Origin of the sequence: Sulfurimonas sediminis, assembly GCF_014905115.1 — a bacterium.
Classification (GTDB): Bacteria; Campylobacterota; Campylobacteria; order Campylobacterales; family Sulfurimonadaceae; genus Sulfurimonas; species Sulfurimonas sediminis.
Map to the genome: position 1 here is coordinate 2,183,036 of NZ_CP041235.1, position 57,671 is coordinate 2,240,706.

Below are 57,671 nucleotides of genomic sequence, written 5' to 3' on the forward strand. Positions count from 1 at the left end.
ATTAAAAGCAATGACTGTTCTAAGTGACAATAAAAATAATTTTGGACCAAGTAATGGAAGTGGTTTTTTAGTAAAATTAAAATATGAAACACCCGAAATTTTTGACAATATAAAGGTCGGCGTAGCTTCCTATACAAACGGAGATGGAGGATTAACAACATGGGATGAAAGAGCTGCACCTGAGTATAATAAAGGTGCTTATGGGATGGTTGTTTCACCTGATGGAAAAGAAAAAACTCTTCTAGGAGAAGCCTATATAAATTATAAAAATTCTTATATAAAACTTAAACTTGGGAGACAACAACTTAAAACGCCATTAACAGTCATCAAAACATCTTTGATGCCAAATTTTTATGAAGCCTATATACTTGAGAGTGAAATCACACAAGGCTTAAAATTTACAGGAGGGCATATCAATAAAATCTCTTTTGGCTCTCGAGCAATGGCTGACTGGGGAGTAATAGGAGAAAAAACTGGCACTGCAGGTGTTGGATTAGGTGGTAGCGGAGTTTTATTTGAACAAGCCGGTGGAGATTTAGAACAAGCAAAATTTTATAACATAGGTACTGCCGCAGGAAAAACTTCCACCAATGGAAGAAGCATAGTTGCTCTAACATATACTGGAATTCACAATTTTCAAGCTAATTTTTGGATCTATCATTCATGGGATATTGCTACAGATTATTATACAGAACTACAATACACGCTTGGAATCAAAAAAGGTATAAAATTAAAATTATCTGCTCAATATTTAGCACAAAAAGATACAGGAACTGCCCTGGCAGGTGCTAGAGATTTTAATTTATACGGATTTAAGGCATTTGTAGGCAACAAAAAAATTGGAATGTATATAGCACTCAATCAATCTGGAAAAAAAGATTCTGATCCAATAAATCAAGAAGGACAATATTTTAATGCTTGGGGAGCAGATCCGGCTTACACTAGTTCAATATTCTCTCGTAATGCATACAGAGAAGATGTTACAGCATATAAGATAGGAGGTCATTATACTATTTTCAAAGGATTAAAAATCATGATGAGTTATGCAAATTATGGACAGTCATTAACATCTGCCGGAAACAGCCCCAGCCCAAGTTTTGTATCACAAAACAATGCCTATGAACTCGACACAGTTTTAGTATATAAACCAAACAGAAAATGGATGTTTAAAGTATTTAATGCAAAAAGATTAAGCGAGTATGATGGTGTAGCATACCCTACGGTGCTTAATAGAGAAATGGATCATTACAGATTTATAACTTCATATATATTCTAAAACTAGATTTAGTCAATCCCTTTCCTTCTTTTTTAAAGAAGGGATATACACGATTGATTCATACTAAGGCACAGAAAATAAAACAACTTTGTTTCTTCCGCTCTCTTTCACTTTATAGAGGGCATTGTCCGCACTTTTATAAATATGTTTCACTTCACCCTTGCGTGCATCAGAGAGATAACATACGCCTATAGATATGGTAAGCACTCCATACTTTTCGTTGTAAAGATGCTCAATTTTCAGGTTTTGCACCTCTTTGCATATATTTTGCAGGTGACTAAAGGCTTCCTCTTTTGTATAGGCACTGCAGACAAAACCAAACTCTTCTCCGCCCAAACGGAAAAAAAACTCATTGGCACGCTGTGTCAGTTCTGTGATTTTTGCAGTAATTTTCTGCAAAGCTTCATCGCCTGCATCATGTCCGTAGTTATCATTGTAGAGTTTAAAATTATCCACATCCATAATCGCAAAACAAAAACTCTCATGGGTTCTTTTTGCTCTGTTTAGCTCCTGGGGAAACACTACATTAAAGTAACGCCTGTTGTAAATACTTGTCAGTGCGTCCTGCATGGACAAATCTTCAAATTTATGCCGAATATTATATATTTCTGTTATATCATTTAATGTCACCATCATGTGCATTTTATTCTCTTCATATATCTTTTTGGCATACACAGAAAAGTAGTACTCTTGTTCCAGGTAACAGATTTTTATGATTGGCTCTTCCTCACTCAGAACCTCTTCTACCCATTGCATTTTTGTACTGTTGATGGTATCGCCATGACATGATGCACAAAAAAAGTCACAAATACATTCATGCTCTCTTTTAAACTCTTCCAAAGAAGCGTACTCTTTGAAAAATTTAAAAAATGCTTCATTGGCCCGGGTAATGCTGTTGCCGGTTGTAATAATGATGATATTGGGACTCTTCTCAAAAAGGGTCTCCAGATAAATCTCTTTTTTGGCATGTTCTTTTTCGAGCAGTTTTGTCTGTTGGCGGACTTTGAGTTCAAGTGTATTGCTTAGCTTTTCATAACTGCTGCTCTTTTTTTGTAAAAACCTGATGAGAAAAAGAAGAACAAATGTAAAAACAGTAAATAAAAAACTTACTGCAAAAAATTTGATCCAGACACTCTGTATCTTCTCTACATAAAAAGAGGCATCCATATCAATGGCAATGTCCTTGTAAACATAGTAAAGCCTTTTTTTTTCGCTCTCAAGCCTGTAAGTAGGTTTTTTTGACAGCTTTGGAGTCACTGTATAGTAAAAATCGTTGTTTTGGTATTGTTTCAAGAGAGTTTGCACAAGCAGTTTGGAATCAACTTTTTTAAAGGTATCACCTTCTTTTACATAAAAAGTTCCAATCTCTGCAGGAAGACTACGGATATTTTCTATCTCTTCATAATGTTCCTGTGCATCTTTGAGTAAATTGTCAGTATAGTTTTTTTGTGCCTCTACAGCTATCATGTAGAGGTATGCTTCTATAAAAACCCATACAAGCAAAATGCTAATCCCAATAATAAAAAATTTATTTTTTGAGTTCTTCATACAAATAGCTTATAGCAAACAAACTGAAAGCTATGTTAATTTGTTACCTTACTTTTCTTCTATACTAATTTGAGAAGCGACAATATACAAAGGCGCATTGTGTACATGTAACATGGTACTCCCACTTCCCAGTGCAAAGCCATACAAATCTTTTTCTTTTATAAGTGTAATTCCAAAGCCCATATCCATAAAAGAGAGTACGCTGTTATCTAAGATTCTTGATGCACTCACTCCTTTAAATGTAATATCAACACTATTGACATCTTCACCTTCATCGTCTAAGACTCCAAGTGTCACAACTGTTGCATCCGGAAGTTGCTGTATTGAACGCAGTTGTTCATGTTTAAAGTGGTTGTACTTTTGCAGTAATTCTTCTATTTCTTTCATTTTTTCCCTTTTATTAAAACGACATCTTAACAATAAAAGACTTTCTCACCGCTTCGTTGGCTGAGTTAGAGTCGCCACATAAGCAACAAAACTCACAAACACTACACATTAGCATGCTATACTTTGAAAACTAAAAAACAGAGGAATAATTTATGAAAACGATGATACTCGGTATCTTTTTACTCTGCAGTGGGCTCCAGGCAATCAGCCTGAATGAGATTATTGATACCGCTTTGGCAAAAAAACCGTCGCTCGAAGCTATTAATGCAAGAATTGAGGCAAACAAATACAATATAGCAGTCTCAAATCAATTTGAAAATCCCCAACTGCTCATAACAAAAAACACACTCAATTCTTCGCAGGCGATGAGTCAGTCTGTAGTGACATTCAAACAAAAAATTCCTTTTTACAATAAACGTGAAACCAACAAAAGAATTGCAGAAGCTGAAGATGCTTTGCTGCAGGAACAATTAAATGCAGCAAAAACAAAACTGGTTGCACAGATAAAAAGTGAAGCCTACACCATTTGGAAACTGGGGGAGTTGTATAAAATTATTGATGAGTATGTCACACTGACACAACAAAACATTGATCTGTATGAATCCTACACAAGTATTGATGCAAACCAGCATATCGGAATAATGAAAGCGGAACTCTCCCTCTCGGATCTGCAAATCCAAAAAAGTGTTTTGCGTGAAAAAATCAATGCCGCCTATGCAAGACTCTCCTATCTGGCCTCATTTAAAGTCCAACATTTGGAGATAACTATACAAATGGGAAAAAAACCAAATTTAGGGCAACTCCAAAAATCTTTGGCAGATAACCCGGATATTAAAATAAAAGACAAAGAGATTCTCAAACAAAATGCAAAATTAAAAATGGCTGATCTCAACAACTATCCGGACATCAATCTCATCGCAGGCTATGCTCTTCGAGAAAATTTTAATAACTATTTTAACTTTGGTTTCGGTTTGAGCCTGCCTATATACGGCACAGAGGATTATAAAGAAGAAGAAGCACGCGCCTTGGTTCTCTCTGTAAGAAGCCAAAAGGCAGATACTCAGATATCTGTCAATGCCGAACTTGAAGCCTATTATGCCCAAATGCTCTCTTCGTATGAAATTTACCATATTATCCAAGATGAGGCCCTTCCCCAGGTTGCTCACATGTTTGAGCTCTCAAGCTCTTCCATCTCCGTTGGGGCTGATTTGTTCAAATATATAGATGTCCTGTTTCAAAAACTTGATTTGGAACAAAAAAGTATCAAAGCGGTCGCAAACTACAACCTGGCACAAGCCAAAATAGCACAACTTAAAGGAGAATTACAGTGAAAAATTTAAAATTACTACTACTTTTGTTACCGTTGATGGTATCGGCAAAAGAAGCATCGGTACAACAGCTTTTTTCAGTTCAGACCGTAAAAGTACAAAAAATAAAAACAAGCCACTCTAAAAAGAACTACGGTTTTGTCAAAGCAAATGAAGCGAGAGTGTATGAAGTGAGTCCCCGTTTTGGAGGATTTGTCGAAAAACTTTATGCCGACAAAATTTACAAATATGTCAAAAAAGGCGAGCCTTTGGCGGTTGTTTACTCTCCTGAGGTATACAAGGCAAAAGAGGACTATGTCAACTCGTACAACTACACAAAAAACAGACCGAACAAAGGCATGCTCAAAAGTGCCAAACTGAAACTTGCCCTACTGGAAGTCGCGCCAAATGAGATTTCTCAAGTTATAAAGATGAGAAAAGTATCACCCAACACAACAATCTATGCACCGCAAAGCGGTTATATCTTTATGAAAAACATTAATGAAGGATCTGCTTTTAATGCAAAAACAAATCTTTTTGAGATAGTCAATCTTGATGATGTCTGGGTAGAGGTAAAGGTCTTTGAAGATGATGTCAAATGGCTCAAACATGCCAATGACTTTCGCGTCAGTTTTAAAACAACCGACAAAACATATGAAACACATACAAAGTTTCTTTATCCGAACCTGAGTCCAAAAGAGGCAACACTGACTATGCGACTCACTTTGGCGAACAAAGACCATAGCCTCTTTCCGGGAATGTATGCGGATGTCATTTCAAAAGACAAAGCAAAAGAGTACCTGACACTGCCCCAAAGTGCGGTTATCTTAAAAAACGGCAAGTATTATGTTTTTGTTGTCGGAGAATTTGAGGGAGAGTATGAACCGATGGAAGTCGATATCAAACCGCTCAATAATGAAACATACATCATAACAAGCGGACTAAATGCAGGTGATGAAGTTGTCAACAATGCCCTCTTTATGATGGACAGTGATGCGCAGATCAACGGGCTTTACTAAGACTGTGCTATAATACTCTTAAAAGTACTTTTAAGGATACTCTTATGATAGTCAGCGCAAATGAAGTAAAAAAACGGGGAGTTTCTCTTTTTGGGGAACTCTTGGAGAAATGGGATGAGGTTATCATCAATTTTCGTGGTGAAAAAAAATATGTCGTTATGGATGTAGAACGGTACAAAGAGCTGCGTGCTTTGGAACTCGACCATGCTTATACAGAGGTGATGGAGGATATTAAAAATGGAGATTATCATACAGATGTAGTTAAACATTTAAAAGAAATAGCTGATGTATGAAATCACTTTTAGTAAAAAGTATGAAAAAACAGTAAAAAAGTTTTTTAAAAAGCATCAAAATTTAAAAGAAAAATACACAAAAACTATTCTTCTCTTGCAAAAAAACCCTTTTCACCCTTCACTGCGTTTACACAAACTGCAGGGATCGTTAAATGAATATCATTCTGTCTCTATTGATATGGACCACAGAATCCTCATAGATTTTATCATCATCGATGAACAGATTGTTCTTATAGACATCGGTTCACATGATGAAGTATATTAATTTACATCTTATTCCATCGCTTCGCGAACCTCTTTTGCCACTTTTTTCTCATCTACAAAAAAGAGAAACAATCCTCCAAAAATAAAAAGAACAGCAACAGAAGCAATTGAGAGTCTGGAGTTGTGACTAAAAAGTGCAACAAAAGCGACCAAAAGTGGTCCTACAATAACTGCAAATTTTCCAAGTAAATTATAAAAACCAAAAAATTCAGCTGCATATTTTTGTGGTATCATTTTGGCATAATATGAACGGCTCAATGCCTGAATACCACCTTGAACAAGAGAAATAAGTAAAGCCAGTATATAAAATTCTTTTTCCTCCTCCATCATTGATGCAAAAACAATAATAAAAATATAAACACTGATACAGAGATAAATCACTTTTTTCGTATCCAAGGTATCCGCCAGTTTTGCGACAAGAAGCGTAGCCGGAAACCCGACAAACTGGACAATAAGCAAGGACATTATAAGGCTGTTGCTGTCAAACCCCAGCGCCATTCCATAATCAACTGCCATACGAATGATAGTATCAACTCCGTCAATGTAAAGCCAGTAGGCAACAAGAAAAAGGAAAAGTCCTTTGAGACTTCTCACTCTTTGAAAGGTTTTTTTCAAACGCAGATATCCTGCAACCAATAAAATATTTTTCTGCTCTTTATCTCTCTTTTTCTCCTTTACAAAAAGCAAAAGAGGCAGAGAGAAAAGTGCCCACCACACAGCTACACTGACAAATGAGGCTTTGATTGCCACAGCTTCGTCAGAAAATCCAAAAAAAGAGGGTTCTTGCACCATAAAAACATTGAGTGCAAATAAAATTCCCCCGCCGAGATAGCCCAGGGCAAAGCCCAGTCCTGAAACATAGTCAACATTTTTATCATCACTCACAGAGGGAAGCAAAGCGTCATAAAAAATATTTGATCCCATAAAACCGATATTTCCCAATGTATAGATAAGTGCCGCCATCTGCCAGTTTCCCTGCTCGACAAGAGCCAGTGAGGCACTCATCAAAATACCCAAAAATGCAAAAAGAAACAAAAAACGCTTTTTGAGTGAACCTGCATCAGCCACAGCTCCAAGCAAAGGGGCGAGAAGAACAACCACAAAGCTGGAAATCGAATTTGCAAATCCAAGCTGTGCGGTACTCACCGTCACCTCAGTTCCCACACTGTAATAAGACTTGAAAAAAATAGGGAAAAACCCAGCCATAACCGTTGTTGCATAGGCAGAATTTGCCCAGTCATACAGTGCCCATGAGTATATAGATTTTTTATTATTGTTTTGCATACCCTAATTCTATAAGAAAATATATTAAGGGCACCTCCAACGCCATTAAGTTAAGCAATGAGAAGAACTAAAAAATAGCTTGAAGTTTTAAAAAAAACTATAAAAAACATTTTGTAAAATCTTTACAAACCACTTAATATAGGGATTTCAAAGCTATCTGAAAGTGTTATTTGAGTATAATATATTTATATATTAAGGGTTGGTTATGTTAAAAAAAACTATCGAAATTTCGGGAGTTTTTAAAGACAAAAAAAGAGAAGAATCTTTCCAGATGAAACATAAAATTGGAATAAATTCTTTTACAAGGGATAGAAAGCTAGGGTTTGCTAAAATTATGACTATGATGATTAAAAAGAGTAATAAATCTTTACAAAACAGCATTAATGATACACAACTTGCTTTAGGTGAAGATGTCACTATCTCTAATAGTGCATATACGCAAGCACGAGCGAAACTTAACTATACAGCATTTGAAGAGTTTGCACAGATGGCAGCTGAAATCTTTTACAAAGATGGAGATTATGAAACCTATAAAGGATATAGAATCTTAGCTGTAGATGGTTCTATTGTAACACTTCCAAATACAGAGGATGTAAAAAAAGAGTTTAATCCTATGAAGGTTAAATGTCAGATAAAAGATTATGCTAAAGATGTCTCTCAAGCACGAGTATCTTGCCTCTTTGATGTGCTTAATAATATTGCACTTGATTCTTGTATTGAGAATAAAAATAGTAGTCAAATAAATGAGCTTATAGCTTATGATGAGCGAACTCTAGCGATGAATCACTTTGAGTATTGTAAAGAGGATGATTTAGTGCTTATGGATAGAGGTTATCCATCATTTGAACTCTTTGCAGTTGCTTATAATAAAACAAAAATAGTTTGTCGTATTAGAACAAATAGCTTCTCAAAAGCTAAGTTTCTTTTTGCTCCACATAGTGAAAAAAAAGATGTGATACTTGAGATAAATGCTCCTAAAATCATAAGAGATGATCTAAAAAGTCTGAATTTACCTACAAAGTTAAAAATACGATTTGTACAGGTAATTTTAGATAACGGTACTGTAGAAGTGTTGGCAACAAATGTACTTGATAGAGAAGTACTTAAAACATCAGAGTTTAAAGAGTTATACTCTCTTAGATGGGGAATTGAGACATACTTTGATTTGATAAAAAATAGACTCTCTTTAGAAAACTTTACAGGTCAAAGTGCATTATCAGTAAAACAAGATTTCTTTGCAACTATCTTTTTGACAAACTATGAATCTGCCATGACATACGACATAAACCAAGACCTAAAAGAGAAAACCAAAGAGAATAAATATATCCAAAAAGTAAATAAAGCAGTCTCTTTTAATATCATCAAACATAAGGTATTTGACCTTTTTTATTTGGATGAACCAATAGAAGATATGCTTGAGCAGATGGAGAAACTTTTTCTGACAAATACAATAGTAATTCGACCAAATAGGAAATCAAAACCACGGCTGGATAAAGATATACAAAAGTCCACCATAGCCACCAATTCGATAAATTATCTTAAAATGAAGAAGAAAAATGTTGGAAACTAATCAGCAGGAAGTTCGTAAATTAGGTGGTTGTAGGCTTAACTTAATGGCGTTGAAGGGCACCTCTAATACCATTAAGTTAAGAAACTAAATGCTTTCTCGGAACCGGTACTTCAGTGCCGGCTGAGAGTGGCAAGACTATTCCAACAGTCGGCACTGAAGGGCACCTCTAAAAACCCTGATTGTCTCATACTATTTCTCACAAACGCTACACACTAGAATGCTATAATTTTCAAAACTAAAAAAATGGACAAATTATGATAGAAAAACTCATCGCTTTTAGTATAAAAAACAAGTTTATTGTTCTATTGGCAGCTTTGGCTCTTGTCGGTGCCTCTATATGGAGTATGAAAAATACGCCTCTCGATGCTTTGCCTGACCTCTCTCCGCCTCAGGTTATCGTACAGATTAGCTGGGCAGGACAATCCCCTGAAATTGTTGAAGATCAGGGAACATACCCCCTTGTTGCACAGTTTTTAGCCATTGCAAATATTGATACGGTTCGTGGCTACTCTACGTACGAGAACGGTCTGATTTACATCATTTTCAAAGAGGGAACCGACCTCTACTGGGCACGAAGCCGTGTTTTGGAACAACTAGCAAGTATCCAATCACAACTTCCACGAGGCATGGATGTTGCCCTTGGTCCTGATGCCAGTGGTGTGGGCTGGGTATATGAGTATGCCCTCAAATCAAAAACTAAAAATCTTGCCCAGCTACGTACCCTTCAGGACTACTATTACAAATATGCACTTATGGGTGTTGACGGCGTGAGTGAAGTGGCTAGTATCGGTGGATTTATTCCTACCTTTGAGGTCACTGTAAATAATGATAATCTTGTTCGATACAACCTCAGCATCCAAGACATCAAAAGAGTATTGGCAAAAAACAACAATGACACCGGCGGGCGTATTGTCATTAAAAACGGCTATGAATGGATGGTTCAGGCAAAGGGCTACATCAAAAATCTGGATGACATCAGAAGACTTGTTGTCACTACAAAAGCGGGAACACCTGTCAAACTCGGCGATATTGCTAGAGTGGAACTTACCCCTGCCCCTCGTCGTGGCCTGGCAGACTTAAACGGCGAAGGTGAAGTGGTCGGCGGTATCGTTATGGCACGTTACGGCGAAGATGTCTACACTATGATTCAGCGTGTACAAGAGAAAATGAAGGAGCTTAAAGTTGACGGCGTGGATGTTGTCACCGTGTATGACCGTTCAGGTCTCATTGACAAAGCGGTAGATACTTTAAAAGATACGCTCATTGAAGAAAGTGTTATAGTCGTTGTCATCATCGGACTTTTTTTGATGCACTTTCGCTCCTCTCTTATTGTAATTATTGTCCTGCCTCTGACCGTCGGTTTTACCTTTTTACTGATGAAAATTTTTGGTATCAGCTCAAATATTATGAGTCTCGGTGGTATTGCCATCGCCATCGGTGCCATGGTGGATGCTTCCATCGTTATGATAGAAAATGCCCATAAAATGTTGCACAAATTTGAGCACAAAGAAGGCAGAATGCCAACAGAAAAAGAGCGTGTTGCTATCATACTCAAATCTTCACAGCTGGTCGGGCGTCCTATATTTTTCGCACTGGCACTCATTGTTGTTTCCTTTTTGCCTATTTTTGCACTGACTGGGCAAGAGGGACTCTTGTTTACCCCTCTTGCCTTTACAAAAACCTTTGCAATGGCTGCAGGTGCACTACTGAGTATCACTTTAGTTCCTGCATTGATGATATTTTTTGTCAAAGGAAGAATTCTCCCTGAGAGCAGAAATCCTCTCAACAGATTTTTCATCTGGGTATATCGTCCTGTTATTGTCTATGGACTCAAAGCAAAATATCTTGTTATTATCCTTGTTTTACTCTCTCTTGGTTACATGTATCCGCTTTACAAGAGTCTGAAATGGGAATTTATGCCAATGCTTAATGAGCAGACATTTATGTATATGCCGGTAACCCCTTACGGTATCAGTATAGACCAGACAAAACAACTGCTGCAAAAAACAGATAAAATCATCAAATCTTTTCCAGAAGTTGAAAATGTGTTCGGAAAAGCGGGACGCGCAGGTACTCCAACCGATCCTGCACCGTTAGGTATGCTTGAGACTATCATCACACTCAAACCAAAATCCGAGTGGCCAAAAGGCATGACATATGACAAACTGCGAGAAGATATGGAAGCTGCCCTGCAGGTTCCAGGACTGACAAATTCCTGGACCTATCCGATTCGTGGACGGATAGATATGCTTTTGAGTGGTATCCGAACGCCTATTGGTATCAAACTCTACGGAATGGATACAAAAGGACTGCAAAAATTCGGCAAACAGATAGAAGAGCAATTGCGCCAATATGACAAAACACTCTCTGTTTTTGCCGATCAGGCAAGTGCCGGATACTACATCGATATCATTCCCGATGAAGATAAACTTGCCCGATACAATCTCACAAAAGACGCCCTTTTGGAATATACCGCTTTTGCTATTGGTGGTATGCAGGTTTCAACAATGTATAAAGGGCTCGAACGCTACCCTATCTCCCTGCGTCTCGAAGACAATGAAAGAAGAAGTCTTGAGTCTATCAGAAACATACAGATTAAGACCAAGCTCGGTTTTGTTCCGCTTGGAAGCTTGGCAAAAGTAGCCTACAGACAAAGTGCTTCTGTCATCAAAAGTGAAATGGCAGCACCCGTTACTTTCATTTATATTACGCCAAAAGAGGGTATCAGTGCGACAGAGTATAAAATAGGCGCACAAAAGTTCATCGATCAAATCAAATTTGATCCGGGATATTATATAGAATGGGCGGGACAGTCTGAGTATCTTGATTCGGCTATGAAGCGTATCATCTGGATTGTACCTGCTGTTCTTGTTGTCATATTTTTACTCATCTATATGGCTCTTAAAAAACCCGGACCAACGCTCATTGTCTTTTTTACCCTGCCGTTCGCACTTTTGGGCGGACTTATTTATATAGATATGCTTAACTTTGCCATGAGTATAGCCGTCATTGTCGGATTTCTGGCACTGCTAGGCGTCGCCGCCGAGACAGCTATCGTTATGATAATTTATCTGCAAGAAGCGGTGGATGAATATAAAGAAAAATATGGAAAAAACTTTGGAATCAAAGAACTCAATGCAGCAATTTATGAGGGAGCGGTTCAAAGAGTCCGTCCAAAACTCATGACGGTCTTTGCTATTTTAGCGGGGCTTACCCCTATTATGTACACCCACGGAGTGGGAAGCGAAGTGATGCAGCGTATTGCCGCACCTATGCTTGGCGGAGTTGTTAGTTCAGCAGTGCTGAGTCTTGTCATCATTCCTATTTTGTTTGAAATTTATGCCAAACGACAACTTGCCCAAAAAGAGGATATCTAATCCTCTTTTTTACTGCATCGTGCTTTTTATATTTTGGACAAACTCTGTAATATCATCATGCAAATCCTGTAAATCCGCTTCATGTTCTACCTCATCAGCCAGTATCTGAGAAACTATATCGTAAGTGACTATATCTTTATCTTTAACAAGGTCTGCTAATTCCGAATAGGTGCTGATTGCACACTGTTCTCCTTTTATAGAGTCTTCAAGGATGGCGACCACATCAAATTTTTTTGGTTCTTCATACCCACAATTAGTGTGCGTAAACCACTCTTGCGGATTTAACAGCGGTGTACCGCCAAGCTGTATAATTCTGTCGGCAACCATATTGGCATGTCGGAGTTCATCGTTTGCATGCTGTGTCAGTTCGGCAAATGCCGCGTCTTTCATAATCCCTTTAATTACTTTCGCTTCTATAAAGTACTGATAATAGGCCAACCACTCATCTGCATAGGCTCTGTTAAGCAACTTCACCACTGTTTCAGGCTCTATGCCTTTAATAATTGAATTTCCTCGTGTCATAATATTCTTCTCCTCTGGTTTGAATTACCTCAAGTATAAGGCAATTCTTCTTAAAAGAAAATTATTATTATTTAAATAAAAGCGTGAATCGTGTTCCTTTTCCAAGTTGGGATTCAACATTGATTGTTATACCGTATGCATTACATATTTGTTTCACAATGCTCAGACCTACACCAAATCCGCCTGCTATATCTGACTCACGTTTATACATCTCAAAAATTTCATCAAGTTTTTTTTGCTCTATACCGACACCCTCATCTTCTATAACAAAAGAGTCTTTATCCAGTTTTATCTTTATAGTTGTTTGTGGCATTGAGTATTTTATAGCATTTGAGAGCAGATTTGAAAACAACAGTTCTGCCCGTGAGGGAATGATATAAAAATAGACATCTTCAAGCTCTGCCTCTATCTTTATGTTTTTTGCATTTGTAAGTTCACTGTAGTAACCGATAGTCTGCTCCAAAATATTTTTAAGATTCACATCCTCTGCTTCTTGCTGTTTTTGATTAAAATTTAAAAATGTCAGTGACTTATAGATACTCTCAAGCTGTTTTGTGCTTATAGAGATATTCGTCAGTATTTTTTTATCATAAACTTTTTTCTTGATTGCTCGACTCGCACTCATTTTCAAAGCGGTTATAGGAGTGTTTAATTCATGTGAGACATCCTGAATGAAGCTCTCTATCTGCTCCATTCTCTGGTGCACAGGCTTCATAAACAGTTTGGCAAGCATAAAAGAGATGAGGACAATAAAGAAAAAGCCCACGCTCATAACCAAAAGAACATTTTTTTGCAGTTCCCAAAGTTGTTTGAAATACTCTTTTGTTCTGACAATGACATATTCAATATTGAGATGTTCCTGCGGTGCGTCTGAAACAAGAACCTTATAGCCGTTTTTTTCATAATACCCTGTTTTAAAATCCCCTGCTTCATTTGTACCAATCAAACGGTATTCATACCCTTTTTCATTTGGAAGTTGCAGTGTTGTCCCTTTCATCTGCGCATTAATAATAAGCCCTGAAAGTTTGTCGGCGATATGATTAAGCTTGTAATAGGTTGCACTCTCCAAAGAATTTTTCTGTGCACTGTAGTACCAGTATCCTGAGAGCAAAACAAATAAAAGAGAAGAAATGAGATATAAAACTACAAAAGCGTAAAAAGACTTTTTTTCCAACTCATTCAAACTTATACCCTTCTCCACGGATATTGACAATATGTTCTTTGCCGATGTGTTTTCGCAAATTTTTCACAATGGTGCGAATAGCATCATCACTCGGCATATCTTCGTATTCCCAAAAGTTTTGCAGCAATTCATCAGAACTTACCACACGATGACGGTTCTTATAAAAGTAATGCAGACAGTCACTCTCTTTATGTGTCAGTTTGATTGTTTTGTCGGCAATTTTCAGTGTATGTGTTTTTGTATCAAATATAATCTGATCATCCAGTTTCACCAGACTCTCCAGTCCAAAATGCCTCTTAATGTTTTCTATACGCTGTGCCAACTCTTCCAAATCAAAAGGTTTTCTGATGAAATCATTTGCACCCGACTCAAAAGCAGATTTAAGATACTTTGTATCATGAAAAGCAGTAATAAAAATAGCCGGTGTTTCATCATGAAAGTCTCTCAGTTCTTGCAATAGTGATATGCCGTCGCCATCAGGAACATTGATGTCAAAAATATACAAATCAAATTTTTCATTTTCTGCAAGTTCAAGTGCCTGTTTCATACTGTAAGTCTGCACAACCTCGTACTCGTCTTGTAAAAAATCAACCAAAATGTTTGCCAGTGCCGTGTCGTCTTCAAGGAGTAATATTTTCATTTTTCGTTTATAAGTATATCTTCAGTCGTTTTTTTAATGATGGGTAATCTTATTTTTATTACATCTTCCACTATATACAGGTCCACACCTTCATAATCATGCGCTATAAAATTTCTTAGTTCGTAACTTCCTTTTATATCCTCTTTTGCAAATTTTGAAAGTATCTCAAGTTCACCGTTATGAAGTAATTTATCAAACTGTTCTGAAATGGATGTAAGATGCATAAGTATAGCGGCTCTTGCATTTTGTTCGTCTTCTAACGCTTTCTCAATAGAGCCATTTTGTTTTACTATATCCTCTATGAAGAGAATCTTTTTCTTTATGACTTTTATTCTCTCTACAGATTTTTGACTAAACATATATAAGTTCCTTTTTGATACTCTCTTTAAACGGACTGTTGCTGTCTAAGTCAAAAATATCTATATTTCTATGAAACTGCTTTCGTATTTTTGATTTTATCATTGTTACTGTATCAAAATAATCATAAGATGTGTTTTTTTGTAAGAAATTTTTATCTTTGGATATAGCAATGTCAATATCACTGTAAACTGTTTGTGTCTCTTTTGCAAAACTCCCGAAAAGGGCAAGTGAGCTGATGCCATTTTTGTAAAGTTCGGGTTTTATCTGCCTGAGATACTCTATGATATTATTTTTTGTCGCTTTCATAAGAGAGATTATAGCATAAATGCCTGACATCCTAACTCTGTATTGTAAGCTCTTTTATCGCCTTGCTTACATCTCCAAGACAACACCCGCCACTTGGATTCAGCACTTCGCAGGCACATCCCGGATTTTCCATCTTCGCTTTAATGTCTTCAATCACTGTTGTTTTGCCTGTTTCTGCAAGTTCGGCTCTTATTTTCTCTTTGCTCCACCCAAAACAGTAGCATACAGTAGCCGGGATTGCTCCTTCTTTGAGTCCGACGACCACACTCACATCTTTTTGTGTCAGTATCTCATCCCCTCGAAAATAGACTACTTTACATGTAGCTGTCTTACAGTAGTAAAAGCCGTCAAAGCAGGAAAGTTTTGATTTTGCCTCATCTTTTAAAAGATGTCGCAGTGTTTTACCAAGCACCCCCTTTGCTTTTTCTCCACACTTCGGACATACTACTTTGGCTTTTGGCTGTGGTGTGCAACAGTTGTCTCCCTCTGTTTCACAACTCGCACCCTGATTTTCCTGTACTTTTAATCCACTTGAACAACAATCTTCTTTTTTTTGAGTCGTAAACATACTAAACATAGCAGGCTCCTTTTATAAATTTTGAAAGTATTCTTTTGTGCCTCGGTTTTGTATAGCACCTGAAATTTTTTCAAGTCCTTCAACATATGCAGCACTACGAAGTGTCACCTTTTTTTCTTCTGCTATATGAAAAATAATAGGTAAATCCCACGAAAAATAAAATAAATCTTAATCAATAGATTCAAAAGAACTGGAAGAAATATTGCTTAGACTCCTAAAACAAGGAGTTTACCATCAAATTAACACGCACAAAAGCCTTACTTGAATCGCTAAAAAGTATCCCAGACTATAGAGTAGATACAGGGAAGATAGAATATCCATTGCACGAAGTTCTTTTCATGACACTTTTTGCACTTATCAAAGGAAATACAACTTTTAAGGATATATTTTCATGGATGATATATAACAAAGACAATGCAATACTCAAAGAGATTTTTGATAAAGAAGAGATAACGATTCCTTCCAAATCAACATATCATCGTTTATTGATAAACACAGATAATAATGCTTTGGAAAAAGTATTTAGAGAGTTCTTTTTTCCATTCATTGCACAAGAAAATATTGCTATTGACGGGAAGTGGCTGAGAGGTAGCGACGTGAATGGTCAATACACACAGGAAAGACATAAAGCAATACTAAATATCTTGGATAAAGATATAAAAATAGTGTTTGCTCACAAGTTTTTAGATAAAAATAAGAGTAGCGAAATTACTGCACTCAAAGAGGTTTTAAACGATAATATTTTTAGCAATGAAGGACAGATATTTTCCTTTGATGCACTGCTTACTCAATCAGAGATTCTCAACACTATTGATGAGCAAGGTAACAGATATATAGCAAAACTCAAAGATAACCAGAAACACCTCAAAGAGAAAGCTATAAAGACCATAGAAGAGTTTAATCAGCCTACAGATAGAGTTGATGATGAAGATAGCTATTTAACTGAAAACAACAAAAGAGTCTCTCGAAAAGTAGAAGTTTTTCAAAATAAAAGTGCTGATTTAGTTATGTATCATGAGAACTTTCAAAATATTCAATCACTCATTAAAGTGACGAAAACATTAACAAATGCACAGACTGGTGAAGTTACAATTTCAACTCAATATTTAATGGCTAACTTTAAAACAACTGCAAAAGAGTTTCTTCAAAAGATACTGCAACATTGGAGAGTGGAAACATATCACTATCACTTAGATATGCTTACTGAAGAAGATGACCATATAGCATATAAAGAGCCTTTCTCTATAGCTATTCTTAGAAGTTTTACTGTTAATCTTTATCAGTTGTTTTTAAATGAGAACAAAGATAAAAAGGTACTCCTAACCGGTAAAACTACAATGGCAGATATTAAAAGAAATGCTCTTTATCGTGATGATTTTAGTGTTCAATTGATTGAATCAAACTATATTGATTAAGATTTGTTTTATTTTTCGTGGGATTTACCTAGAAAAATAACCTTTGACTGTTTTTCTAAGATATATTTAAGTTTTTCATTCACTTCTTCCTCTTCCCAGTAGTATCCTGCCCTGTTTTGCACCCATTCAAAATAGCTCACAGTAACCCCTCCCGCATTTGCAAGTACATCGGGAATCACAATAGCATTGTTCTTTTGCAGAATTTCATCTGCTTGTGAAGTAATCGGACCGTTTGCAATCTCTAAAATAAGTTTTGCCTGTATTTTTGCGGCATTCTCTTTTGTGATTTGATTTTCCATTGCGGCAAGCACCAATACATCAACATCCAACGCTAAGAGTTCTTCATTTGTCATGACCTCATTTTCTGCCTCTTCGCAGATAGACACATCACAATAAAGCATGGCTTTGAGCTCATTATGCTTTTTACGATGAAACATTATCTTTTTCGGGTCTAGCCCGTCTTTAGAGTAGATGGCACCCTTGGAGTCAGAAAGCGCTACAACTTTATACCCTGCTTCTTTTGCAAGCCTGGCAAAATGATACCCTGCATTTCCAAAACCCTGTACTGCTATGCGCATTCCCTGCAGTTTTTTTGCATTGCGCTTTAGCCAGCACTCAAGGACGTAAAGAGCACCTTGACCCGTAGCTGCTTCCCTACCTTTTGAACCGCCAAGATACACAGGCTTTCTGGTAATAACACCCGGAAGCTGTTCTCGCATTATTTGATTATACTCGTCTGCCATCCAGCCCATAATTGTTGCATTGGTGTACATATCTGGAGCGGGAATATCTCTCTTTGGTCCTATAATGTCAACAATAGCACGGATATAACCACGGCTTAGTCTTTCTAACTCAAGTTTTGAGAGCGTTTTTGCATCTACTGCAACACCACCTTTTGCACCCCCCAAAAGGCAGCCCTGCAACGGCACATTTTACCGTCATCCAAAAAGCAAGAGAAGTAACTTCATCTATGCAAACATCAGGATGAAAACGAATACCGCCTTTATAAGGGCCTCTTGTATCGTCATACTGCACGCGATATCCTGTAAAAACCCTCAAACTGCCATCATCCATTCTTACGGGAATGTTTACAGTGAGATTAAGTTTAGGCTGTGCCAAGCGAATCGCAATATCTTCCGGCAGGCTTATAAGAGGTAAAACTTTATCCAATCTACTTTTTGCATCATCAAACAAATTTCTCATAATATTTTCCTTTTTATGTTGCACAACAACTTAATTCTTTCACATTTTTATCAAATGTAATAGCCGCTAATTTAATACCTTCTCCAAGCGTTAAATAGGGATGAAGCATCTCTTTTAAATCACTTACTTTTATACCAAATTTCATGGCGACGGAAATTTCCATAAGCAGTTCAGAACCCTCAGCAGCTACAATGCGAGCACCGATTAAAGTGTCATCTGCTGTGTTTCTTAAAAGTTTAATCATACCTCGTGTATCTTTAGCGGCAATGGCACGGGGCACATAGCTCAGAGGCAGGGTTGCCACCTCAAAATCTATGCCTTTGTCTTTTGCCTGTTTTTCATCCAAACCCACACCGGCAACTTGAGGATCGGTAAAAATGACCCACGGCAATACAGAAAAGTCCAGTTTTTGCTGCGAAGAAGAAAACATATTGGCAACCGCTGTTTTAGCCTCATACGCAGCAGTATATACAAACATATGCTCTCCTGTCACATCGCCTGCTGCATATATTGTTGCAACATTTGTCTGCCCAAAATCATTCACTTTCACAGCACCGTTTACATGTAACGATAAGTCCAAAGATTCCAAGTTCATATTTTGTGTATTTGCAACCCGTCCTGTGGCAACAACTATTTTTTCGGCTTCTATCTCTAAAGTTTCATCGCCTACTACTGTTTTGACAATGACACTACCATTCTTTTGATGCACACTCTGTATAACATTATCTGTAATAATTTCTATGCCCTCATCTTGCAAATAGCCACTGAGCATATCTGTAATATCCGGGCTTTCATGCGAGAGTATACGCTCTGAGCGTTGTAAAACCGTTATTTTTGAGCCAAACCTTGCAAACATTTGCGCCATTTCCAAGGCAATGTAGCTCCCACCGAGAATTATCATAGATGCAGGCAGAGATTCCAAGGCAAAAGCCTCATCATTTGTCAGGTAATCCACTTCACTTAAACCCTCAATATCTGCTATCATAGGACGCGCACCGGTAGCTATTAAAATATGACTTCCCTCTATAATTCGTCCGTTTACTTCTACGGCTGTTGGAGAAACCAAAGAAGCATGCCCCTCAATAAACTCAAAATTTTCCATATCTTTGATGATATTGATGTATTTTTGCTCACGCAAATCTAAAACAAGCTTTGTTTTTTCTTCTATTACAGTTTTAAAATCAGCAAGCTTGGCAGATGATGTGATGCCTCCAAATGGATTATTGTTTGCATTATAAAGCGTCTGGGCTGCCCGAATGAGATTTTTTGAAGGAACACAGCCAATATTGACACATGTTCCACCGATTGGCAATCCATCATTAATCATCGTTACTTTAACACCATGTTCTTTCGCTTCAATGGTCGCTGCAAACGCAGCAGAACCACCGCCTATGATAATAAGATGTTTTTCCTCTTGAGAAACATCTGTAACTTTATAGTTTCCTATACTGTTGATTGTTTCCTGAATTGCCTCTATATTTGTAAGTGTTTCGTCAAAAGAGACGACTGCTTTTTTCTCAGGATAGCTGACTTTTTTTTCTTTCACACCTTCAATGTCCAATTTTTTTTCAATAATAAGCGCACAATGATCACAGGTCATGCCCTCTATTTGTAATTCATACGTTTGCATAGCAAACTCCTTTATTTTGTTCCACACTTTCCAGAACCGCACTTACCGGCTCCACACTTTCCACCGCCACATTTTGAAGCACCTGCTTTTTGGGCTTTTTTGTGTTGCGTCACTTGAATATCACCTGCTTTATGCGTTCCATTCTCATCCGTATAACCTACAGGTCTATATCCGGTCGTTCCTATCGCTTTCATAATAGTATTTATATCTGTCTTTGTTTTATCATAACTGACAACTGCTTGTTTTTTGGGTGTTGAGGCTTTTGAAGAGATAACACCATCCACTTCATAACTGACTTTTTGCACTGTTGCTTCACAGGCTGCACAGGTCATGCCCTTTATATGTATCACTTTTGTAAGCACATTCTTTTTATCTACTATGACTGTTTTTGGCTTGTTGCTTTGAATAAACGTATCACCCCAATATGGAAAAGAGAGCATAACAGCGGCAAAGAGAGTAACAATCGCCAAAAATGTTTTGCTGTACCAAAAAGAGACTTTTCCCTCTTCATCCGCATCGCATGCACATTCTATCTCTGCTTGTTTTGGCTTGAGTTTATCCCACCATGCATACGCAAGTACTATAACAGTAAGGGCTATAAGATAAGGACGAAACGGCTCCATCCATGAAAAACTCGATGCCAATCCCGTACTCCCCGCCAATACTGCCAATACCGGTGTAATACAGCATAAAGATGCTCCAATTGCCGCAAGTACGCCTGTGATGATTTTTTTATCTGCCATGATTTATCCTTTTATAAGACGTTCAAGTCTCTCTTTTTGTCTAGGGTTAATAAAGTAAAAAATTGTCATTCCCTCGCGTTTGTTGAGCAGCAGTCCTCCATCTTTAAGCTTTCGTAAATGCTGAGAAATGGGAGACTGATTCATTGCTAAAATATCTGCCAAATCGCAAACACACATGCGTTCAAACTCTAAAAAGAGGCGTATAATTTTCAATCTTACCTCATTGCCTAAAAGAGAAAATATTTGTGCCTGAGAGGATAACCCTTCTTTATGCTTCACAAGACACGCCTTTGCATTTTCTATTAAACTACTGTCAACACTGATTCTGCAACAACTGTTTTCTTCTTTCATTTTCCACTCCTTAAACAGTATATTAGTATATTCTAATAAACTTGTCAAGTTGAATTGCTTTTTTCTACACAAACACACCACAAAAAAGTTATATACTTCTCCTAACAAAACAAAAAGGAGTTTCTTATGAAAACTTTGGCAAAAATCTTTTTCGCACTGCTTTTAGGTGCAACACTGACTCATGCAGCCGCATTCAGCAAAGATGCAAAATTCAGAACAACAGCGGTACATATCACCGCAGACAAACCGCTTACTACCGGTTCCAACACACTTATCGTCACTATCAAAAAAAACGGCAAGCTTGTAGATGATGCAAAGGTGGCACTCAAAGCCTTTATGCCTGCAATGCCCGGTATGCCTGCTATGAGCTCAAAAGCAAATGCCCAAAATCTTGGTAACGGGAAATACAAAACAACACTCAACCTTGCAATGAGCGGAACATGGCAGTTGCATATATTTATCACACCAAAAACAGGAAAAAGGTCTCGTGTAAAAACAACACTGAACTTTTAAAAGGCAAAAAAGATGAGAAAAAAGATTATTTTACTTTTTCTGTTCTTAGCAACAATCCCGTTGTTTGGAGCTGCAGAAAGTCTCCAAACAAACACGCTTATGGGCTTGTTACTCGGAGCATTTGGAGCCGGATTACTGCTTACCTTTACTCCCTGTGTACTGCCTATGATTCCGATTCTCTCAAGCATCATAGCCGGTCAGGGTGAAAAGCTTACAAAGAAAAATGGTTTTCTTCTCTCTGTTGCTTATGTTCTTGGGACAGCACTGACATATACACTTATGGGTGCTCTTGCCGGGGCTACAGGGGAACAGCTACAGTCTTATTTTCAAAATATCTGGGCGATTGGTATTATGAGCTTTATCTTTTTTCTGCTGGCACTTTCCATGTTTGGTTTTTTCAACCTGCAGATGCCTTCTTTTATTCAATCCAAACTTGACAACCAAACCAGAAATATTAAAGGCGGTACTTTTTTTGCCGTTTTTTTACTTGGATTACTCTCAGCGCTTATTTTAGGAGCCTGTGTCTCTCCTGTCATTATCTCATTTTTAAGTGTTGCCATTGCCCAAGCAAATCCTGTATTGGGAGCAGAGATGATGTTTGCACTCTCCCTTGGTATGGGTGTTCCGCTGTTACTCGTTGGTCTGGGTGCCGGATATTTGATTCCAAAAGCAGGCGCATGGATGGATTATGTGAAGTACTTTTTCGGTATTTTACTTTTAGGTGTTGCTGTGAGTATATTTTCCGAGCTTGAACTCTTTTCTGCTTTGTATCTGTGGGGGGTTTATTTTATAGTAATCGGCGCATTTATATATCCCTACTCAACAGCAGATGACTCCTTTACACTATGGCAGAGATTTTTAACAACTCTGGCAATACTGTGTCTTGTTTGGGGAACTATCAGCTTAACAGGGGCTTCTATGGGGCATGACAACATATATATGCCACTCAAAAGCAACGCTGTGCAACAAGCAACATCAAGTGTGCAGGCCGTTACAAAAACACCTTCTCTTTTTACAGAAGTACCAAATCTCAAAGCAATGGATGCAAAACTGGCAGAGGCAAAACAAACCGACAAGCCTGTATTTGTCTATTTTCATTCAAAATATTGCAAGGTTTGCAAAAAACTCGATGAAACAACATTCAAAGATCCAAAAATTATTGAAATTCTCAATAATAAATATATTGCTCTCGTCGTTGACTTGTCTGATAAAAGCAATGAAGATACACTGGCTATTAAAGAGAAGTATGGTGTTTTCGGCTATCCCGCATTTTTACTTATAGACAGTGACACAACGCCACAGACAAATACGATACATTATGGTTATGAAGGTGCACAAGAACTGTTTGATGTACTTGATTTAAATGCAGAATAACAAATAAAATAAAAGGCATTTCTATGAAACACAATAAACACTCTTTATCAAGAAGAACTTTTGTCAAAGGCGTTGTCGCTTCAGGCGCAATGCTTTACGGAATAAACCTCAACGCTTCAACTGACACAGTTAAAAAACGTAAAAAGACCGAAGAACTCTCGGGAACAGTTTTTCATCTGACTATAGACAAAACCCTTGTCAATGTAACAGGAGAACCCTCATATGCCACAGCTGTCAATGCCATGCTGCAGGGTCCGACACTTAAATGGCGCGAGGGCGATACCGTTACCTTACATGTAACCAATAACTTGCAGGAATCTTCCTCTATTCACTGGCACGGCATAATTTTGCCTTATCAAATGGACGGTGTTCCGGGAATCAGCTATGAGGGTATCGCACCGGGAGAGACATTTACATATACTTTTACAGTCAATCAAAGCGGAACATTCTGGTATCATTCCCATTCTGCTTTTCAGGAACAGACAGGTGTTTACGGAGCCATTGTTATTGAACCAAAAGAGAAAGATCCGTATGAATATGACAGAGACTATGTTGTCCTTTTATCCGATTATTCAGATGAAAAACCCGCAACTATTTACCGAAAACTGAAACTTTTTCCTGATTATTATAATTTCAATAGAAGAACTGTCGGCGATTTCTTCTCCGAAGTAAAAACAAAAGGATTCCTTGAAGCTTTCAAAGCACGTCAAATGTGGAATAAAATGCGTATGTCAGACAGAGATCTTTCCGATGTAACAGCCTATACCTATACTTTTTTGATGAACGGGCAAAATCCGGCAACACGCTTTAGGGCACTTTTTCAAAATGGCGACAAGGTACGACTCCGATTTATCAATGCTGCCGCAATGACATTTTTTGATGTTCGCATTCCAGGGCTCAAAATGAAGGTTGTTGCAGCAGACGGGAACAATATACAGCCCGTAGATGTTGATGAGTTTCGTATAGGTGTCGCCGAAACCTATGATGTCATAGTCGAGCCCGAAGATGACAAGGCCTATGCCATTTTTGCGCAAAGTATAGCAAGAAAGGGCTATGCACTTGGCAACCTCTCAACGGATGCAGATATATTGGCAGAAGTGCCACAGATGGATCCGCCGCAAGCACTCACAATGCTCGATATGGGCATGAGAAAAGATATGGCACAGATGAAAAGTATGGATATGTCCAAGGGAGACTCTATGTCATCTTTAAAAAAGCCCATTCCTCTTACAAAACTGCCTATTCGATGGGGTGTCGGTACAACAATGCGGGCAATGAATCCTCAATACAGACTCGATGACCCTGGTGTCGGACTCAGAAATAATGGTAGAAAAGTCTTAACATATGCAGATTTACGCTCTTTGCGTTCTACAAAAGAAGACAGATACCCAGACAGAGAGATAGTTTTGCATCTTACCGGAAATATGGAGCGTTACATGTGGTCTATCAACGGTATTCCTTATCACGAAGCTGCACCTTTGGAGTTTCATTACGGCGAACGTCTGCGTATCACTTATATAAATGACACTATGATGAACCATCCGATGCATCTGCATGGTTTATGGAGTGATCTTGAAACCGGTGATGAAAACCATCTCGTACGCAAGCACACTATTATCTCACAACCCGGTTCCAAAATAAGCTTTCGTGTCACCGTGGATGCAAAAGGTGCATGGGCGTACCACTGCCACTTACTCTATCACATGACAGATATGTTTAGAAAAGTCGTGGTTGCATAAGGAAATGATCATGAAAAATATACTCACAAAATTAACACTTTTAGCTACTTTGACAACACTCTCTTTTGCGGGAGGCGGTGGTGATACCCTGCGTGCCACTTTTACCGCCGACAACCTGGAGTACCAGACAAACAGCGAAAAAAATCTTTACTGGGACACCTATGGATACATTGGCTATGACCTCAACAAACTCTATTTCTACAGTGAGGGAGAAAAACCCAGCAGTGGCGATGCTAGCAGTGAAAATCAACTCCTTTACTCCCGTGCCATTGCCCCTTTTTGGGATGTGCAGGCCGGTATCAGTTATGATATAGCAGGATCAAACAACAAAACATGGGGCGCTCTTGCCCTCTCGGGACTGGCTCCTTACTTTTTTGAAACACGGGCAGCTGTACTTTTTAGTGACGATGGCAATATTGGTCTGAGAATTGACATGGAATATGAAGCACTCATTACCCAAAGACTCATCCTCACACCAAAATTTACGCTCGATGCCTATTCAAAAGATGCCCCGGCTATGGGTTACGGTTCAGGCATTTCAAACCTTACTCTCGGTGCAAGACTTCGATATGAATTCACAAGACAGTTCGCTCCCTATGTCGGCATTGAATGGGCAAAAAACTTCGGTACAACAAATACCTACGCTCCGCTTAATGAAGCCTATGCAACTTTTGGTTTGCGATTTTGGTTTTAATATACTGCTAAGTACCTCTCAATAAATATGTAAGCTTTTTCAGCTTACATAAATCTCCTCACAAACTCATCACACTTTTTTGATACCGTATCAATATCTTAAGTATTGTTTTGTATTTCAAAACTAATTTTAAAACTTAAGAATAAGGGGTATATTATGTTAAAAATGTTCTTTTTACTCGGTATCAGTCTCGTCACCTTTGTAACAAATGCTTATGCTATTCCGGCATTTGCAAGGCAGATGGGAATCTCGTGTAATGCCTGCCATTCACAAAACGGATTTCCTGCGCTCAATCGTTTCGGACGAAGCTTTAAGGCAAGCGGCTACACAATGGTCGGTGCACAGAAATCTATTTATGATGACCAAAACGGGAAATTTCTCTCACTGACAGACACACTCAACCTCTCTTTGAATGTCAAAATCGGGTATGTTCAAGGGGAAGATCCTGCCGAAGCAGCCCAAATTCAGTTTCCACAGGCTCTTGGCTTTATGATAGCGGGACGTGTTGCCAACAATATTGGTGTATTTACCGAAATCGGTTACGAATCAGAAGACGGGAATGATCCTTTATTTCAACTCGCTACTTTGGTAGTGCCTGTTGTGTATGAACTTCCAGACTATACACTCGGAACCGTTTTTTACCGAACAAGTGAATTTGGAGCAGCCGCTTCTTATGACACACTGGCAACCGGTTCCAAGGCAAACGGGCAGACACTTGAAGCTGTTTCTGTCACATCTGCGCAGTCTTACATTGTCAATAATGCAGGAGAAGAAGCTGCTGCAGAAGGTATCGGCTTTTATATTGCAAGTGATTTATGGTACGGTGTTTACTCTGCCTATGTGCCGACTGTCGGTACCGTCTCAGGTGTTACACCCGCACATTACGCTTCGCTTGCTTTTACACCGCAGGTCGGCAACTGGGATCTTGGGATGAGTGGACAACTCTGGTGGGGAACAGCCTCAAGAGATGATGCCAATACTTCTTTGCCAAAAATAGAAGATAAAACAGACAAGTTTGCACTGAACTTTCAGGCTATGGGATCCGTTGACACACTTCCTGTGAGTGTTTTTCTCACCTATGCCCAGGCAAAACAAGGTAGTATCTTTGCACAGACTCCAAACAAAGTAAAAGCAGCTACCATTATGGGTGAAATAGCGCCTATCGCGCATATTCTTATGTTCTCAGCAGGCTACAGGGCAGCAGACAACGGTGCAAATACAAACTCTACAGACAATGCACAACTTCTGGCTGTCAAATATTTTTACAAAGAAAATGTGCAATGTCAGTTTGATTATGTCTTTAATCAAAATTCTCAAAAACGCAATGAGATATACTTTACATTACGTGCTGTTTTCTAACACTTCCTTTTTTTCTGTCATGCTATAGACTTTTCTCCTCCATAGCATGACATCTTTTGCGAAACTCACAAATTCACCACAAACTCTTACTATACTTTTCTAAAATAAATTCTAAAAGGATAGAAAATGATTTACAAAACACAAACGAACACTCCTCTTGAAACAGTCAAAGCAGAGATTCAAGACAAAGCAAAAGCATTAGGTTTTGGTGTATTGGGGTCTTATGATTTTCAGAATATTCTGCACAACAAAGGATTTGAGCTTGACACTCCAATTACTGTATATGAACTCTGCAATCCACCGGCTGCAAATATGGCACTCAATGCCATCCCTGATATTTCCGTGTATCTTCCCTGCCGGATATCAGTATACGAACAAAACGGGGTGACAGTTTTAGCAACAATCGGTATAGAAGATATACTCAATGCAGTAGATGTAGATGATGATTTCAAACAACATATGGGCGAAATATTTAACAATCTGCGTACGCTTATGGATACTCTTTAAAGGAGTCAATTATGTTTGATCATGCAATGACAGGATGGGGGTTTACAATGGGTTTAGGATGGATAATACCACTGCTTTTGATTTTCGCGCTTTTTTATTTTATTAACAACAATAACAACAGTGACAGAGAGTCAGCACGAGATATTTTAGACAGAAAATATGCAAACGGTGAAATAGACGAAGAAGAGTACAAGCGAAAAAAAGAGCTGTTAAAACACTGATTTGGAGGTGTATTATGAGTGAAAAGAAAACAGAAGAAAACACAGAAGAAGAAAATATTTACTGTATAGATGATTCCTGTGAAATAGGCAATGTATTTTATACCTGTCCTATGCACCCCGAGATTCATCAGGACCATCCGGGGAACTGTCCAAAATGTGGCATGACTCTTGAAAAAGAGGTTGAAGCACTGCCGACAATAAAAACACAATACACCTGTCCCATGCACCCTGAAATTATCCGTGATGAACCGGGAGACTGTCCTATCTGTGGAATGCATCTTGAACCTATAACAGTACAGGCCGAAGAAAAAAACGAAGAACTTGATGATATGAGCCGTCGCTTTTTGATAAGCACCGTTTTGTCAATTCCTTTGTTTGCCCTGGCAATGGTTCATGACATTACTCCGCAGTATATTCCCTCCTGGCTGAGTGCACAATTAGTACAGTGGATTGAATTTGTTTTGGCAACGCCTGTTGTACTTTGGGGCGGCTGGCCTTTTTATGTCAAAGGCTATCAGTCGGTAAAAACATGGAATTTAAATATGTTTACGCTCATCTCCATGGGTGTGGGAGCTGCCTATCTTTACAGTGTCGTGGCTCTCTTTTTTCCTGAAATTTTTCCACCGCTTATGCACACAGCAGAAGGTGTCGTACCTGTTTACTTTGAGGCAGCAGCCGTTATTACAACCCTTGTTCTTTTGGGTCAGGTGCTGGAACTGCGGGCAAGAAGCAAAACAAACACAGCCATCAAAACCCTGCTTAACCTTGCTCCCAAAAAAGCACACAGAATTATAGATGAAGCGGGCAATGAAGAGGAGGTCAATCTCGAACTTGTACATGTAGGCGACAAGCTCCGAGTCAAACCGGGAGAAAAAATTCCTGTTGACGGTGTGGTTATTGAGGGACAGAGTAATATTGACGAATCTATGATAACAGGAGAACCTGTGCTTGTCCAAAAAACGGTAGGCGATACACTCATAGGTGCTACCATCAATAAAAACGGAACCTTGGTTATGCAGGCGACAAAAGTAGGCTCTGATACAATGCTGGCCCAGATTGTTCAGATGGTAGCCCAGGCCCAACGATCCCGCGCACCGATTCAGCAGCTTGCCGATACCGTGTCAAGTTATTTTGTACCTGCAGTTGTCATTTCTGCGGTACTTGCTTTTATAGGCTGGTATATCTGGGGACCGTCTCCGCAACTCGCTTATGCCGTTGTCGCTGCAGTTTCCGTACTGATTATTGCCTGTCCGTGTGCCCTCGGCCTTGCTACACCAATCTCGATAATGGTGGCTACCGGTCGTGCAGCACTCTCAGGCATCCTGATCAAAGACGCAAAAACACTCGAGACGATGGAAAAAATAGACACTCTCGTCGTAGATAAAACCGGAACACTTACTCTTGGAAAACCAAAAGTGACTGATTTTCTCACAGCTTCGGGCTATGATACAAAAGAGCTTGTCAAATATGCTGCTTCATTGGAGCGGGCAAGTGAGCATCCTCTTGCACAGTCTGTTATAGACTATGCAACAGAGCTCAATATTTCACTTATCAATGTAGACAATTTTGAAGCGGTACCCGGCAAAGGAGTCATTGCCAAAATTGACGGTAAAAAGATAATTTTAGGCAGTGAAAAACTTTTACAGGAAGAAAATATTTCCATAGAAGAGGTACGGGCAAAAGCAGATGCCATGCGCAATGATGCAAAAGGCATTATTTTTATGGCGATAGATAATAAATATTGTGCAATAATTGCGATAGAAGATCCTATAAAAGAGACTTCTGTTGAAGCTGTACATACATTGGAAAAAGAGGGTATAACTGTTGTCATGCTCAGTGGCGACAATGAATTTACCGCCAATGCAGTGGCTAAAAAACTCGGTATTTCAAAAGTGTATGCCAATGTTCTGCCTGACGGCAAAGCCGATATCATCAAAGAACTCCAAAGTAGTGGAGCACGTGTTGCAATGGCCGGTGACGGCATCAATGATGCTCCGGCACTGGCACAGGCAGATGTCGGTATTGCCATGGGAACAGGAACAGATGTCGCTATTGAGAGTGCGGGAGTTACTCTTATCAAAGGAGATTTGCTCGGTATTGTAAAAGTTCTGAGACTCTCTCGTGCCACGATGCAAAACATTAGACAAAATCTCTTTTTTGCTTTTGTTTACAACAGCGCCGGCGTTCCGATTGCGGCAGGTGTACTCTATCCGTTCTTTGGGATTGTGCTCTCCCCTATTATTGCCGCAGCCGCAATGAGTTTCAGTTCTGTTTCTGTTATAGCAAACGCACTGCGTTTAAAAAATGTAAAACTGTAATCAGGAGGTATAATGAAAATTGTTTTACTGACCCTCAGCACTTTTGTACTCTTCATAAGTGCCTGCAGCGATGAAAAAAAAGTTACCAAATCTTCGGCGCCGGGAATGAAATGCGGCTCCGGGAAATGTGGTGCAAATATGTTTGACGGCAGTACGGCGCTGACCAAAAAAAAGAAAAATATTTTAGCACAGATGAGACAAGATGACCCGCGTCAAGACTGTGTAAAAAATGCAAAAAGTACGAAAAAAATGTATGATTGTGTAAGAGATCCCAAAACACACATTATGACACTCAAATGCGGAGAAGGAAAATGCGGTGCAGCCATGCCGGAGCCAAAACCCATAATGAAATGCGGTGCAGGCAAATGTGGCGGTTCTATGAAATAGTGCTTAGTCTGGAACTATTTTCAAACCTTAAGATAAAGTTGAATAAATTTTTCGTTTGATTACAGACAAACTTAAGGAAAGAGAAAATAAGGAGAAAAAAATCCGTCTGTAATCAAACAAAAAACTTATTATTTGCTTTTAAATAGTTCATACAGTCTAATTAAAGACCATATGAAACTACCTTTTAAAATTCAAGAGATGCTATTAAACGCAAGATATGATTATCAGCATCTCCATAAGAGCCTGCTATATTATTTGAGCCTGGCACATATGTTTGATCTACATAAACATAAATAGCTTTCATCTTAATATTTTCATACCTCGTACTATAAACAAGATCAAGCTCGTTTAAATCTATATCTTTTCCTAAAGCATTTGCTATATAACCCATAGATGAAGGTCCGCCACTAAATGCATTTGGTTGGAGATAACCTGTGTTAGATCCAACTGTATAATTACCATAAGAAAGAGCAACTGAGCTTACATCACCAACTTTTAGAGATCCACCGATTTTAAATGCTGTTGTACCTGGTTGTGCAGCTACCATCCCATCATTGAACACAGATGCTGTTGGAAGTTTTGTTTTCTTATAGTTTGTTGCAAAGTTTGCAACTGGTAAATTTCCTTCTGTAGTCTTTGATGCTGCCCCGTAAACAGCAAGTTTGCCTATATTTGCCACTGCCTTAGCAGCTACTGCATAAGTAGTATCTGTTTTTGTTTGCCCATTGCCAAATGTATCAGCTGTTATAGCATCTTTTAATGCCCCTGTTGTACCATTACCTGCTCCAATCACTTGCAAAGATGGTTTATTAAGAAAACCTAATTTTTTTCGTTTTACATCAACTTGTAGCCAAAAAGCCTGTACAGAATCTGGAGCAAGATAGTACCATGCCTGAAGAGGCATATTTACAATACTTTTATTTTTAACACCTGCCACAAGCATCCCTGCTTTACTAATACTTGTACCATTATAGTCATATTGCATAAAACCATTATATGTTTTCTCTACACCAAAAACTTGAGGTGCTTCCATAAAATTATTAGTCGCACCATTTCCTTTAGCAATCCACATCCCTATTAGTTCCGTATTTGCTATATCTTTATTCGTCACTGTCATAGCTTCAAAAGTATTTGAAACTGCATTCCATTTTTCAGTATAAACAAGAGGTGTATCTAATTCTATTCGTCCAAGTTTTACCTTTGTATTTCCTTTTGTATATATTCCATACATTTCACTAAACCAAAATGGAATTCCATCAGCACCAGTATCAATTGTATCTCCATTGAAATCTGGATTAACAACTGCTTCACTACCGACTATATAAGAATTTAAACCAAAAGATGTTGCACCCTGCACTGCTGCTCCATAAGAGAATGATGAGCTAACATCTCCAACTACTTTTAAATGAGCACTTATACTTGCCCAATCATTCATTTGAGCATTGTTACCTGCTTGTCTAACAAACCAACCAGCTTCACCATCTACTCCACCATGATCTAATGTTTGGTACCAAAGTTTAATATGTCCAACTGCTTTCATCTTGTGCTCAGCAATCTTAAACTTTTTAGTTGGTTCCCCTGAAGGAATACTATATATGTCACTTGGATTATCTGAAGTAACATCTATTGCATATACACCACTAGATAACATTAATGTTGCTATCGTACTCATTGTTATTATTTTCATTTTTACCCCTTTTTTGTAAAATTATTTTAGGTTATACCCACACTGTATGTTTTAAATATTTCTTATCTTTTTATAAGTGTTTTCCCCTTTGCTCTTTCCTCCCTGTTTAGTATTGAATAATCTCTTTTGTATATTCATCAAGAACAACGGTAATTGCGTGTTCTTTAACCCATTTTTTCGCTTTTCTTTTTCCACCATAAAACTTTTTCATTTCTGTTTTATAGCGCTTAAAATATTCATGAAACTTGTCAGGTCCAAGTACTGCAGAAACCCATAAAGTGTCATCCTCTGCAACTTCTAGTATTATAGAAGCTAAAGGCTGTTCTGCAGGTCCGGCTACTTTTTTACACCCTTTTGAAGGATCAAAAGCAGAAAGATGCGAAGAGCAGACTACTAAACCACCTTTTTGTTTACATGCTATTGTCGTTTTTCCCCTTTGTAAATATTGCAAAAAACTATCAGCTGGTGTCGGATGTGCTAATTGGTGAGAACAGATTGCGGAGTATGCAACAAGACTTTTTTTCTCACCTACACCACCTTTCCAGATATATTCTTCCCCCTCTTCAGAAAAAAGCTTAATGTCCCTCTGTGTTTGAACACCCAAATCCAACAAGATTGCAGGTGTTCCTACAAAAGGATAGTTAAACACATAATTTATCTCTTCTTTCAGTGCAGTTGCTTTGAGTGCCTTTCCATTGGCATCAACAAGTTGTACCTTTTCATATGCTGTAAAAAGTCTACCATCATCAGCATATAGTTTTCCCCTAATAATTGATGGAGAAAGTGCCATCATCACACCACCGACTCCTGATATTTTTAAAAAGTTACGTCTGTCCATTCTTTACTCTATCTTATGAAAAGAGATCAGCTGTAATACCTGAATACCAATCATGAAGTGCTTTTGCTGTTCCTGTAGAACGAAACTTACCAGATGCTGCTCTTGGTACATGTCCTTTACCTTTAATTGTTTTGCCGGTCCATGAAAAATCATGGGTTACCATAATTCCTTCTTCCGGATTGTCCCCTACCATGGAGTAACAAACATTTCCGGCATGCACTGCTTTCTTTTTTACAGGAAGAGTATATGCCTTACCTGCTAATCTTGCTAAAATCTCAGCTGCACATTGTTTTCCGGCCCAAACTGCGGTTTGTCCACTTGGTGGTATAGCATGCCCAACAACATCACCAACTGCATACACATCTTTATCTGTTGCTGTTTGAAAAGAACAGCCATTCATTAAAACTTTATGGAATGTATCTGATGTCGTTTTTAGTTCCGCCATCTCTATTACTGGATTTGCTTTGTTTGTTGGCATAAGATTAAGCACTTCGTACTTAATACTTTTTCTAATGACCTTCTTTGTTTCAAAGTCATCTTCAATTTCTTGTGTATAAGAAATTACCTTATTTTTTAAATCAACATCATCAACTTTTGCATTTGGAACATATACAATTCGATCTTTATATAAATCTTTAAAAGATTCCATAAATGCACCGTATTTTGCAAACTTTTCTTTAGGGTTTAAGATAATGACTTTTCCCTGTATATCCTCTTTTTCCATATATGCAGCAATCATACATGCTCGCTCAAACGGTGCAGGAGGACAGCGAAATTTACCATTTGGCACAGTAATAACAATATCACCATCATCCATATTTGAAAGCATTCTTTCAAGTGCCACATGTTCGGAACCTGGAATTAATGCGGCAGGTGCTGTTCTTTTTGCTTCTTCTATCTTTTCTTTAGACCAGGTTGGAAACTGTGTTTCATAACTGTATGCAATCCCGGGAGAGAGAACAAGAATGTCATAACCAATAACCCCTTTTGCCGTAGTGACCGTTTTATTCTTTCGGTCTATGCCAAGGACTTCTGATTGACACATTTTATAACCATATTTCTCTATTGGCTGAGCATAATCAAAAACAAATGTTCCCAAATTAATACCATCAAGTTTTCCAAGGTAGGTATTGGAAACAGGACAAGACATAAAAGTATCCCTTTTTTCTATTACTAAAACATCTAAATTTTTATTTTTTTTCTTTAAATTATTAGCAACTGTTAAACCTCCAAATCCCCCACCTATAATTACGACAGTGTGCTTTCCAAGCTTTTTAGCACTGCCTTGTTCCTTGGATGGAGAGGCTTCAGCCTTGCTACAACCACTTAGACCCCCTGCAATTGCTGCTGATACAACACCGACTGCACCCATCTTAATCGCATCTCTACGTGTAAAATTCATTTACCTACTCCTACTAAAATTTTAGAAACAAAATGATAATGATTTCTATTACGACTAGCATAGTAGGGTTTAAAATATAAATTGAAACTTTATTATAAAAATTAATTATTTTATTTTGAGTGTTTAAAAGATGTGATAATAATATTTTGTTATATTTGTATGCGTTATATGTATCACATTAATTTGATAAAATTGATTTTTTCCCAATTATGGGGATATAAAATATAAAATATTCTAAATATACATAACTAAATATTATATATTAAATTTTATTTAAGGTGTGAAGAATAGTAACAGTTTGTATGTGTGAAAATTCAAAATAGTATAATACGCAACACAATTCATATAAAAAAAACTTTTTTATTTAACGTGAGTTCGGTTTAAGAAAAATGGAGTAAAAATTGCTTAGGTGTCATCCAAAAAAGACTAACTCAAAGGATGACAAACATGATTTTAACAAAACTTTTTGTAGAAATAGATGCTTGTATGAAAATTTATGAACAAAATTTTAATGTAGAGCTTATAAAAAATGGGAAAAAACATCGAAAAAGAGATACGAAACTCTCACTCAGTGAGATAATGACAATAGTAGTCTACTTCCATATGTCAGGCTATCGCACTTTTAAAAATTTTTACAGGAAACATATCTGCACAATTCATAGAGAAGCATTTCCATGTTTAGTATCGTATAATAGATTTGTAGAACTAATACCAAGAGTATTACTGCCACTGAGTGTTTTTATGAAAACACAACGAACAGGAAGTTCAACAGGAATCACCTTTGTAGATTCTACAACAATAGATGTCTGTCACAACAGACGAATACACCAACACAAAGTTTTTAAAGGGATTGCACAAAGAGGCAAAAGTTCTACAGGCTGGTTTTATGGATTTAAATTAGTTAATGAGTTTGGAGAGATAGTAAACTTTGCTTTTACCCCAGGGAATACTGATGATAGAAATGAAGAACTGATGTTAAAACTTACAAAAAACATCTCGGGGAAACTTATTGGAGACAAAGGATATCTTTCACAAAAACTTTTTGATCTGCTATGGAAAAATGGAACTCAGCCCATTACAAAAATCAAAAAGAATATGAAAAATAAGTTGATGCCATTGTTTGATAAACTCTTGCTTAGAAAGAGAGCTTTAATTGAATCTATCAATGATCAGCTTAAAAATATTTCACAACTTGAACATAGTAGACACAGAAGCCCTACAAATGCAATGGTTAACTGGGTAGCTGCACTTGTTGCTTATTCTTATCAGCCAAAGAAGCCTTCTATCAACTTTGCAAATAATCAAAGAAAAATGATTGTAGTTTAAACCGAACTCACGTTATTTATATTTTATCTTCATGTGTTAGTTATTAAACTGCATATGATAGAAAAGAAATTTAAATCAAAACTATAAAAGTATTAAGTTTGAAATAAGTTAAAGAAATTGTAGTTTTTGGTATTCAAAATCGGTAAAAGAGATGCCTTTTATGAAATAACTACCTTTTCTTTAAAAGAGACGATATGCGCAGCCAGATGCAGCTTTTTATTGAGCATTTTCTTAAAAGCTTTTTGACTCTTGAGCTCTCCATGCACCAGGAAGACTTTTCTCAAATCTTGCATACTCGAGATCCACTCTAAGATTCCGTCCCTGTCCGCATGGGCGGAAAATCCGTTAATCGTATGAATAGACGCCTTGACAACAATATCTTCTCCCAAAACATTTATCCATTTTGCACCATCTACTATCTCACGACCTAAAGTTCCCTCCGCTTGAAATCCTACAAAAATCACAGCATTGCGTTTGTCCCAGATTCTATGTTTAAAATGGTGTGTAATGCGTCCTCCACTACACATACCCGATCCTGCAATGATAATAGCTCTGCTTTTTATATCATTTATACTTTTAGAAGCCTCTGGTGTTTCAGTATATATAAGTGAATCAAAGTTAAATACACTTCCCTCTTCTTTAAGATTTTTTTGACACTTTTTACTCAGCTCTTTGGCATAGTTCCCATAAACAACTGTTGCTCTTGTCGCCATGGGAGAATCCAAAAATACTTTACATTTTGGCAACTCTCCACTCTCATACATTTCTCGTAAAACACATAGCAGTTCTTGCGTGCGTTCGATGGCAAAAGATGGTATTAAAACATTTCCACCGCTCTTTAAAGTTTTTACAATAACTTGTTTGAACTCTTCAATCGTTGCCTGAATAGACCGATGATCTCTGTCTCCATAAGTTGTTTCCACATACAAACTTTGTGTTTTATCACACTTCTTTAAATTTGGCAAAACCAAACCGTTGTTATTGCCAATATCTCCCGAAAAAACTATGGTATGCGAGTCATTATCTTGCATATATGAGAGTTCTATAAAAGCAGATCCAAGTATGTGTCCGGCATTACGATAGATAAAACTCACACCTTCACACAGATCATAATATTTATCATATTCCGGATTTACCCACTCTATCTTTTGAAATGTTTTTTCCACATCCAAAGGCTGGTAGAGTGGTTTTGACAGTTTCTTTTCTCTCCCTTTACGCAAAGCTTTACGATAGCGTGTTTGAAAATCTTCACTCATAATTTTCGCACTGTCCATCAAAATAATCTCTGCCAAATCCATTGTAGCGGCAGTAGCATAGATTTTTCCCCTAAAACCCTCTTTGACCAGCTTGGGAATCCGTCCGATATGATCAAGATGGGCATGTGTCACCAAAAGATAATCTATACTCGAGGGTTCAAAATAAAAGGCCTCTTCGTTTTTCTCCTCATCTTCACCTTGAAACATCCCACAGTCTATCATGATTTTCACGCCACCGATTTTGAGGACATGACACGAACCGGTCACCTCTTTTGTTGCACCGTACGATCTTACTGTTGCCATCACCAATCCTTTACATGTAATCTACATGTAACGATTATACGCCAATGTTTCTTAAAAATATAACAAACTACTTTCTTGGTATAAATTCAAGCACCGAAGCATTGATACAAAACCGTTTGCGTCCATCAGGCAGAGGAAAAACATGCCCGAGATGAATACCGCTTTTTTTCGCAATAATTTCAATGCGTTTCATACCAAAACTGTTATCCTCTTTTTGTATTGTCGCACCGTCAACCGCCTTGTAAAAACTGAGCCATCCGGTTCCTGAGTTAAACCTGTCTTGTGTGTCAAACAGCACTTCACCGCTGAGTTTGTCTACAAATACGCCATCAGGCGTATGGTTAAATATATCATACTGCTTGCAAAAACGGTTATCTGTTCCTTGGTTAAATGCCACCTTGTAACTCTCAGAATTTTTTCCCAGTTTAAAATTACCCAACGCTTTGTAAAACTCTTTTTCATTCATAAAACCGACATGGCTCCTCATTTCTTTGCCGTCTTGTACAAAAAGGATTGTAGGCGTTGCATAAAGTTTTGTTTGTATATCAAAGCCTTTGAGGCTGTTTGCTGTCACCGTCCGCATCGGCACGCTCCCTTTGTATTTTTGTGCCACTTCTTTATCAAATTTTTCGCAATAGGGGCAAAAATTCGGACTTTTTATCACTAAAATCTCTTTGCCGCCCAAAGGTGTTATCTCCTTCTGCTTTGTCTCTTCTTTTTGAAACTTCACCCCTGTGGCATGATTCGGACAGTAGCCGTTGGGATGTTTTTGCAGATAATCCTGATGATACGATTCTGCCGTATAAAAATGCTTGAGCGGTTTTATCTCTGTCTGTATCGTGCCCAAGCCCTTTTGTCTTAAGAGTTTTTGGTATGCCTCTTGTGTCTCATGAGCAATTTTTTCCTGTCTGGGCGTTGTGTAAAAAATGGCACTTCTGTAATTATTGCCAATGTCGTTGCCCTGTCCGTTTGCCTGTGTCGGATCATGCAGTTCCCAAAAAGATTTTATCAGTGTTTTTGCATCTGTTTTAGAATTGTCATAAACGACTTTAACCGATTCGGTGTAGTTAATGATCTTTTTGCCGTCTTTGGTGTAACGGTTTTTCAGTACCTTTTCATAGGTCGGGTTGGGATAATTTCCGCCTGCATACCCGGACTCGGCACTGATAACCCCCTGCATATGTTCAAAATGTTTCTCAACACCCCAAAAACACCCTGCCGCAAATACGATAGAAACTATCATGACTTCTCCTTTTTTAATTGTTCTTTGATAACATCTGCCACACGAAAAGAGTTTGCATAAATCGTCCAGGTATAAGGAATACTCCCGCCTGTAGGCATAAATGAAGCATCCGAAACATACAGATTTTCTAAATCATGGGCTTTGCAGTTTTTATCCAGCACGGATGTCTTTGCATCATTACCAAACCTGCATCCGCCGGCAACAAGGTTCGGTGGAGGAGCAGAAGATATGGAGTAGTCAATCTCCTCACAACCGAGTCGCTCTAAAACTTTCACTGCTTTTTGTGCCAGATATTCGCCTACTTCCAAATCCTGGGGATGTCCGTAGAGATTTATGACCCCTACCGGCACACCGTATTTGTCTTTGGTCTTCTCATCCACACCCACAAAACATTTATCAGTCGGCAACCAGTCGTTAAAGACTTCAAAAGTCAGCACTCGTGAAGTTGTCAGCCGTTTGTGCAGTTTTTCTTTGAGTTTTTCACCCCACAAAAGCTTCCCGTTTTCATCATAAACTTCGCGCATCACACGGGATATAATATTTTGATGTTCAAACAAAAAGTCTATAGTTCCGCCTTTGTAGGCTTTGTCCTCATTTTTATATTCATACCAGTCCTGCAAAGAACGGTTAAAAAAAGCACCAACCTCCATCAGCTCTTTTTGCTGCTGTGGTGTCAGTTTTTCAAAAACAAAGCGTCCACTGCCGCTGCCGCCTGCCGAAAAAATGAGATTTTTCCCGACTTCCCCGCTGGAGTTTGCCAAACCGTTTGGAAAATGCTCGTTTTTAGAATTAAGCAAGAGTCGTGAGGTCTCAATCGCCTGTGCCGCTACGACAAAGATTTTTGCCTGCACAGAGTGTCTGATACCGTTTTTTGTATAGTAATATGCCCGTGTTACTTTTTTCTCATTACTTTGAAGTCTGTAGACAAAGGCATCGGTAATGATTTTTGCCTTGCATTTTTGCAACAAGGCAGCACGCCCACTTCCCTTTGCTCCACTCGCACAGCCATAGCTCCCGCAAAAATTGGAGTAGTAACAGGCATTACGCCCAAGAGCATTTTGTGATAATATCGCTCGGGGCGTGGGAATCGCTTCATAGCCCAAGTCTTTACATGTAAGGTCAAACCATTTTGTTGCACCGTTTATCTGCAGCTCAGGATAAGGAAAATCTGCACTTGAGCGGGGTTCAAGATGTTTATGTTGGACAATCTTGCCACTCACACCCACAACTTTTTCGACCCTGTCATAGTAAGGTTCCAAATCCTTATAGCTGATCGGCCAGTCAACAACATTTGCCCCTTTGATTTCGCCATAGACACTTTTTAGCTGAAAATCATTGGGCTTGAGCCTGTGAAAATAACCGCTCATCAGGTTTGACGAACCACCGACCATGGAACCGTTCCAAAAACTCCAGCCTGATTCTTCCCCGTCATAACGGGTAAATGTCCCGTCTGCCCTATACTCGTTTATGATATGCTTTTGTTCATTTAAAGGAGGGGTAAACATATCACGTCGTGTGACAGCTATTTCATCTTTGTTAAAATCACTCTCTGAAAAGTTCTCGCCCTTTTCCAGCACAACAACGCTAAATCCAGCATTTGCAAGTTCATAGGCTATTGGTGAGCCACCTGCTCCACTGCCGATTATACATACATCAACCATTATATCTCTGCCATTACATGTAAGCCTTTTGCGGTCTGGGTTGTCCGCCTTTGAAATTGAGCCATTGCCAGCCGGCTTCTTTGTTGTTTCCGCCATATACAGGGTCACCGAGCATTGCTTCAAACATATAGTTCATCACCTCATAAACAAAACTCTCTCCCCACTCTGTTTGTGTTATATGCTCAAGAATACTTTGTCTTTGCATTGGAGAAAGCTTTGTGTACTCTTTTTTATAACTTTGTACAGCTTCTTCATTGAGCCATTTCACACCGTTTTTTAAAAAAGTTTTATCCGCATCGCTTATGCGGCTGTGATGAAATATTTTTTGCATATACGGAGCAGTTTGTATCCCTAAATGCTGTGCCTGAGGGAAGAGGTCTTTGTGTAAAAGGCTGAAGGTTTGCAGGGGTGTTGTTACGCCAAAAAGAGTGCATCCGTCCATTAAAAAAACGGCACCACAAAGAAAACCTGCCTGTAAAAACTTTCTACGAGAAAAGGTCATCAAAAAACGAACCTTTCTTTTTTGGTTTATAAGAGGATGTCCGCTCATCCACAAAATCAGGATCCCCTTTTTCAAGCATCTCTTTTGAAGGTTTTTGTATATGTTTTTTCGGCTTTTTCTCTTTAACAAATCCAGTGTTCGTTGTGCGAGCCGTACCGTGAGGAATGCACATGATAGCCTCCTTCTCTTATTTTAAAACTATTATACTAAAAATCTGTGTAGTAATTGTGCAACCACCCCTTCAATGCCATTAAGTTAAGAAAAAAACTTGATGTTTTCTTGGAACCTAGGTTTTAACCTAGGCTTTAGGCTTGAAAAACACAAAGCCCGCACTAAAGTACGGGTTCCGAAAAAGTCGCTTAACTTAATGGTATTGAACAACCCCTTAATCTATTAAAGATTCTTCAAAATAGGTAAGTACCTATCCAAAAATAAGATTTTCCTTACTGAGTTGTGACATATGCTTTAATCCCATAACTGCAAGAAGATTTTTTATACCTGCAAGCAACTGTTCATGATATGATGCAATGTTTCTTGCTTTTTTCTCTATCAAAAAGGAGGCTCGTTTTTTCTTGTCCTGCGTTGCCAGACCAACCGGACAGGCACGACCATGCGCGCCTGAACACTCACGAGCCCGAATGCATCCCGCACTCATCATAAATGCCCTTGCAATAGCGACAAAATCCGCTCCCAGTCCAAAAAGGACTATCGCATCATCAGGCGTTAACACCTTTTCACTTGCAATAAGTTTGACATTTTCTCGAACACCGACTCTTTTTAATTCGTTATCTGCTATATAGAGTGCTTTAGTGATAGTCATTCCTACACTCATCATCATCTCCAACGGTGCCGCACCGCTCCCGCCGTCTCCGCCGTCTATGGTAATAAAATCCGGGTAAGCATTAGAACCGGCATGCAAACGTTCTTTGATTAAATTTGCATACTGTGTAAAATTTTCCTGGGAAGATATGACGATTTTGACACCTACAGGCTTTTGCGATAAGGCTTTGAGTCTGCCTATAAAATCAAAAAGTTCTTCCAGCGTATGTGCAAACGGAAACTGATTGGGAGAAAACAGGTCTTTATGTGCCTCGACACCTCGGTAATAAGCAATTTCTTCACTTACTTTCGTAGCAAGCAGTTTCCCTCCTGTCTGCTTGGCGCCTTGCGCCATTTTTACCTCTGTCATTTTGCAAAAACGCATAGTTTTTTGATAGCGTTCTTCGCAAAAATTACCTTCTTCATCTCGCACACCGTACAAACCGCTTCCCATTTGAAAAACAATATCGGGCATATCATCAGGCACCTCGGAAGGAAAAGTTTTCATAGGAGCATCCCAATTAACTCGGTAAAAGACCAATTCAGTTTTATCAAAGAGGTAACTGTCAGGTGCAGACGTTGTCACAACCATATGTTTATACACACTTTGTGCAGTGGCGGCATTGGTAAAAAACTTGATAAATTTATACACATTTTTGGCAAAAAAAGTTCCCTCTTGAGTTTGAAAAAATTTACACTCTCTTGTATATTTATGGGTATAAAAAAAGTTTGAAGTCAGACTTCCTTCTCCTGTATTTATAGGAAACTTTCCAAGATATGCGCCTTTGGTAAAGGCACGTGTTCCCTCAGGAGAGATAGCCCCGTCACTCATGGCACTCCGCCCGAGAATAGACCTTGTTGTAAAAGGCTTGGGAGAAGCTTCTCCAAAAGTTGTAGAAAAATCATCGCTGACATCCTGTGTATTGAGCACACAGTTTGCATTTTTTATGCCAAGTCTTGCACTCTTTTGCGGTTGTCCAGGAGAAAAAGAGGCATAGGCGGATTTGCGTTCAGCCGAATCATACACCCATTTGACCTTGTCAAAAGATTCATAAAATTTTTCATCACCGAAATACTGGCGCATCGGGTCACGAAGGGCATAAAAGAGATACCGCATACGACCGATTAACGGATAGTTAATCAGCAATTGGTTTTCCCGTTGAATATACCTGTCGTAAATAAACAAAACTATAGAAGTTACAATAAAAAGAATAGTTATTGCCTTAAACATAAACATCAATATTGGAAATTGGATTTCTCCTATTTCATGAGTAAATCTAAATAATGCTTCCATTGTTTAATTTTTTTCTCCAAAAACAAGTCTGTCCAATGAAAATTTTCCTGCACCAAAAGATAAGAAAATAAATAAAAATGCCATATAATAGAGTGGAATTTCAAAACCATTATCACCTGCTGCAAAGCCATTATGCAGATGTACAGTGACTATGGCCACAATCATTATGATAATCAAAGGAATAGAAATCAGTCTCGTAAAAAATCCCAATGTTAACAACACGACCCCTGTTATTTCCGTACTGGCAGCCATGTAGGCATTCAATACCGGGAAAGGAATGCCCATTGAGCCAAACCACTCTGCAACAGACTTCATATCATTCCATTTCATCATTGCCGGTTCATAAAAACCGTATGCTACCAAGAGCCTTGCAAAAAGCAGACTCAACGGTTGCAGATATTCACCTAAGCGTGAAAATTCAAGATATATTTTTTTAAGATTCATAACAAACTCCTTAAGTTGTATCAAAAATTTTACTGCTTTTGTGTGTAGTAAGTGTGCAGAATCAAACTCTACTGACAAATTACAGATACAGGGCCAACACAGGCCCGCACTGAAGTACGGGTTCCAAATAAATGCTTAACTTAATGCTTTCTCGGAACCGGTACTTCAGTGCCGGCTGTTGCAATAGTCTTGCCACTCTCAGCCGGCACTGCAGAAAAAAATGCTTAACTTAATGGTACTGATAGGGGGAATCATGTTTTTATCGTAAAGTAATGGTATTAGAGGAGGGGAATTGAAGTAAATGAGCCTTATGCCCATTTACATGTAATAAAAAACTAGTTAGCGCCGCATTTTCCTTTGCCACACTTCATAGCACCTGCTTTCTTTTCTTTCATCTCTTTCTTTTTTTTCATCTCTTTCATGGCAGCACCACATTTCATGCCCGCTTTTTTCATGCCGGCACCACATTTCATGCCGCCTTTTTTCATTGGCTTATCCATTGAAGATCCACATTTCCCTGCGCCGCATTTCATATCGCCTGCACTGAGTGAAACTGCGCCGAGTCCTGTAAAAAGAGCCGCGCCTAAAAGTAAGGCTGTAAGATTTAACTTTTTCATTCTCTTATCCTTTGATATTTTAAGTTAGAACAATTGTAACATAAAATAAGTTTTCTTTATGTGACAACTGTTACATTAGAAAAATTATACATTTTAAGTGTGTAGTATTTGTGTAATATCATCTTTAGTGTATAATTTTACATTAATATAAAAAAGGCATCACTTTTGATTTCAAACAATACAACACTCAAAGAAGAGTTCAAAATATTTTACAAAGAACACCCTACAAAAAATTTTGAAGATTTAGTAGAAAAATTTGCAATTTTTGGTGGTGTGGGCTGGGGCGAGATAGATACATCAAAGCCTTCGTATGAGCTTATAGAAAAACTCATACTCAAAGACTATCACTACATCCGAAACGATGTCAGTGACATTACCGGCGGGGCCCCGCTGTATCATGCGCTACTGAGTGCTGTTGCCATGGGTGACGGCAAAACACACTCTAGTTATAAACGTGCAAAACTTGAAAAAGAAGTCGGAGACAACGCCATTAGTGAACTTGTAGAGAGAGGTATCATCCGCGTTGAAAAACCAAAAAAAGAGTTTACCTCGTGGAGCAATAATGAAAAAATTGATAACAAACTCTACTTCACAACACCGTTTTTACGTTTTTGGTTTGCTTTTGTCTCGCCGCTTTTTAAAGGTATTCGTGACGGTGACTACACAGAGGTGAAAAAACGCTGGCAAAACAGAGAAGCAGAGTTTAGTAACCTCATCTTTACCCAACTCTCGCATGAACTGCTCAAAGAAAACTTTGCAAAAGAGGATCCTTTGGTAGAGATTTCAAGCTACTGGGACAAGAATGCAGAATTTGACATCTTTGCCAAAACACAATCAGGAAAAACAATCCTCGGCAGTACAAAATACACCAATGCGAAAGTCAAAAAAAGTGAACTGACACGCCTGCAGGAGCTTGCGAAAAAAGCGGATATTGATTCGGATATATTTGTCATTGTGGCTAAAAAAGGCTTTTCCAGCGAACTTAAAGCCTTAAAAGGTGAAAACTTACGCCTTTTGACACTGAAAAATTTTGCAAAACTGGTAGAATAGTTATGAGTAAAAAAGTGTTGCTGTTACACGGCTGGGGAGGAAGTGATTATCCGCACTGGCAAAGCTGGCTTGCGGGTGAAATAGCAAAAGATTACGGCTGTGTCAATTTTTTAAAATTCTCAAACTTTGATGCGCCTAAACTGGATGTCTGGATGCAGGAACTTGAAGCTGCTCTTGTAGATTTTAAACCAGACATTGTTATCTGTCACTCTTTGGCAAATACCTTATGGTTTCATTTGTGCAATACAAAAACAGTGCAGGAAATAAAAAAGCTATATCTGGTTGCCCCGCCGAGCCTTACATGTAACATAGAAGAACTCAGCGAATTTTTTCCGGTATCAGCGCCCAATCAACTCTATGCAAAAGAGACTCTTCTTATAGCCTCTACAAACGACCCCTATATGAGTCTGGATGAAGTACACCAACTGCAACAACGCTTACATGTAAAGATGAAAATACTCAAGAATGCAGGCCATATAAATGCTGACAGCGGATATGGAAAATGGGAGTGGATGCACAAAGAGCTACAAACTGTTTTATAGCTCTTTTATGCGTAAAGATCCAATGAACCTGACGGGGAGACACTCGGTTTAACGTCACTTTTTAAAGATGTCTCAAACACCTCTGCCCGCTTTAAAGTTTCATTACTGGACTTGAGCAGTGAAGAGGTGTCATTTTGAGAGGAAGAAGAATCTTTGAGTGAATTTGGATCCAGTCTTCCAACCTGAACAGGGCTCGGATAAGGTGATTGAAATGTATACTGAGCAACCTTCACATCGTCCTCCTTGAGCTGTTTTTCTCAATTATAGCACAAACTATGTAAAAATTTAATAGACAAAAGTGTAAAATACTTTTATGATTCAACTAACAAATATTTCAAAATCTTTTACATCACAAGAACTTTTTTCAAATCTTAACCTGAAACTAAACTCCGGCAATCGTCTTGGACTGGTCGGGCGCAACGGCAGTGGGAAATCAACACTTTTTAAAATAATTACCGGTGAAGAAGATGCCGATGAGGGTGAAATCAGCATCCCTAAAAACTACCGTATCGGCATACTCAAACAACATTTGAGCTTCAGTGAAAAAACACTGGGAGAAGAAGCGGCACTGGCACTGAGCCAAGAGATGCAGTATGATACCTACAGAGTGGAAAAAATCCTTTTCGGACTGGGATTCAGTGCAGATGATTTGGACAAAGACCCGCTCTCTTTCTCGGGCGGGTATCAAATACGCATCAACCTCGCAAAACTTTTGGTGACCGAACCAAATCTTTTACTGCTTGATGAACCGACAAACTACCTCGATATTGTCTCGCTTCGCTGGCTAAAATCGTTTTTAAGAAGTTTTGACGGGGAGGTCATTCTCATTACCCATGACAGAAACTTTATGGACGGTGTTTGCACACATACCGCAGGCATAGTACGAAAAAAACTCAAACTTGTCGAGGGCAATACACACAAATTTTATGCCCAACTCGCAAGCGATGACGAACTGCACCAAAAACAAAAACTCTCGCAGGACAAAAAAGTAAAAGAGCTTGAAGAGTTTATAGCCAAGAACAAAGCCCGGGCATCTACCGCTTCTTTGGCACAGTCCAAAGTAAAACAGCTGCAAAAAATGCAGAAGCTTGAAGATTTAGACACAGATGCCTCGCTTGCATTTAAATTTAATTACAAAGATACGCCTGCCAAAGTCTTGCTTGATGTTAAAAATTTAAGTTTTGGCTACACAGCGGACAAAATACTTTTTAAAGATATCAGCTTCACACTTGCAAATGGCGAAACACTCGGCATCATCGGGAAAAACGGCAAAGGAAAATCAACTCTTTTAAACACCATTGCAGGAGAGCTCAAACAAAACAGCGGGGAGGTTACATGTAACGCTGCAACTAAGTCTGCCCACTTTGGACAGACGAACATTGCTCATTTAAATCCTGAAAATACCGTCATGGATGAAATCTACAATGCCAATGCCAAACTCAGTGAAGCAAAAGTAAGAAGTATCTGCGGGGCGATGCTCTTTAGCGGTGAGAGTGCCGAGAAAAAAATCTCTCTGCTTTCAGGCGGAGAAAAAAGCCGCGTAATGCTTGGACAGATAATTGCCAAAGATGTCAATCTTTTGCTTTTGGATGAACCGACAAACCACCTCGATATGCAAAGTATCGAAGCCCTTACAAATGCCATCAATGCCTTTGAAGGCTCCAGCATCATCGTTACCCACTCCGAAGAGTTACTGCGCCGTGTTTGTGACCGACTTATCATTTTTGCAAAAGAGGGCGCTGAGTATTTTGACGGTGGCTATGACGACTTTTTAGAAAAAATCGGCTGGGATGAGGAAGAGCAGGAAGAAAAAACTAAAACAGCCCCAAAATCAAATCACAAAGAAAATAAAAAACTGCGTGCCGAACTTATACGGGAGCGAAACAAACTTGCTTCCCCGCTCAAGAAAAAAGTCGAAAAACTAGAAGAGAAAATTATGGAGCTTGAAGAGACACTTACATGTAAACATAAAGAGCTAATAGAGGCTTCAAATGTAGGAGACAGCGCTACACTGATGGAACTCTCAAAAACAGTCTCAGAAATGGAAAACCAGGTAGAAGAGCTGTTTAAAGAGCTCGAAGAAGCACAAACCAAACTTGATGAAATTTTAGACGAGTATGCATCAAAAATAGAGGAAAAGGCACAAAGCCCGCACTGAAGTACGGGTTCCGAAAAAGTCGCCTCTTTTTAGAGTACCCAGACGCTGAATTTTCTGTTTTTGATTTTTCCGTTTTTAAGTTTTTTGTGGGCTTCGTCTATAAAAGCATTTTCAATTGCCACATAACTTTGTCTGTCATACAAGTCAATTTTACCGATGCTTTTTCCCTGCAATCCGGCATCACCGGTTAAGGCTCCGAGTATATCACCGGCACGAATTTTGTCTTTTTTCCCACCTTCTATGACAAGGGTCACAAACTCCGGTTTCATCTCAAAACCCTGCTCTTTTTTCAGCACAGAGACATCCAAAAACTGATGCTTTTCATCTGACTCATAGGGTTCTATCTTTTGTGCTTCATATTCATTATAGAGCGTTATTGCAATACCCTCGGCACCTGCACGGCCTGTCCGCCCTATGCGATGCGTATAGGTCTCCAAACCGTGAGGCAGGTCATAATTGACAACCATGCTTAACTCTTTTATGTCAAGTCCACGTGCCGCCACATCCGTAGCAACAAGAACAGGACAGGATCTGTTTGCAAACTGTACCAGCACATCATTTCTTTCATACTGTTCCAAATCTCCGTGAATAGCAAGAGCGTCTATTTTGTTTTTCACCAAAGATTCTGCCAACTCTTTAGCTTTGAGCTTGGTATTTGTAAAAACGATGACATTTTCGGGTTTGTAGTTTGAAAATATTTTTATCAGCGTATCCACTTTGTCCTCTGTTTTATAAAAGACCTGCGAAATCTTATTTTCCACCTCTTGCTCTGTTGTCTTTACATGTAAAGCATTCTTTTGGATTTTTTTACTGATTTCTAAAATCTCATCATCATAGGTAGCGGAAAAAAGCAGTGTCTGACGCTCTTTGGGAACAAAAGTAAGTACAGACTCTATCTCTTCTATAAAACCCATATCAAGCATTCTGTCTGCTTCATCCAAAACAAGCGTTTTTAGATTACTCAGCTCCAGACTCTCTTTATTCAAGTGCTTTAAAACCCGTCCTGGTGTTCCTACAATAACATGTGCCTGATGTTCGAGTGAACCAAGCTGTTTACCAAAAGACTCTCCGCCTGTGAGCATCAAAATTTTAATGTTATGCTGAAATCGTGCAATACGGCGTAACTCTTTTGCCACCTGATCGGCAAGCTCACGCGTTGGGCACAGCACCAAAGACTGCACACGAAACTTCTTCACATCCAGATGATGCAAAAGCCCTATGCCAAAAGCAGCTGTTTTCCCACTGCCTGTTTTTGCCTGAGCAATGACATCGCGTCCTTCCAATACGCCAGGAAGTGCCTGAGCCTGAATGGCTGTCATCTGTGTGTAACCGAGTGATTCTATAGTCTGAATCATTTGAGAAGAAAGAGGAAGTGTTGTAAATTTCATGGAGTAATTTCTTTTTTGTAATTATAGCATTATTCCTGTACTAAAATGTCAATTTATAGCCAACACCATACTCCGTTTTAAGATACTGGGCTTTTGTTCCGGTATCGCCTATTTTTTTACGAATATTTTTTATATGATTATCTAAAGAACGGTGTGAACTGATGGAAGAGAGGGCGTTGACAAGTTCTTCCCTTCGCATAACACTGTTTTTGTTTTTGATAAGCAAAGAGAGGAGTTCAAACTCAATAGTCGTCAGATCAAGCTGTTTTTGTTGAAAATAGACATGATTGTTTTTTATTTCAAAGGTTTTTTTTTCGTCTTCTGTTTTAATCGCACTGTTTTTTCCAAGCTGCAGCCATATTCTAGCCTCAAGTTCTTCAAGATCCAAAGGTTTTGTCATATAGTCACTTGCCCCATATTTAAAAGCCAGGAGTTTTTTTTGTGTATCACTGTAGGCACTTGTCACTATAATTGGCACAGAAGTGTGATTTTTAAGACTTTTCAAGACTTCAAACCCGTCAAAATCAGGTAGATTTATATCAAGCAATACAAGATCAAACGGCTCGTTTTTCACTTTTGCCACACCATCAGTCGCCGTAAATACAGGTTCGACGAAAAACCCGCAGTCACTCAAATATTCGAAAACAAGCTCCGAAGAGAGTTCATCATCTTCTACAAGTAATATTTTGCTCTTTCTCATGAACTTTTCCAATTAAATACAGATTTAACAGATTTTAGTGTAATTTTGCTTAGATTTGTATTTTAAAATTATAAATCTGTTTTAAGGGGTGTTATTATGATTGAAATCAAGGAAGTCACTAGATATTCGCAGAGTTTAAAACTCTTGTATGTTGAGGATGACATTGATGCAAGAGAGATTACAACGATGCTTTTGGAGGATTTTTTCGATACTATCATTGTCGCAGAAAACGGACAGGAGGGCCTGGAAAAATTTCAAAAAGAGCATATAGATATCATTATTACAGATATTAATATGCCCCACATGAATGGGCTGGAAATGGCAAAAAAAATAAGAGCCATCGACATTGAAGTCCCTATCATCATACTTTCAGCCCATAATGAAGAGGACTTTTTTCTCAAAAGCATACAAATCGGTATTAACGGATACCTTTTAAAACCCATTGATATGAAACAGCTCTCCAGCACCATTTTTCAGGTCACACAAAGATACAAATATGCTCTGCAGGCCAAAGAAAATCTTCATCTTCTCAAAGAGTATCAAGAAGCAACAAACAGCAGCGCTATCGTCTCTAAAACAGATACAGCAGGCATCATCACCTATGTAAACAATGCTTTTTGTGAAATTTCAGGATATACAAAAGAGGAACTTCTCGGACAAAATCATAATATTGTACGTCATCCCGACAATCCCAAATCAATTTTTCAAGAAATGTGGAACACCATAAAAAATAAAAAGAAAATCTGGAAAGGAGTTATAAGAAACAGAACAAAAAACGGAAAAAGCTACTATCTTGATGCTGTTGTCAAACCGATTCTTGATTTAGACGGAAATATTCTTGAGTATATTTCATTGCGACATGACATCACAGACATTATGCATCCGCTCAAACAACTCAAAAACGAACTCAAAAATGCCCATGACCCTTTGCTTATTTATATCAAACTTGAAGACTATGATGATCTTGAGGATTTTTATGATACAAATACGCTTTATATTCTTGAACAAAAAGTACGAATATATCTACAGAATACTTTTACAAAGAAATACAGTTTTGACAAAATATATCAATTGCAAAACGGAGAGTATGCTTTTATACTTGATGCCAAAGAACACACCGACAATATAGCATCGTTTGTGCAGGAGTTACAGGCACTGCAACAGCAGGTCCGCGATGACACCATTACTTTTGAAGGTCTTGAATATGATATTGCAATTTTACTCACCTTTGCCTATGAAGATGACAAACTCTACGAGTCGGTAAAACTTGGCATGAAAACGCTTGTAAAAGAGAAGCAGCGTTTTTTACTTGCCAATAATTTTGCGTCTCAGGAGCAGAAAAAAGCACAAGAAAATATAAAAACAGTGCATATGATCAAGGATGCCATTCGAAATTCGAAAATTATTTCTTACTTTCAGCCTATCATCAACAACAACACACAGAAAATAGAAAAATATGAGTCCCTGGTACGGCTACTCAAAGAAGACGGCACGGTGCTCTCTCCTTACTTTTTTCTCGAAACTGCCAAAAGAAGTAATTATTATCTCAAAATTACAAATATCGTCCTGGAGCACTCTTTTAGTATTTTGCACCATTGTGAGGCAGACATCTCCATCAATCTTTCGGCCTTGGATATTGAACTGCCGAGTATGCGCAAAAATATTCTCTCCCTTTTGCAAAAACACAAGGAGAATGCCCACAGAATAGTTTTTGAACTGCTTGAAGACGAACGGATCAAAGACTTTGAAACTGTCAAACAGTTTATATCAGAGATAAAGCGCTATGGTGTGAAAATTGCCATTGATGATTTTGGAGCAGGATATTCCAACTTTGAGAGACTGCTTGACTACCAACCCGATATTCTTAAAATAGACGGATGTCTGATACGCGATATAGAAACAAGCAACTACTCTCTTTCTGCAGTAAAAAGTATTGTTACTTTTGCAAAAGAGCAGAAACTGCAAACTGTTGCAGAGTTTATTGAAAATGAAGCAATTTTTCAGATAGTCAAAGAACTTGGAATTGACTTTTCCCAAGGATACTATTTTGGAAAACCGGAGCCGCTGTCATGAAAAATATTTTAGTTATAGAAGATTCACGCACCATAAACAATCTCATAAAAAAAGAGCTGGCACATCTTGGTTTTGAAGTCTCACAGGCCCACACACTCGCTGAAGCAAAAGAGTTTTTAACGACACTGAAGTTTCAGCTTATCATTTTGGATTTGCATCTTCCTGACGGGGAAGGTTCTGAACTCATAGCCCATATACAGTCTTTAACAAAAACAAAAGTTATTGTCCTGACATCTTCGCAAGATGCGGATCTTCGTGAAGAGCTGTTTCAGTATGGTATACTTGATTATATTCTCAAAGATACCAATTTTTTATACTCTATCTCTGAAATAGTCAAAATAATTCATACAATCAATACAAAAAAGAAAGATAAAATTTTGGTGATTGATGATTCTAGATTTATCTGTAAACAGATCAAAACAGTGCTTGAACCCAGAAACTATGATGTGCACATAGCGATGAAAGCAAAAACAGCTTTTGAAAAGCTCAAAAAAGAAGAGTACAATCTTATCATTCTGGATATGGAGCTCCCGGATATCCACGGCCTGGAATTTTTAAAACTTTTACGCAAAGACAGCCGTTTTTTGTCTATTCCCATTATTGTTCTTTCCGGAACTTCCACGCCGGATATTATTCGGGATGTTTTAAAAAACGGAGCCAATGATTTTCTAAAAAAGCCTTATGTGTTTGAAGAGTTTATCCTCAAAGTAGACCTGTGGATAGATTACTTCAAAAAAGAGAAAGAGTTGGCAGAAGCAAACTTTCAGCTCAAATACACAAATGACAACCTGGAACGCCTTGTTTATGAAGAGGTGGAGAAAAACAGAAAAAAAGATGAAATTATGTTCACACAGTCCCGCCATGCCCAAATGGGTGAAATGATAGCCATGATTGCCCACCAATGGAGACAACCGCTCAATGCTATGGCAACAGCGGCAATCGTACTTGAACTCAAAGCGCAAAATGACAAACTCGATGCAGAAGAAGCAAAGAAAATCTCTGAAAAACTGCAAAATTATATCAACTATCTCAGTCATACTATTGATGACTTTCGAAACTTTTTTAAACCGCAAAAAGAAAAAAGAGTGACAGATTTTGAAAAAATTCTTCACACCGTCACTGCTTTGGTCCAGCACAGTCTCGAACAAAAAAATATACATTTTGAAAAAGAGATTACTGCACCGCAACAGTTTCTGGCGTTTGGAAATGAACTTGTACAGATTGTGCTGAATATTATAAAAAATGCACAGGATGCTTTAGTCCAAAACAACATTGAGAATCCAAAAATCACTTTGAAGATTGACAAAAACAGCTTACATATCATCGATAATGCAGGAGGAATTCCTTCGCATATACAAGACAAAATTTTTCAGCCCTACTTTTCTACAAAAACCGAAAAAAACGGAACAGGACTCGGTCTCTATATGTCAAGAATGATTATAGAAAAACACAGCGGAGGAAAGCTCTCTGTACAAAATACAAAAGAGGGTGCCGAATTTATCATAGAAATGCCTGTTTATGAAGGAGAAAAATATGATACGCACTAGTCTTCTTGTTTTTCTTCTTGCTTTTTTATACTATATAAGCGGAACACTCAGCCTCAATCTTTTAAGCGGAAACTCGATTATCAATGTCGGACTTTTTGCAGCAGAGGGCATTGCTTTGGCGTTTGCCCTGTACTTTGGCAAAAAAGTTCTCCCGGGGATTTTTCTTGGACAGTTTTTCTTAGCCCTTGACAATGAGATCTCATTTGCGGCATCACTCAGTATTGCTCTCATAAATACAGCCGAAGCCTACCTGGCTGTTGTTTTGTTTAAAAAATTTCATCTCCGCGTCAGCCTTGAAAAGTTTCGTGATATTTTTGGATTGGTTTTGCTGATATTTTTTGTACTACAGCCTGTGAGTGCTTTACTATCAAACACTGTACTGCTTGTAACACATCATATTTCCATTGAAAAATTTCCGCTCTATCTTTTTTCATGGTGGTTTGGCAATGTAATGGGGCAGTTGGTTTTTACACCCTTTTTACTGCTTCTTTTTACAAACTTTCAAAAAATCCAATGGAAAGAATTTTTTCTCTGCTCAGGGCTGTTTGGTGCTTATCTTTATATACTTCAGATAGTATTTGGCATTGAAAACAGTTTTCTTCTTTTAAGTTTAACACTTCCTGTTGTAGCTCTTACGAGTGCCTACAAAGGCCTGGTATACGGAACTTTTTTCAATGTACTTGTAGCCCTTGTTGCATCCTATGCGGTTTATTTGGATATTGGGGCGTTTGCTGTTCACAACCATATAGACAATGTCATCAATTACAATCTCTTTGTTCTCGTCCATGTCTCTGTAATCCTTACCATCGGGATGCTTATTGAAGAGAGAAAGAGATACACCAAAACACTTGAAGAAACCATTGGCACAGAAGTGAAAAAAATCCAAGAACAGCAATTGCTTCTCTACCAGCAAAGCAGACTTGCACAAATGGGAGAGATGATCAGTATGATAGCCCACCAATGGAGACAACCACTGAATAATCTTGCCCTCATAAACCAACTGACAATTTCAAAATATGCCAAAGGAAAACTTGATGACAAGGCAATAGAGTATTTTAAAAGCCACTCTAAAAAACAGATAGATTTAATGTCTGACACCATAGATAATTTTAGAAACTTTTTTAAAAAAGAAGACAAGGCATGTATATTTTCTCTCAATGGTGCCATCAAAGAAGTGCTGAGTATTACGGCTGATATTTTTAAGAATGAAGGAATTTTCATTGAATTTAATACTGCACAAGACTATGCACTTTTTGCAAATCCAAATGCCCTGAGCCAAGTTCTTTTAAATATTCTCAACAATGCAAAAGATGCCTTGCTGCAAACAACACAAAACAAAAAAAAGATAGTAATAACCCTTGAAGATACAGGTGCAGAGTTACTCCTTGCCATACAGGATAATGCCGGAGGTATTGACGAAGCTATAAAAGAGAAAATCTTTGACCCTTACTTCTCAACAAAGCAGGAAAAAAACGGAACAGGTTTGGGCTTGTATATGACAAAAATGGTTTTACAGGAACAGTTACATGCTACAATAGAAGTTTTCAATACTCACGAGGGAGCAAACTTTGTCATCCGTCTGCCAAAAGGAGCAAAATAGATGAACTTAAAGAATTTCACACTTTTGTATGTTGAAGATGATATGCAGGCACAGAAGCATATGAAGATGCTTTTAGCAGATGATTTCAAAGCATTTTACCAGGCATTTGACGCAGAAGAGGCTTTAGCCATCTATAAGGAAAAAAAACCTGATATTATTTTATCAGATATCATTCTTCCCCGCTCAGACGGGCTGACACTTTCCAAAGAAATTAAAAAAACCAACAAATGGCAGCCGATTATCATTCTCTCTGCTTTTGATGAAAGAGAAAAGCTGCTTGAGGCAATTGATACGGGTATAGACTACTTTATTCCAAAACCGGTTGACATAGAGATGCTCTATGACAGGCTCCACACTATTGCCAGGAATCTTCAAAATGACATAGATGCAAAAAAAGCAAAAGAAAAAGAGCTTGAGGTCTTGTATGCGCTTGCACATTATGACACATTGACACAGGTTGCAAACAGACACCTCTTTAGTGTCAAACTCAAAGAAACTATAAATAAAGCGCAACACTCCCATGAAAACTTTACTCTTTTTTTTATTGATTTGGACAATTTTAAAAGCATTAATGACCAATACGGACACTCAGCAGGAGATGCAGTGCTGCAATCTGTCGCGCAAAATATAAAAAAAGTTATTCGCATCGAAGACACCTTTGCGCGCATAGGAGGTGATGAGTTTGCTTTAATTGTAGAAAGTGTGAAAAGCCTCCCTGAGACAAAGAGTCTTACCGAGAAAATCATGCAGACAGTAGCCACGCCTATAGTGTTTCAAGAACATACATTTCACATTACATGTAGTATAGGTATAGCGATTTACCCAACACAAGGCAGTTCACAAGAGGCACTTTTACACAGTGCAGATATGGCAATGTATACGGCAAAGAAAGACGCAAAGTCTCGTTTTCAATTCAGCGATTTTTCTACAGCAACCGCAACCGGAGGGAAAAATTCAGATGTATAAAAAACGCTATCTCTTTTTCATTGCCTTTGTAGTTTTTTTGAGTTTTTTTGTTCTACTACAGCTTAAAGAGCTCTCAAAACCTCAACATGTAACAACAAAAAATTTCTTAACTCAAAAAGAAAAAACATGGCTGCGTACTTTAAAGAAGCCTCTGAGCGTCGGTATCACCAACATTCCCAACCAGGTTATTATATCTCCTGAGGGCAAAGCTGTCGGTTTCTCTTTGGACCTTTTTCATCTCCTTGAACAGGAGCTGGGTATCTCTTTTAGATATATTTCTTTTCCCTCATGGCATACATTAATGGACGCTGCAAAAAAAGGGAAAATCGATATAGTTTTTGCAGCACAAAAAACACAGGAACGTCTGGGATATTTGGATTTTACAGATGTTATTCTCACACAACAAAACAAAATTATCACGCAGCGTGACAATTTTTCAGTATCTGATATCGAATCACTGCAGGCAAAAAGTGTCGCACTTGTCGACAAAAGTGCGATTTATGCATACATTCAAAACAAATATCCAAGCATTCGTATCATTCCGTACGAAACAGAACTCAAAGCCCTGCAGGCTGTAGCAGCAGGAGCAGCAGAGGCAACCATCAGCGAACCTGTGAGAGCGAGCTACTACATGAGTCAGTATAATATTCAAAACCTGCGGGTTGCCGGTGATTTGGATTACCTCTACCAACTTCGCATAGCAAGCCAAGGCAGTCTGCCTGTACTTAATGTTATCTTAAGTAAGGCGGTGTCCAATTTACCACAACAGGAGTTACAGGCTCTCTACCTAAAATGGGGGTATATCAAAGATAAAGAGCGTTATTTCGACAAGCAGACGCTGATTTATTTAGCCATTGCCTTTGGGATTATTTTACCATTTTCTATTTACCTTTATTTCATAAACCTCTCGCTCGAACGCGAAGTAAAAAGAAGAAAAGATGCCGAAGACAAACTGCGCGCACTCAATCAAAACCTTCAGCAGCAGGTCAGACAAGAAGTAGAAAAACAAAGAGAGCAGGAGTTACACATGCTGCAGCAAAACAGACTGGCACAGATGGGAAATATGATGAATATGATTGCCCATCAATGGAAACAGCCGCTCAATGCACTTTCTATGCTTATGCAAACGGTCAGGCACAAGTACAAACAGTCTAAACTCAATGATGATTTTATTGAATATTTTGACAAAAATGCAAAAAAACAACTCCAGGAAATGACAAAAGTCACAAACGATTTTATGCACTACTTTCGACCAAAAGATAAACTGGAATTTTCTATAGATGAAATTATCGGGCACAGTATCAATCTAGTAAAACCAATTTTTCAAGCAAAGAACATCTCCATTACCTATGAAAACAAAAGTACAAAAACATTTACACTACAAAATGATATTATTGGACAAGTAATCATCAACATCTTGAACAATGCCAAAGATGCCTTAATTGAAAACAATATTGAAGATAAAAACATATACATTACACTTTCTTTGTTAGAAGATAAGGCTGAAATTACCATAGAAGACAACGCAGGCGGTATTCCCCAAGATATCATGCACAAAATTTTTGACCCTTATTTCAGCACAAAAGATGATACAGGAACAGGGTTGGGGCTCTATATGAGTAAAATTATCATTGAAAACTACTGTGAGGGCACTCTCTGTGTTCGCAATACCGACAAAGGTGCCCTTTTTAGTATTACTGTTGCTTAAGGAAGTTATACATTAAAATGGATGCAGCCACACCTACATTAAAACTTTTAATGCCCTCTTGCATCTCTATACTAACAATTTCATCACACAAATCCAAAATATCCTGTGCAATTCCCTTGCCCTCATGTCCCATCAAAAGCACCCATTTAGCACTTACATGTAAAGAGGACAGGGGAGTGG

General features: G+C 38.3%; 55 protein-coding genes (2 of these 55 running past the window's edge). 26 read left to right on the top strand and 29 right to left on the bottom strand.

Translation table 11 applies throughout. From position 1 onward, the window contains the following. On the top strand, positions 1–1,276 hold the 3' portion of the coding sequence (locus FJR45_RS11645; protein ID WP_193150670.1) for an OprD family outer membrane porin. Its footprint begins 116 nt before the window's first position; 1,276 of the gene's 1,392 nt are visible here — the last part of the coding sequence; its start codon lies off the left edge, out of view; the stop codon is at positions 1,274–1,276. Positions 1,277–1,339: 63 nt separating this feature from the next. Here FJR45_RS11645 and FJR45_RS11650 read toward each other — a convergent pair whose 3' ends face one another. Both FJR45_RS11650 and FJR45_RS11655 read right to left on the bottom strand, forming a co-directional pair. Then, positions 1,340–2,779 (bottom strand): sensor domain-containing diguanylate cyclase, encoded by a 1,440-nt coding sequence (locus tag FJR45_RS11650; RefSeq protein WP_193150671.1) that lies wholly within the window; start codon positions 2,777–2,779, stop codon positions 1,340–1,342. A gap of 93 nt (positions 2,780–2,872) precedes the next feature. Continuing rightward, positions 2,873–3,211, bottom strand: a complete 339-nt coding sequence (locus FJR45_RS11655) for a hypothetical protein (RefSeq protein ID WP_193150672.1) — start codon at positions 3,209–3,211, stop codon at positions 2,873–2,875. A gap of 152 nt (positions 3,212–3,363) precedes the next feature. Here FJR45_RS11655 and FJR45_RS11660 point away from each other — a divergent pair, with 152 nt between their 5' ends. The 4 genes from FJR45_RS11660 to FJR45_RS11675 are packed head-to-tail and all read left to right on the top strand — an operon-like array spanning position 3,364 to position 6,095. Beyond that, positions 3,364–4,542 (top strand): TolC family protein, encoded by a 1,179-nt coding sequence (locus tag FJR45_RS11660; protein WP_193150673.1) that lies wholly within the window; start codon positions 3,364–3,366, stop codon positions 4,540–4,542. After that, positions 4,539–5,537 (top strand): efflux RND transporter periplasmic adaptor subunit, encoded by a 999-nt coding sequence (locus FJR45_RS11665; RefSeq protein WP_193150674.1) that lies wholly within the window; start codon positions 4,539–4,541, stop codon positions 5,535–5,537. The genes FJR45_RS11660 and FJR45_RS11665 overlap by 4 nt, the downstream gene beginning before the upstream one ends. 44 nt (positions 5,538–5,581) lie before the next feature. Beyond that, positions 5,582–5,830: a prevent-host-death protein gene (locus FJR45_RS11670; protein WP_193150675.1), complete on the top strand. Its 249-nt coding sequence runs from the start codon at positions 5,582–5,584 to the stop codon at positions 5,828–5,830. Continuing rightward, positions 5,823–6,095 carry a type II toxin-antitoxin system RelE/ParE family toxin gene (locus tag FJR45_RS11675; protein WP_193150676.1) on the top strand — a complete coding sequence of 91 codons (273 nt, stop codon included), beginning with the start codon at positions 5,823–5,825 and terminating at the stop codon, positions 6,093–6,095. The genes FJR45_RS11670 and FJR45_RS11675 overlap by 8 nt, the downstream gene beginning before the upstream one ends. Before the next feature lie 8 nt (positions 6,096–6,103). On the opposite strand, the gene FJR45_RS11680 is transcribed toward FJR45_RS11675, so the two are convergent. Next, positions 6,104–7,378 carry an MFS transporter gene (locus FJR45_RS11680; RefSeq protein ID WP_193150677.1) on the bottom strand — a complete coding sequence of 425 codons (1,275 nt, stop codon included), beginning with the start codon at positions 7,376–7,378 and terminating at the stop codon, positions 6,104–6,106. 205 nt (positions 7,379–7,583) lie between these two features. On the opposite strand from FJR45_RS11680, the gene FJR45_RS11685 reads away from it, so the two are divergent. Then, a complete protein-coding gene (locus tag FJR45_RS11685; RefSeq protein ID WP_193150409.1) occupies positions 7,584–8,948 on the top strand; it encodes an IS4 family transposase in 1,365 nt (454 codons plus the stop codon). Between the two features lie 254 nt (positions 8,949–9,202). Continuing rightward, a complete protein-coding gene (locus FJR45_RS11690; protein ID WP_193150678.1) occupies positions 9,203–12,325 on the top strand; it encodes an efflux RND transporter permease subunit in 3,123 nt (1,040 codons plus the stop codon). Between the two features lie 9 nt (positions 12,326–12,334). On the opposite strand, the gene FJR45_RS11695 is transcribed toward FJR45_RS11690, so the two are convergent. From FJR45_RS11695 to FJR45_RS11720, 6 genes are all read right to left on the bottom strand, one after another. Next, positions 12,335–12,847, bottom strand: a complete 513-nt coding sequence (locus FJR45_RS11695) for a ferritin-like domain-containing protein (RefSeq protein WP_226966433.1) — start codon at positions 12,845–12,847, stop codon at positions 12,335–12,337. A 67-nt stretch (positions 12,848–12,914) separates the two neighbouring features. Further along, on the bottom strand, positions 12,915–14,030 hold the full coding sequence (locus FJR45_RS11700; protein ID WP_193150679.1) for a sensor histidine kinase: 1,116 nt from the start codon (positions 14,028–14,030) through the stop codon (positions 12,915–12,917). Then, positions 14,023–14,670 (bottom strand): response regulator transcription factor, encoded by a 648-nt coding sequence (locus tag FJR45_RS11705; RefSeq protein WP_193150680.1) that lies wholly within the window; start codon positions 14,668–14,670, stop codon positions 14,023–14,025. Before FJR45_RS11705 ends, FJR45_RS11700 begins: the two co-directional genes overlap by 8 nt. Further along, complete coding sequence (locus tag FJR45_RS11710; protein WP_193150681.1) at positions 14,667–15,029, bottom strand: HepT-like ribonuclease domain-containing protein; 363 nt, start codon at positions 15,027–15,029, stop codon at positions 14,667–14,669. The genes FJR45_RS11705 and FJR45_RS11710 overlap by 4 nt, the downstream gene beginning before the upstream one ends. Continuing rightward, entirely contained in the window at positions 15,022–15,336 is a 315-nt protein-coding gene (locus tag FJR45_RS11715; protein WP_193150682.1) for a nucleotidyltransferase family protein, read from the bottom strand. Before FJR45_RS11715 ends, FJR45_RS11710 begins: the two co-directional genes overlap by 8 nt. A 31-nt stretch (positions 15,337–15,367) precedes the next feature. Next, the gene (locus FJR45_RS11720) at positions 15,368–15,913 is read right to left on the bottom strand and encodes a putative iron-sulfur cluster-binding metallochaperone (protein WP_193150683.1); all 546 of its coding nucleotides are present in this window, start codon (positions 15,911–15,913) and stop codon (positions 15,368–15,370) included. Positions 15,914–16,146: 233 nt separating this feature from the next. Here FJR45_RS11720 and FJR45_RS11725 point away from each other — a divergent pair, with 233 nt between their 5' ends. After that, complete coding sequence (locus FJR45_RS11725; RefSeq protein WP_226966519.1) at positions 16,147–17,328, top strand: ISAs1 family transposase; 1,182 nt, start codon at positions 16,147–16,149, stop codon at positions 17,326–17,328. Positions 17,329–17,336: 8 nt separating this feature from the next. Here FJR45_RS11725 and FJR45_RS12485 read toward each other — a convergent pair whose 3' ends face one another. The 5 genes from FJR45_RS12485 to FJR45_RS11745 are packed head-to-tail and all read right to left on the bottom strand — an operon-like array spanning position 17,337 to position 21,255. After that, entirely contained in the window at positions 17,337–18,236 is a 900-nt protein-coding gene (locus FJR45_RS12485) for a Glu/Leu/Phe/Val family dehydrogenase (protein WP_264299325.1), read from the bottom strand. Continuing rightward, complete coding sequence (locus FJR45_RS12490; protein ID WP_264299326.1) at positions 18,181–18,531, bottom strand: Glu/Leu/Phe/Val dehydrogenase dimerization domain-containing protein; 351 nt, start codon at positions 18,529–18,531, stop codon at positions 18,181–18,183. Before FJR45_RS12490 ends, FJR45_RS12485 begins: the two co-directional genes overlap by 56 nt. Before the next feature lie 13 nt (positions 18,532–18,544). After that, positions 18,545–20,161 (bottom strand): mercury(II) reductase, encoded by a 1,617-nt coding sequence (gene merA / locus FJR45_RS11735; protein ID WP_193150684.1) that lies wholly within the window; start codon positions 20,159–20,161, stop codon positions 18,545–18,547. Between the two features lie 11 nt (positions 20,162–20,172). Continuing rightward, entirely contained in the window at positions 20,173–20,904 is a 732-nt protein-coding gene (gene merTP / locus FJR45_RS11740) for a mercuric transport protein MerTP (RefSeq protein WP_193150685.1), read from the bottom strand. Between the two features lie 3 nt (positions 20,905–20,907). After that, positions 20,908–21,255: an ArsR/SmtB family transcription factor gene (locus tag FJR45_RS11745; RefSeq protein ID WP_193150686.1), complete on the bottom strand. Its 348-nt coding sequence runs from the start codon at positions 21,253–21,255 to the stop codon at positions 20,908–20,910. A 126-nt stretch (positions 21,256–21,381) separates the two neighbouring features. On the opposite strand from FJR45_RS11745, the gene FJR45_RS11750 reads away from it, so the two are divergent. The 9 genes from FJR45_RS11750 (at position 21,382) to FJR45_RS11790 (ending at position 30,367) form a co-directional block, all read left to right on the top strand. After that, positions 21,382–21,768 carry a FixH family protein gene (locus tag FJR45_RS11750; RefSeq protein ID WP_193150687.1) on the top strand — a complete coding sequence of 129 codons (387 nt, stop codon included), beginning with the start codon at positions 21,382–21,384 and terminating at the stop codon, positions 21,766–21,768. A 12-nt stretch (positions 21,769–21,780) separates the two neighbouring features. Beyond that, the gene (locus FJR45_RS11755) at positions 21,781–23,142 is read left to right on the top strand and encodes a protein-disulfide reductase DsbD family protein (protein ID WP_193150688.1); all 1,362 of its coding nucleotides are present in this window, start codon (positions 21,781–21,783) and stop codon (positions 23,140–23,142) included. 23 nt (positions 23,143–23,165) lie between these two features. Next, positions 23,166–24,881, top strand: coding sequence for a copper resistance system multicopper oxidase (locus FJR45_RS11760; RefSeq protein ID WP_193150689.1), 1,716 nt, complete (start codon positions 23,166–23,168; stop codon positions 24,879–24,881). 10 nt (positions 24,882–24,891) lie between these two features. Next, a complete protein-coding gene (locus tag FJR45_RS11765; RefSeq protein WP_193150690.1) occupies positions 24,892–25,575 on the top strand; it encodes a copper resistance protein B in 684 nt (227 codons plus the stop codon). Positions 25,576–25,731: 156 nt separating this feature from the next. Then, positions 25,732–26,934, top strand: coding sequence for a hypothetical protein (locus FJR45_RS11770; RefSeq protein WP_193150691.1), 1,203 nt, complete (start codon positions 25,732–25,734; stop codon positions 26,932–26,934). A 126-nt stretch (positions 26,935–27,060) separates the two neighbouring features. Further along, on the top strand, positions 27,061–27,441 hold the full coding sequence (locus FJR45_RS11775) for a DUF302 domain-containing protein (protein WP_193150692.1): 381 nt from the start codon (positions 27,061–27,063) through the stop codon (positions 27,439–27,441). Between the two features lie 11 nt (positions 27,442–27,452). Next, complete coding sequence (locus FJR45_RS11780) at positions 27,453–27,662, top strand: SHOCT domain-containing protein (protein ID WP_193150693.1); 210 nt, start codon at positions 27,453–27,455, stop codon at positions 27,660–27,662. Between the two features lie 14 nt (positions 27,663–27,676). After that, a complete protein-coding gene (locus FJR45_RS11785; RefSeq protein ID WP_226966434.1) occupies positions 27,677–29,980 on the top strand; it encodes a copper-transporting P-type ATPase in 2,304 nt (767 codons plus the stop codon). A gap of 12 nt (positions 29,981–29,992) precedes the next feature. Next, positions 29,993–30,367: an HvfA family oxazolone/thioamide-modified RiPP metallophore gene (locus tag FJR45_RS11790; RefSeq protein WP_193150694.1), complete on the top strand. Its 375-nt coding sequence runs from the start codon at positions 29,993–29,995 to the stop codon at positions 30,365–30,367. Between the two features lie 184 nt (positions 30,368–30,551). On the opposite strand, the gene FJR45_RS11795 is transcribed toward FJR45_RS11790, so the two are convergent. From FJR45_RS11795 to FJR45_RS11805, 3 genes are all read right to left on the bottom strand, one after another. After that, on the bottom strand, positions 30,552–32,054 hold the full coding sequence (locus FJR45_RS11795; protein ID WP_193150695.1) for a hypothetical protein: 1,503 nt from the start codon (positions 32,052–32,054) through the stop codon (positions 30,552–30,554). Positions 32,055–32,160: 106 nt separating this feature from the next. Beyond that, the gene (locus tag FJR45_RS11800; RefSeq protein WP_193150696.1) at positions 32,161–32,892 is read right to left on the bottom strand and encodes an arsenate reductase (azurin) small subunit; all 732 of its coding nucleotides are present in this window, start codon (positions 32,890–32,892) and stop codon (positions 32,161–32,163) included. 13 nt (positions 32,893–32,905) lie between these two features. Next, a complete protein-coding gene (locus FJR45_RS11805; protein ID WP_193150697.1) occupies positions 32,906–34,294 on the bottom strand; it encodes an FAD-dependent oxidoreductase in 1,389 nt (462 codons plus the stop codon). 447 nt (positions 34,295–34,741) lie between these two features. On the opposite strand from FJR45_RS11805, the gene FJR45_RS11810 reads away from it, so the two are divergent. Beyond that, entirely contained in the window at positions 34,742–35,620 is an 879-nt protein-coding gene (locus FJR45_RS11810) for an IS982 family transposase (protein ID WP_193150698.1), read from the top strand. Between the two features lie 158 nt (positions 35,621–35,778). Here the strand turns inward: FJR45_RS11810 and FJR45_RS11815 are convergent, their stop codons facing one another. The 8 genes from FJR45_RS11815 to FJR45_RS11850 all read right to left on the bottom strand — a co-directional run bounded on the left by FJR45_RS11815 (position 35,779) and on the right by FJR45_RS11850 (position 43,759). Continuing rightward, the gene (locus FJR45_RS11815; protein ID WP_193150699.1) at positions 35,779–37,179 is read right to left on the bottom strand and encodes an MBL fold metallo-hydrolase RNA specificity domain-containing protein; all 1,401 of its coding nucleotides are present in this window, start codon (positions 37,177–37,179) and stop codon (positions 35,779–35,781) included. A 67-nt stretch (positions 37,180–37,246) separates the two neighbouring features. Continuing rightward, entirely contained in the window at positions 37,247–38,422 is a 1,176-nt protein-coding gene (gene msrA, locus FJR45_RS11820) for a peptide-methionine (S)-S-oxide reductase MsrA (protein ID WP_193150700.1), read from the bottom strand. Further along, positions 38,419–40,083, bottom strand: a complete 1,665-nt coding sequence (locus tag FJR45_RS11825; RefSeq protein ID WP_264299341.1) for a GMC family oxidoreductase — start codon at positions 40,081–40,083, stop codon at positions 38,419–38,421. The genes msrA and FJR45_RS11825 overlap by 4 nt, the downstream gene beginning before the upstream one ends. A gap of 13 nt (positions 40,084–40,096) precedes the next feature. After that, positions 40,097–40,585 carry a gluconate 2-dehydrogenase subunit 3 family protein gene (locus tag FJR45_RS11830; protein ID WP_226966528.1) on the bottom strand — a complete coding sequence of 163 codons (489 nt, stop codon included), beginning with the start codon at positions 40,583–40,585 and terminating at the stop codon, positions 40,097–40,099. Continuing rightward, the gene (locus FJR45_RS11835; protein WP_193150702.1) at positions 40,569–40,757 is read right to left on the bottom strand and encodes a hypothetical protein; all 189 of its coding nucleotides are present in this window, start codon (positions 40,755–40,757) and stop codon (positions 40,569–40,571) included. Before FJR45_RS11835 ends, FJR45_RS11830 begins: the two co-directional genes overlap by 17 nt. A 249-nt stretch (positions 40,758–41,006) precedes the next feature. Then, on the bottom strand, positions 41,007–42,698 hold the full coding sequence (locus FJR45_RS11840; RefSeq protein ID WP_193150703.1) for an FMN-binding glutamate synthase family protein: 1,692 nt from the start codon (positions 42,696–42,698) through the stop codon (positions 41,007–41,009). A gap of 3 nt (positions 42,699–42,701) precedes the next feature. Beyond that, on the bottom strand, positions 42,702–43,142 hold the full coding sequence (locus FJR45_RS11845; RefSeq protein WP_193150704.1) for an HvfX family Cu-binding RiPP maturation protein: 441 nt from the start codon (positions 43,140–43,142) through the stop codon (positions 42,702–42,704). A 335-nt stretch (positions 43,143–43,477) separates the two neighbouring features. Continuing rightward, positions 43,478–43,759, bottom strand: a complete 282-nt coding sequence (locus FJR45_RS11850; protein WP_193150705.1) for a hypothetical protein — start codon at positions 43,757–43,759, stop codon at positions 43,478–43,480. Positions 43,760–43,924: 165 nt separating this feature from the next. Between FJR45_RS11850 and FJR45_RS11855 the strand changes: the two genes are divergently transcribed. After that, entirely contained in the window at positions 43,925–44,809 is an 885-nt protein-coding gene (locus tag FJR45_RS11855; protein ID WP_193150706.1) for a DUF234 domain-containing protein, read from the top strand. A 2-nt stretch (positions 44,810–44,811) separates the two neighbouring features. After that, the gene (locus FJR45_RS11860) at positions 44,812–45,351 is read left to right on the top strand and encodes an RBBP9/YdeN family alpha/beta hydrolase (protein WP_193150707.1); all 540 of its coding nucleotides are present in this window, start codon (positions 44,812–44,814) and stop codon (positions 45,349–45,351) included. Between the two features lie 5 nt (positions 45,352–45,356). Here FJR45_RS11860 and FJR45_RS11865 read toward each other — a convergent pair whose 3' ends face one another. Then, on the bottom strand, positions 45,357–45,584 hold the full coding sequence (locus FJR45_RS11865) for a hypothetical protein (RefSeq protein WP_193150708.1): 228 nt from the start codon (positions 45,582–45,584) through the stop codon (positions 45,357–45,359). 80 nt (positions 45,585–45,664) lie between these two features. Here FJR45_RS11865 and FJR45_RS11870 point away from each other — a divergent pair, with 80 nt between their 5' ends. Next, entirely contained in the window at positions 45,665–47,509 is a 1,845-nt protein-coding gene (locus FJR45_RS11870; protein WP_193150709.1) for an ABC-F family ATP-binding cassette domain-containing protein, read from the top strand. 29 nt (positions 47,510–47,538) lie between these two features. On the opposite strand, the gene dbpA is transcribed toward FJR45_RS11870, so the two are convergent. Continuing rightward, on the bottom strand, positions 47,539–48,897 hold the full coding sequence (gene dbpA, locus FJR45_RS11875; RefSeq protein WP_193150710.1) for an ATP-dependent RNA helicase DbpA: 1,359 nt from the start codon (positions 48,895–48,897) through the stop codon (positions 47,539–47,541). A gap of 40 nt (positions 48,898–48,937) precedes the next feature. Beyond that, the gene (locus tag FJR45_RS11880) at positions 48,938–49,597 is read right to left on the bottom strand and encodes a response regulator transcription factor (protein WP_193150711.1); all 660 of its coding nucleotides are present in this window, start codon (positions 49,595–49,597) and stop codon (positions 48,938–48,940) included. A 96-nt stretch (positions 49,598–49,693) separates the two neighbouring features. Here FJR45_RS11880 and FJR45_RS11885 point away from each other — a divergent pair, with 96 nt between their 5' ends. From FJR45_RS11885 to FJR45_RS11905, 5 genes are read left to right on the top strand one after another with little or no spacing between them, the layout of a single operon-like run. After that, positions 49,694–51,670: an EAL domain-containing response regulator gene (locus tag FJR45_RS11885; RefSeq protein ID WP_193150712.1), complete on the top strand. Its 1,977-nt coding sequence runs from the start codon at positions 49,694–49,696 to the stop codon at positions 51,668–51,670. Further along, positions 51,667–53,217, top strand: coding sequence for a hybrid sensor histidine kinase/response regulator (locus FJR45_RS11890; RefSeq protein WP_193150713.1), 1,551 nt, complete (start codon positions 51,667–51,669; stop codon positions 53,215–53,217). The genes FJR45_RS11885 and FJR45_RS11890 overlap by 4 nt, the downstream gene beginning before the upstream one ends. Continuing rightward, the gene (locus tag FJR45_RS11895) at positions 53,204–54,817 is read left to right on the top strand and encodes a sensor histidine kinase (RefSeq protein WP_193150714.1); all 1,614 of its coding nucleotides are present in this window, start codon (positions 53,204–53,206) and stop codon (positions 54,815–54,817) included. Before FJR45_RS11890 ends, FJR45_RS11895 begins: the two co-directional genes overlap by 14 nt. After that, positions 54,818–55,783: a two-component system response regulator gene (locus tag FJR45_RS11900; protein ID WP_193150715.1), complete on the top strand. Its 966-nt coding sequence runs from the start codon at positions 54,818–54,820 to the stop codon at positions 55,781–55,783. Further along, positions 55,776–57,491, top strand: a complete 1,716-nt coding sequence (locus FJR45_RS11905) for an ATP-binding protein (protein ID WP_193150716.1) — start codon at positions 55,776–55,778, stop codon at positions 57,489–57,491. Before FJR45_RS11900 ends, FJR45_RS11905 begins: the two co-directional genes overlap by 8 nt. Here the strand turns inward: FJR45_RS11905 and FJR45_RS11910 are convergent. Beyond that, positions 57,478–57,671, bottom strand: partial view of a TrmH family RNA methyltransferase gene (locus FJR45_RS11910; RefSeq protein WP_193150717.1) — the final stretch only. Its footprint extends 583 nt past the window's final position; the window shows 194 of its 777 coding nt (coding positions 584–777); its start codon lies beyond the right edge, outside the window; it ends in the stop codon at positions 57,478–57,480. The genes FJR45_RS11905 and FJR45_RS11910 overlap by 14 nt on opposite strands.

Bases quoted from the DNA above. Each gene is read 5' to 3' on its own strand.
- FJR45_RS11655 (WP_193150672.1), bottom strand. From the start codon at position 3,211: ATGAAAGAAATAGAAGAATTACTGCAAAAGTACAACCACTTTAAACAT.
- FJR45_RS11660 (WP_193150673.1), top strand. From the start codon at position 3,364: ATGAAAACGATGATACTCGGTATCTTTTTACTCTGCAGTGGGCTCCAG.
- FJR45_RS11670 (WP_193150675.1), top strand. From the start codon at position 5,582: ATGATAGTCAGCGCAAATGAAGTAAAAAAACGGGGAGTTTCTCTTTTT.
- FJR45_RS11675 (WP_193150676.1), top strand. From the start codon at position 5,823: ATGTATGAAATCACTTTTAGTAAAAAGTATGAAAAAACAGTAAAAAAG.
- FJR45_RS11680 (WP_193150677.1), bottom strand. From the start codon at position 7,378: ATGCAAAACAATAATAAAAAATCTATATACTCATGGGCACTGTATGAC.
- FJR45_RS11685 (WP_193150409.1), top strand. From the start codon at position 7,584: ATGTTAAAAAAAACTATCGAAATTTCGGGAGTTTTTAAAGACAAAAAA.
- FJR45_RS11690 (WP_193150678.1), top strand. From the start codon at position 9,203: ATGATAGAAAAACTCATCGCTTTTAGTATAAAAAACAAGTTTATTGTT.
- FJR45_RS11695 (WP_226966433.1), bottom strand. From the start codon at position 12,847: ATGACACGAGGAAATTCAATTATTAAAGGCATAGAGCCTGAAACAGTG.
- FJR45_RS11705 (WP_193150680.1), bottom strand. From the start codon at position 14,670: ATGAAAATATTACTCCTTGAAGACGACACGGCACTGGCAAACATTTTG.
- FJR45_RS11710 (WP_193150681.1), bottom strand. From the start codon at position 15,029: ATGTTTAGTCAAAAATCTGTAGAGAGAATAAAAGTCATAAAGAAAAAG.
- FJR45_RS11715 (WP_193150682.1), bottom strand. From the start codon at position 15,336: ATGAAAGCGACAAAAAATAATATCATAGAGTATCTCAGGCAGATAAAA.
- FJR45_RS11720 (WP_193150683.1), bottom strand. From the start codon at position 15,913: ATGTTTAGTATGTTTACGACTCAAAAAAAAGAAGATTGTTGTTCAAGT.
- FJR45_RS12490 (WP_264299326.1), bottom strand. From the start codon at position 18,531: ATGAGAAATTTGTTTGATGATGCAAAAAGTAGATTGGATAAAGTTTTA.
- merA (WP_193150684.1), bottom strand. From the start codon at position 20,161: ATGCAAACGTATGAATTACAAATAGAGGGCATGACCTGTGATCATTGT.
- merTP (WP_193150685.1), bottom strand. From the start codon at position 20,904: ATGGCAGATAAAAAAATCATCACAGGCGTACTTGCGGCAATTGGAGCA.
- FJR45_RS11745 (WP_193150686.1), bottom strand. From the start codon at position 21,255: ATGAAAGAAGAAAACAGTTGTTGCAGAATCAGTGTTGACAGTAGTTTA.
- FJR45_RS11750 (WP_193150687.1), top strand. From the start codon at position 21,382: ATGAAAACTTTGGCAAAAATCTTTTTCGCACTGCTTTTAGGTGCAACA.
- FJR45_RS11755 (WP_193150688.1), top strand. From the start codon at position 21,781: ATGAGAAAAAAGATTATTTTACTTTTTCTGTTCTTAGCAACAATCCCG.
- FJR45_RS11760 (WP_193150689.1), top strand. From the start codon at position 23,166: ATGAAACACAATAAACACTCTTTATCAAGAAGAACTTTTGTCAAAGGC.
- FJR45_RS11765 (WP_193150690.1), top strand. From the start codon at position 24,892: ATGAAAAATATACTCACAAAATTAACACTTTTAGCTACTTTGACAACA.
- FJR45_RS11770 (WP_193150691.1), top strand. From the start codon at position 25,732: ATGTTAAAAATGTTCTTTTTACTCGGTATCAGTCTCGTCACCTTTGTA.
- FJR45_RS11775 (WP_193150692.1), top strand. From the start codon at position 27,061: ATGATTTACAAAACACAAACGAACACTCCTCTTGAAACAGTCAAAGCA.
- FJR45_RS11780 (WP_193150693.1), top strand. From the start codon at position 27,453: ATGTTTGATCATGCAATGACAGGATGGGGGTTTACAATGGGTTTAGGA.
- FJR45_RS11785 (WP_226966434.1), top strand. From the start codon at position 27,677: ATGAGTGAAAAGAAAACAGAAGAAAACACAGAAGAAGAAAATATTTAC.
- FJR45_RS11790 (WP_193150694.1), top strand. From the start codon at position 29,993: ATGAAAATTGTTTTACTGACCCTCAGCACTTTTGTACTCTTCATAAGT.
- FJR45_RS11795 (WP_193150695.1), bottom strand. From the start codon at position 32,054: ATGAAAATAATAACAATGAGTACGATAGCAACATTAATGTTATCTAGT.
- FJR45_RS11800 (WP_193150696.1), bottom strand. From the start codon at position 32,892: ATGGACAGACGTAACTTTTTAAAAATATCAGGAGTCGGTGGTGTGATG.
- FJR45_RS11805 (WP_193150697.1), bottom strand. From the start codon at position 34,294: ATGAATTTTACACGTAGAGATGCGATTAAGATGGGTGCAGTCGGTGTT.
- FJR45_RS11810 (WP_193150698.1), top strand. From the start codon at position 34,742: ATGATTTTAACAAAACTTTTTGTAGAAATAGATGCTTGTATGAAAATT.
- FJR45_RS11815 (WP_193150699.1), bottom strand. From the start codon at position 37,179: ATGGCAACAGTAAGATCGTACGGTGCAACAAAAGAGGTGACCGGTTCG.
- msrA (WP_193150700.1), bottom strand. From the start codon at position 38,422: ATGATAGTTTCTATCGTATTTGCGGCAGGGTGTTTTTGGGGTGTTGAG.
- FJR45_RS11825 (WP_264299341.1), bottom strand. From the start codon at position 40,083: ATGGTTGATGTATGTATAATCGGCAGTGGAGCAGGTGGCTCACCAATA.
- FJR45_RS11830 (WP_226966528.1), bottom strand. From the start codon at position 40,585: ATGACCTTTTCTCGTAGAAAGTTTTTACAGGCAGGTTTTCTTTGTGGT.
- FJR45_RS11835 (WP_193150702.1), bottom strand. From the start codon at position 40,757: ATGTGCATTCCTCACGGTACGGCTCGCACAACGAACACTGGATTTGTT.
- FJR45_RS11840 (WP_193150703.1), bottom strand. From the start codon at position 42,698: ATGGAAGCATTATTTAGATTTACTCATGAAATAGGAGAAATCCAATTT.
- FJR45_RS11845 (WP_193150704.1), bottom strand. From the start codon at position 43,142: ATGAATCTTAAAAAAATATATCTTGAATTTTCACGCTTAGGTGAATAT.
- FJR45_RS11850 (WP_193150705.1), bottom strand. From the start codon at position 43,759: ATGAAAAAGTTAAATCTTACAGCCTTACTTTTAGGCGCGGCTCTTTTT.
- FJR45_RS11860 (WP_193150707.1), top strand. From the start codon at position 44,812: ATGAGTAAAAAAGTGTTGCTGTTACACGGCTGGGGAGGAAGTGATTAT.
- FJR45_RS11870 (WP_193150709.1), top strand. From the start codon at position 45,665: ATGATTCAACTAACAAATATTTCAAAATCTTTTACATCACAAGAACTT.
- dbpA (WP_193150710.1), bottom strand. From the start codon at position 48,897: ATGAAATTTACAACACTTCCTCTTTCTTCTCAAATGATTCAGACTATA.
- FJR45_RS11880 (WP_193150711.1), bottom strand. From the start codon at position 49,597: ATGAGAAAGAGCAAAATATTACTTGTAGAAGATGATGAACTCTCTTCG.
- FJR45_RS11885 (WP_193150712.1), top strand. From the start codon at position 49,694: ATGATTGAAATCAAGGAAGTCACTAGATATTCGCAGAGTTTAAAACTC.
- FJR45_RS11890 (WP_193150713.1), top strand. From the start codon at position 51,667: ATGAAAAATATTTTAGTTATAGAAGATTCACGCACCATAAACAATCTC.
- FJR45_RS11895 (WP_193150714.1), top strand. From the start codon at position 53,204: ATGATACGCACTAGTCTTCTTGTTTTTCTTCTTGCTTTTTTATACTAT.
- FJR45_RS11900 (WP_193150715.1), top strand. From the start codon at position 54,818: ATGAACTTAAAGAATTTCACACTTTTGTATGTTGAAGATGATATGCAG.
- FJR45_RS11905 (WP_193150716.1), top strand. From the start codon at position 55,776: ATGTATAAAAAACGCTATCTCTTTTTCATTGCCTTTGTAGTTTTTTTG.